The organism is Candidatus Brachybacter algidus, from assembly GCF_016707225.1.
Taxonomy (GTDB): Bacteria; Bacteroidota; Bacteroidia; order Chitinophagales; family Saprospiraceae; genus Parvibacillus; species Parvibacillus algidus.
Window position 1 is genome coordinate 1 of sequence record NZ_JADJID010000007.1, and the last position, 57,671, is coordinate 57,671.

Here is a 57,671-nt window from a genome sequence, read left to right on the forward strand (position 1 = left end):
CCTTGACATCACTCAACAGTTGCAGCCTTGTCAAGCATTACAAGTTCCAATCCTGCTGTTCCGACTATTACCATCACAAGCAATGGTGTGACGGTTCAGAACTTGACTTTAACCAATCCAAATGGTCAAATGGCAGTATCAACAAACAACAACAGCAATATTACGATCACGGGCAACCACATCACCAAAGTAGGTGGAAGCTGGTTTAGTTAGCCAGCCGGTAAATTCTATCAGCATCTCCGGTACTGGAAATGCAGTGATACTATTATGGTTACAAATAATACAATAGATAACTTAACCGGTGGTAATTTCGGAAGCGTAAGTGCCGTTACGGTAGGTTATGAACCTAATAACTTTGATGTAACTGCTCTGACGATCAGTGGCAATACAATAACGAACATTAGTGCGGTGAATACACCATGGGCTAGTGGTGGAAAGAGGGCATACGATCTTTTATTGAACCTGGGTGCCACGGGCTGGGAAAAATTGTATCACCTGCAATTAGTAGTAATACAATCACTGCCCTGGATGGCCTTTGGGCGCACGGTATCGGCCTTGAAGGCAATACGCCGGGAGCAACTGTTTCGCTAAACACAATTAATAATGTGACTGGCCACCTGACGGGTGTACCTACAGCAGTCCTGTTAAGGTAGAAAGTAACCTGGTTGCAGGTACAGTAGTCATCAACTACAACAACTCAGCCTTGTTGAATACAGGGTACTAGATGTAACGGGTATTAAAGTAGATGCAAAACCTACAGCTGGTGGTGGTGATGGTGATGATTCCGGTCCTGGCGTAGTCAAGCCTTTGGGAGTATTGGTATCAGTAGATATCGATTTCTGTCCATGGCAGATGGCCCTAGTGGAATTGATGTCATAGTTGCAGCAACTACGATGGCTGCAACCGAAACTGGTGGGTTGCCAATGATGATGGAACCATTTGTATTGGACAATCGTGACCTTAACAATTTCAGGTGCTAAGGCTGGTTCGACGTATCTGGTCAGGTCAGCCGGAGCTACTACTGCTTCTATAACAGAAAGCCCGCTTGCTACGACGACATATTCAGTAACAGTAAGTTATGGTGGATGTACTGCTACATATCCTCAGCAGATCATCGTCAATCCACTACCAGTGGCTACGATATCATATTCTGGATCACCATACTGTACTGAAGGCACAGCTACAGTGACCAAACAGGCCAAACAGGTGGTACATATACATCCACAGCGGGTTTGAGTATCAATTCAGTTTCAGGAGACATTAACTTACGAACCAGCACACCTGGTACTTATACAGTAACATATAGTTTCACTGATGTAAATGGATGTAGTTCGACTACTACTTCAGTGACAGTTACAGCACCTGTAGCTTACAACGTACAGAAAGACTTATATTACTGTACAATTCAATCAGCGATTGATGATGCGAGTACAATGATGACTCAAACGGTCGAAGTGTTGGACGGCATAAACACTGAGAGCTTAACGATTGATAGGGCATTGACCTTGACATCACGCAACAGTGCAGCCTTGTCAAGCATAGCAAGTGCCAATCCTGCTGTTCCGACTATAAGCATCACAAGCAGTGGTGTGACGGTTCAGAACTTGACCTTGACCAATCAAATGGTCAGAATGCAATATTTACAAACAACAACAGCAATATTACGATCACGGGCAACCATGTCACCAATGTTGGTGGAGCTTCATTAAATAAGCCAGCCGGTAAATGCTATCAGCATCTCCGGTACTGGAAATGCAGTGAGTACTATTGCGGTTACAAATAATACAATAGATAACTTAACAGGTGGTAATTTCGGAAGCGTAAGTGCCATCACAGTAGGTTATGATTCCGGTAATTTTGACGTAACTGCTCTGACAATCGGTGGCAACACCATTACTGATATTGACGCGATGATTACCATGGGCTAGTGGTGGACGCGGTGCATATGGTATTTTGTTAAACCTTGGAACGGTGGGAACTGGAAAAGTAGTATCCCCTGTAATAAGTAGTAACTCAATCACCGATTTAGAAGGCCTTTGGGCGCACGGTATCGGCCTTGAAGGACAATACGCCGGGAGCAGCTGTTTCGCTAAACACAATTAATAATAATGTGACTGGCCACCTGACAGTTGTACCTACAGCAGTCGCTGTTATGAAAGTAACCTGGGTGCAGGTACGGTAGTCATCAACTACAACAACTTCGGCCTTGTTGAATGCAGGGGTACTGAATGTAACGGGTATTAAAGTAGATGCAAAACCTAACTGGTGGGGTGGTGGTGATGATTCCGGTCCTGGCGTAGTCGGCACTGGCACAGGAGTATTGGTATCAGTAGATGTCGATTTCTGTCCATGGCTTGATGGCCTAATGGAATTGATGTCATAGTTGCAGCAGCTACATTAGCTGTAACCCGGGAAACTGGTGGAGTTGCCAATGATGATGGAACCATTTGTATTGGACAATCAGTGACCTTAACAATTTCAGGTGCTAAGGCTGGTTCGACGTATCTGTGGTCAACCGGAGCTACTACTGCTTCTATATCAGAAAGTCCGTTGACAACGACGACATATTCAGTAACAGTAAGCTATGGTGGATACAATGCTACATATCCTCAGCAGATCATTGTAGATCCACTGCCTACAGCTACAATAGCTTATGCTCAGGCTGAATTTTATTGCGATAGGCACTGCGACAGTGACTCAAACAAGTCAGGCAGGTGGTATGTATTCTATATTGCCAGCAGTGCTTCCCTTAATACTGTAACAGGAGCTATAGATTTAAGCACTACTGCACCAGGCACATATACAATTACTTATAGTTTTACTGGAGCTACAATGTGTTCTAATACTACTAATACTACAGTGACCGTTAATCCGCAACCTACGATTTCAATTTTGACGATAACAGGTGTTCTTTGCAGCGGACAAAGTAATGGAACTGCAAGTGTTCTTGCTGTGAACAGTACTGGAACATTTGATTATCTATGGAATGATTCTGCTCCGACTATGACGCCTGCTATAAGTGGATTAACAGCTGGAACATATATGGTCACTGCCACGGATGATAAAGGATGCTTTGTATCTACCTCTGTGACAATTACACAACCGGCAGTTCCTACGGTAGTGATTATATTATAACCAATGAAACATGCAAACTTGTGATAACGGAAGTATTACAGTTATTGCGACTGGTGGAACAATGCTTTATGAATATTACCAAAGATGGAGGGCCAACTGGCAGTCCTCTAACCTATTTATGCTTTACAGGCCGGATCCTATTCTATGGTTGTCAGAGATCACAATGGATGTGAAACAGTATCTGATATCGTAGATCACAGAACCAGGTGTATCCTGATTTGACACCGGCTTTAGTTTTCTCTTCTACAATATTGTTCGGGAACAATAGACGAGGTGGTTAGAATAAGAAATATCAGAACAGCGGCTACAACTGGTACAATCACATTTAGGGTTACAAATTATGCACCTGCAAATGGTTTAGTTATAACCAATTCATCCGGATGCTGATGTGACAATAGGTGGAGATACCTGTGTTTGATCACAATGACTTTACCTGGACTTTTAGTGGTGAGTTTATTGTATTCACATCTAGGGCTGGAGTATCAATTCCGGCGAATCAAACCAAAAAAATTGGTTTAAGAAAATTACGCGAACCGGCGGTGGAAAAGGAACAGTTAGACATCAGTAAATATAGTTAATGGTTTCTGGTGGCGAAAATAACCCGCCGAATAACACATTATCTAATACACTTATAAAATTTAATCACCTTAATTAAAAGTTAAAAACTATAAATGATGAAAATTATAAATTGATCATTTGCTTATTCTTGCTCTTAGGCTCAGCACTTGCTAAAGCTCAAGCTACTTACGATTTTCAAGTAGTAGCGGTATCTCCTGTTCCTTTCTCATTGACTGTCGGAGAAAGAGGAAGATATTCATTGATGTTGGGTATTTAGGTGATGCCTGTGCCTATTAGGGGTATTCGGGTACAGCTTTCGATCTCAGGTGAAATTGAAATTCCTCTTCCTGTTAACTTTTCTGATAATGGATGTTATTTGTCCAGTTCTATTGGGCTGTTACATACATTGCATACATTAATGGTAATACAAGTTGTACTCAAAAATATGGTGGGAGTGATGAACGATGGTGTTTCATGTTCTATAGACTATTCCTTTTATAGGTAAAAGTGTAAGTTGCGAGGATTGTGGAGCAATATCTTGCAATGCATCATTTACTGATGAAGCGATCGGAATCGGTGATACGAATGGGAATAATAATTCTGCCACGGCACTCTTCACTGTTAGCGCTCCCTTCCTATCAAACTAGGTGAGTTTAACGCCAAAGTAGATGATTGTTCATCAGTAAATGTCACATGGAATACGTATAGTGAGGAAAACTTTGACCGTGCAGAAGTTCAAAAGTCTGTTGATGGTAGAAACTTTGTAACAATAGGTTCGTAAAAACTAAAGGTAATGGCGCCTCTATGAATAACTCTTATGTTTTCACAGACAATACTCCTTTGGTTTCAGGTGCTGTTTATTACGAGACTTAAGGCTATAGATCTTGACAATTCGATTAGCTACTCAAGGTCGCTACTGCCATTGGAAAATGTGATAATGCCATGAGATATGAATATATCGAATCCGACACATGGAGAGGCTAACGTTACATTTCAGGATTTAAGACCAATAATATGCAGGAAATGCTGTTGTTGAATGTCAAAGGAGATGTGGTGAAAAAATTTCAAAATGGATCCTCTTTCAAACAACAATTTAAATATCAGCAGTGCCATCAGGCGTTTATTATTTAAAATTGGTGGATGAATCAATCGTGCTTCAGAAGAAATTTATAAAAGTTAATTAACAATCCCTTATTTAATATTGGTATTTTAAGAAAAATACCACACTTAAGAGGCACCCACTTTGGGTGCTTTTATTTTAGAAGAGTGATAATTGGCCTTGAAGTAAAACTCAAGGCAATTGAACGAGATTAATTTTTATTCCTATTTTGAATTAATCCTCATCACACTGAATAGGTTGCAGGACTAAAGCCCTTTCATAGCTATCCTTCGATCCGTTGACTGAAGTCAACGGCAAATTACTAACGAATTGAAACTAGATAATTTGCAATTTGCTGAGTTAAAACTCAAGGCAATTGACCGAGTAAATTAGATTTCAGATTAAATTTCCAATATTTCACAAGTAATTTGCCGTTGGTTTTAACCAACGGATCATAATCAACTTTGATCGGACTTCCGGTCCAGTAATTTATCTAATCAAATAGTGCAAAATACTATTTCAACTAGAATGTTTCCGCTGCCTTTTTTATCTCATTGATACTCACCTCTGACATGTCATTTGTGGTGCCAAAAAGTATGTAATAATTACTGTCAGTGGGCAAGATCAACTGATATAGATATTCTGGAACTCTTGTTTTTATGTTTTTACCTTTTGATATTATTTCATACCCGGATAAATCGCCAATGACGATATCTGCTGAACGTTTAATACTATCTACCTCAAAAGGTGTTTGCTTCAGTCTATTAATTGAAAAATCCTTCAAGTCCTCTGTATTGGCATTTTTGAAAACGATTTAGATATTGTCAAAGATGTCTTGTCATCTGACTTTGTTGGCAACCATCTACGGTGTATATCAGGGAGTTGGACATATTGACAGCAAATTTTAATTTTGTGCCAGTTACTTCAATGGTATATTCGACTGTTTCAAGAATATTGACCTGTTTTTCAGCTTCATAATATGTGGACAATAAACATTTTTTAATATCACCGGATAACTTAGTCAGGTGTTCGGGAAACACACCATTGATCATAATAGTCTCCTTTTCTGTTCCAAAAATTAAAATATATTTTGTATATATATTGCCATATGCACTTTGCTTCCCTTGCACTAATAAGGCTGGCAGACCATTCAATAGGATTTGGTCATCGCTTATCATTTGGACCCCTGTAGACAATAAATTTTCTTTTGTAATACCTTTAGATGTTTCAGAAAAAGGTCCCGGAATATTTAATACCATGATGCTGGATCCCGATGCCTCCTCTTGAAATCCCAGAAAATTCACAGCCTTTGTAAATCCATTAGGCGGAATTAAGCTAATCTTAGTGCCTTCTACATTTTGGTAATCAGATGTGAGTTTGTTTGACAATTTTTATCTGTGCTGTAACCAAAGCAATGGTCATGACAAAAAGTATTGTAAGGTATTTCCTGGTCATAGTTTTGATTAAAAGTTTGATGATTCAGTAAAGTGCAAAATTATGATTATTAAAAAGAATAAATGTTAAATTTTTTATTGACAGGAATAAATTGGCTGGGACTAAAGTCATATATGAACATCCACTGATCCGTTGACTTTAGTCAGCAGCAGGTGTGAAACTAGATATTTTAGAATTAGCCATGAGTTGAAACTCAAGGCTATTGAACGAATTAATTCAGATACTAATTTTGAGTTATCTCACCCTCTGAATAATCTGTCATTGGTTATAACAAAGAAGACAGCAATGATGCTTTTGATCAGCCAGATCTCGGTACTAAGCCATAAAGTGTGTAAGTTATAAAAATGAATAAATTTATAACGAAAAACAAAAAAGCAAATGGATTCAAAGATTTTATCAGTGATGAGATTTTAAAGCAATTTAAGACAGGAGATGAATTGATGAGTTTCTAACATCGATTCAAAAAGAGGGATAGAAAGATGCTAGAGGGCGAAATGGATAGCCACCTTGGATATGAAAAGCACGATAAAACCGGTGCACCAAACTCAAGAAATGGGTTTAGTAATAAGAAGATTAAAACTAGTTTTGGAGAGGATAACATTCAGGTACCAAGAGATAGAGATGGTAGTTTTTCACCGATGCTTGTTCCAAAGCGAAAAGGAATGGCTGAAGGTATAGAAAATATCATCATTTCATTGTATTCAAGGGGCATGAGTAATAGCGATATAGAAAACCAGATCAGGGATCTATACAATGTGAAGTATCAACTTCCAACGATTTCAAGAATAACAAATGCTATAACAGAGGATATTGTAGCATGGCAAAATAGGCCGCTGGAAGATGTCTATTTGATTGTCTGGTTAGATGGAATTGTATTTAAGGTAAAGAGAACAATCCAGGTAATAAACAAGACGATTTATATAGCGATCGGCCTGAGGCAAGATGGTATAAAGGAAGTGTTGGGTTGTGGCTAGGGTGGAAAAGGCTCCAGCTTTTGGATGAGTGTGATGACAGACATGAAAGCACGTGGTGTAAATGATATACTCATAACAGCTACAGACAATTTTAAATGGTTTTACGGAAACGATCAAAACGGTTTTCCCACAATCAAACACTCAAATATGCATTGTCCATCAGATCAAATGCATGCAAATTTGTGTCATATAAAGACCGAAAGCCATTTACAGCTGATATGAAGAAAATATATGGAGCGCCAACGAAACAATCAGCAAGCAGCATTGAGACTTTGCAATGACTTGGGAAGATAAGTATCCGTATTCAGTACAATCTGGAGGACTAACTGGGATGAATTAACGACTTTTTCAGCTTCCTTAGAAATCCGTAAGATTATGTATACAACTAATTTAATAGAGAACCTGAATGGAAAAATCAGAAAATATACAAAAACAAGCTTTCTTTTCCAACTGATGAATCTGTTATGAAATCAGTTTATCTGGCTCCATAAGAAGCTACGGGAAATGGTCCATGCCTATTCATAACTGGGGCGTGGTAACCAATCAATTTATTATTATCTTTGGAAGATTAACCAATTTTATGAAAGCTTAGGGAGCCCAAAACAACACACACTTTGTGGGATAGTGTCCAGATCTCCCCGTTCGCTGTTCGCTGTTCGCTTCTTCACTTCCTCACTTCTAAGCAATTATCGCTTGCAGCATCAATCGTGAGATTCAGCCGGCTCTTACCGTTCGCTGTCCTGCTCCCACACCTCCTCACCCTCTCACCTCCTCACCCTCTCACTTCCTAAGTAATAATCACCTGCATCCTCAACCATGGGAGATTCAGCCGGCTCTTACCGTTCGCTGTTCCCTTCCACACCTCCTCACCCTCTCACCTCCTCACCCTCTCACTTCTAAACAATAATCGCCTGCAGCCTCAACCGTGAGATTCAGCCGGCTCTTACCGTTCGCTGTTCGCTGTTCGCCGTTCACCTCCACACCTCCAAAAAAATTTGCCTCTACTTTCTAGCCTCTAAAATCTAGTGTCGACTTCTGACCTCTTACTTCTGACCTCTGATTTCTATTTTTATCTTACCTTTGCGCCTTAATTAATCCATAGGATATGAGAGACAAAGTAGAAGATATTGATGAATTGAAGAAAATCGCCACCCAAGTGCGTCGCGACATTCTTCAAATGGTTTTCAACGCCTCCAGCGGACATCCGGGTGGTTCACTCGGGTGTGCAGATTTCATGACTGCGCTATATTTTAGAGTCATGACTCAATCGGATGAATTTAAAATGGATGCAAGAATGAAGATGCCTTTATCATTTCCAATGGCCATATCTCTCCGGTGCTTTACAGTGTGCTGGCAAAGAAAAGGTTATTTTCCAGTAGAAGAACTGTCGACCTTCCGTAAATTAAATACCCGACTTCAAGGACACCCGACGACCCATGAAGGATTGCCGGGCATCAGGACAGCCCTCTCTGGTTCTTTGGGTCAGGGATTCTCTGTCCCGGTGTAGGTATGGCATTAGCGAAGAAGATGGATAAAGATCCGGGATTCGTATTTGTTTCCACTGGTGATGGCGAACTTCAGGAAGGTCAGATCTGGGAAGCAGCGATGTTTGCTCCTTTTCATAAACTAGACAATTTAATGGTGACTGTGGACTGGAATGGCCAGCAAATCGATGGTACCAATGATCAAGTATTAAGTCTTGGTGACCTTGAAAGTAGAAAATGGCGAACTTTCGGTTGGAGAGTAGTCGTCACAGATGGCAATGATATGGAGTCCATCGTCAAAGCCTTGGAAGAAGCTAAAACACATGTAGGTACGGATATTCCAACTGTCATCCTTATGAGAACGAATATGGGTTGTGGTGTAGACTTTATGATGGGCACACGCATGGCACGGAAAAGCGCAAACAAAGAGCAACTTGATAAAGGGTTGTCACAGCTGGTGAGTTCTTTGGATGACTTTGTTTACAATGAAAATTATTCGGCACCAAACCATAAACACTAAGATATGAATATCAACGATATAGTTTCGACAGGAGAAAAAGGCCACCAGGGACGGTTTTGGTGAAGGCTTGCACGAAGCAGGACGAAGAAATGACCAGGTGATGCACTTTGTGCAGATTTACTTGGTTCACTAAAAATGGAAGCTTTTATAGAAGATTTTCCTGACAGGTTTGTACAGATGGGTATTGCCGAAGCTAATATGATGTCCGTCGCTGCAGGCCTTTCTACTACTGGTAAGATCCCTTTTACCGGTACATTTGCCAATTTTTCTACAGGAAGAGTATACGACCAAATCCGCCAATCTATTGCTTACTCAGGCAAAAATGTAAAATTTGTGCTTCTCATGCTGGGCTTACCCTGGGTGAAGATGGAGCAACTCATCAGATGCTGGAAGATATCGGCATGATGCATGCTTCCAGGCATGACGGTGATCTGCCCGATTGACGCTAATCAAACTAAAAATGCGGTGCTTGCTATTTTGGATCATGTAGGTCCGGTATACTTGAGGTTCGGAAGACCTGACTGGCCGGTATTTACAGGAGTGGACGAACCATTTATCATAGGTAAAGGCGCAGACGCTGGGTAGTGGAACAGATGTAAGCATCATGGCGACTGGACTAATGGTATGGAATGCGGTAGAAGCGGCGAAACAATTAGAGGCTCAAGGCATCTCTTGTGATGTCGTCAGTATTCCGACGATCAAGCCGCTGGACGAAGCTGCTATCGTCGCCTCCTTAGCTCCGAACAGGTTGTGCAGGTCACTGTCGAAGAACACCAGATCAATGGTGGTCTTGGGGAGGCTGTAGCTCATGTTGCTGCTAAAAATACTGCCTGTCCAATGGAATTTATAGGTGTCAATGACAGCTTCGGGGAAAGCAAAACCATTGGATCTTTTGAAAAAATATGGCCTCGACGTGCCTGATCTCGTTAATGCAGCTCTAAAAAGTTATAAAAGAAAATAATGGCTAAAAAAGTGAAAGAAACGACTCCACGGACCCAAAACAATGAAGTTCAACAGTAAAGGTGATCCATGCCAGGAGTATCTCCCGGATCCTTCTACTGGAGCTATCATGACACCGATATTCCAGACTTCTACTTATGTTCAGGATGAACCTGGTGTGCACAAAGGACACGAATATGGTCTACCAGCAATCCTACAAGGTCTGCCCTTGAAGCCAATCTAGCAGCTTTGGAGAATGGAAAGTATGGACTTTGTTTCTCCAAGTGGACTGGAGCTATGGATACTTTGCTGAAAATGCTCAATCCTGGCGATGAGATCATTTCTACAAATGACCTCTATGGCGGTTCGTACAGGTTGATGACACGTGTTTACAGTAGATTCGGTATCAAAAGTCATTTTAATTGGTTAAATGACACTGTCCAACTGGAAAAATTGATCAATCCACGCACCAGACTTATCTGGATAGAAACTCCAACTAATCCAATGGTGGTTTATCGTCGACATTAGAAAAGTGACGAAGATCGCTGAGAAATACGGCATCATTACTTGTGTGGACAATACTTTGCTTCACCTTATCTTCGGCGTCCTCTGGATCTGGGAGCAGATATAATTCTGCATTCTTGTACTAAATATCTTGGTGGTCATAGTGATGCTGTCCTTGGAGCATTGGTTTGCAATAAAAAAGAAATTGACGATCAGCTGAGGTTTTTGCAGAATGCATGCGGAGCGACTCCCGGACCAATGGATTGTTTCCTTATCCTGAGAGGTATTAAAACATTACATATCAGAATGAAGCGTGCATGCCGAAATGCAGGAAGACTTGCTGAGTTTTTGAAGAATCACCCTGCCATAAATAAGGTCAATTACCCGGGATTTAAGACACATCCAAGCCATCAACTTGCTTCTACGCAGATGAGTGACTTTGGGGGCTATGGTTTCTTTTGACCTGAAAAAGATTCATTGGAATCTGCTGTCGGAGTACTCAAGAAATTCAAAATGTTTAGCCTGGCAGAATCTCTTGGCGGTGTAGGTGTCTTTGGTAGGGCATCCTTCTACAATGACACATGCTTCTATTCCAAGAGAGGAACGTCTGAAAGTTGGACTTACAGATTCATTGATCCGATTGAGTGTGGGCATCGAAGATATTGAAGATCTTATGGCGGACCTTGATCAGGCTTTGAGTTAATGGAGTAGCAAGGATTGATATGATTAATCATTAAGGACAAAAAAAGAGTTTAAGTTATTCAATATAGGTAAGAATTGGGGTAAGTAACCTGGTTTGGAGTCTGCTTTTGCCGCTTCTGGTTTATAGAGCCATATATCTCGGTGCGCTGCACCTTGGTACTGCCCTTATTTTATTTTCTATAAATACAAAGGTGCGCTGCACCAATGCAATGCAAAAAAGGTGCAGCGCACCAAAATATTTGTAGTAATAAGTGTGCAAGAGAAATAAGGTGCAGCGCACCGTGATATGAAATATTTGGTTACTTAATAAATGCGTTTTTAGACACCTGTTAGAGATTGAATAATGATAACTCAATTTGCAACAAGTGATGCATGAAAATATCCATAAAAGCCTGCGAACCTCACCGTTATGGTTTCAATTGCCAACAAAAATTTGAAATAGGTCATAAGTTGAACTATTGGTCAACTAAAGTATTATGGCACGCTTAAATTTTCAATTTAGTTAAAATTATCACCTATATATAATTCATAAAAAACCCTTGAAAAGGGTTGGAACAAAACTCAGTTACCTTGGGGAATCAGAGCCCCGGGGGTTCTAATATTCATAGGAGTTTATACTTTTCGATAAATGAAGAGATCATAATCAATTCATTAAACCATGAACTTCTGCTTTATAAATCTTGATAAAAGAATAATTTCTTCTTATTAAACGACTCACCTTCCATGCATCAATGAACGCTTCCATGCGAAAACATAAAAAACCCTGATAAGGGTTGAATAACAATAGCCCCGGTCCCAACCAACCCCTGAATTAGGTTGAATTATTTACCTCAATTAAATATGTCAGATTCATTTCTTTTTAAGTTAAATTGACATAAAAAATTACATCCCTCAAATCCCCAAAAAGTAAAAATTATGAATCAATTTACGATTTGGAAAATAATTCCAGTTCGAATAACCTGATAAGGGTTGACGCCGCGGGTGGGGGGGGGGGGGTAAATATGTCAGATTTATTTCTTTTAAGCTATTAAAAGTTCAATTGTCAGGACGGCGATGTATATTCTAATCACAGAACAGCCCCATAAAAGTAAAAATTATGAATCAATTAACGATACGCCATCTACCTTCTAAAATCAACCATCTACCTTAGGTTTTTAACCGCTGAACCATGACTTTATATTATATTGAGCTTTAAATCAATTATATTGGAAACAGTATTTAACTGGAATGACTATTCGATAAAGCGGGATGACCTGCATATCATCTGTTATCTGGACGGTGACTTGCTTTATTGTTGTGAATATACCGACAATCAACATGATTATCAGCTGGAGTTAAAGTGCCGGTTAAAGGATTTGCCATCGATGAAAAGGGTCAGTTATGAAATGCAAAAGTTTCATATTAAAACATTTTGGATTAAAAGCTCTTGAAGAAATAGAGATAAAACTTAAAGAAGAAAGAGGTTGATAGAAGATGAATTTTTGTTATTCAGGCAATTTATTCTTAAGGATGAGGCATTAGCTCTGGTTAAAAAATTAGATGAAGGTGGCATAGAGGCCATCTTTGGGGATAATAAAGCTCCATTTGATGTGACATTTGAAAGTGCAGACCTACTCATTGCAGGATCCTCTGATGAAGCTATCCATGACCTGCCAAATGATTATTATTTATATTCATTTACCATAGATGCATTATATCATATCCTTGCCAGATATGACGAATGGGGTGAGATAGATCTCGCCCTTGCAAAAAAAATACTGACCGAACGTGGAGAGAACATCGATGATGAATTGATAAGAATTTACAAAGAGAAACGACTTGCCCAGCTCGCTAAACCCGAGAAAGTAAATAAAAGTTGGTTGATTCTCTCTTATTTTCTGGCATTAACTGGTATCTATGGCATCGCATTTGGCCATATTATTTACTCGTCTAACAAGACACTTCCGGATGGAAAGGTGTTACCAACCTACACAGAAAATGATGCAAAGGAGGAAAATCATCTTTTATATTGGATTATTAGCCTGCATTATTTTCCTATTAATGAAGATTTTTAATAGTAAATTATAGAAAATATATAGTAAAGAATAAAAATTTTAGTCTATAAAACATAATAGTAATGGACTTTTGACCAATTTCTAACCAAAGTCATAAAAATTAAATAAATAAAAATAGGTATTTTATTTTTAATAAGTATACATTTACAATATGAACACAGCACAAGGATTCGGTTTTTATTTTTATTTTTACTTTAGAGAGAGTAGGCCGGATCGCTTTTGCTATAATTAAGATATAAATTAATAAACATAAGAATCCTGGCCGCAAGCCGGGATTTTTCATTTAAGTCAATGAACAATCCAGTTTACATAATCATACTCCAATAAAAAAGATAGCCATTCAGGGTTATGAGGGAAGTTTCCATCAGGAAGCAGCGTTGAATTTCTTTGGTGAACATATTTCTATCCTACCTTGTGATAATTTTCCTGAAGTTTTCAAAGTTGCAGCGGATGCCGCTCAGTCTGACGCCGCTGTCATTGCCATTGAGAACTCTATAGTAGGTAGCATCCTGCCCAATTATAATCTTCTACAAGAGAGTAAGCTCATCATTACCGGCGAGATCTATCTCAATATTAGCCAAAATCTTCTGGTATATCCGGGCGTCCGAATAGAGGATGTCCGTGAAGTTCGTTCGCATCATATGGCTATAAGACAATGTAGAAATTATCTACTCGACTTTGACTGGAAAGTAATAGAAACAGAAGACACCGCTCTTAGTGCCAAACATATCAGACAACATCACAGTAAACATGTGGCTGCTATCGCTTCCAAACTGGCTGCCGATATGTATGATCTTGAAATTCTTACACCGGACATCCATACGATGAAAACTAATTATACAAGACATGGAGTTTGATTCAATCGAACAATTTGATAAAGTAATAAACATGATCCGATCTCTTACTGTGGAATTGAAAATATATGGTGTGTACAAGAAGGGAAGTACCATTTAAAAAAAAGATAAATGATCAAAGAAAGTATTAAAACCTCGACAAGGCTGGATGGTATCCGGAGAATATTATTTCTCGACCAAACTCAAAGAAATCGAATCACTCAATAGAGCCGGCAAGAATATCATCAATCTGGGAATAGGTAGTCCTGATCTTCCTCCTCATCCTGATGTCATAGAAGAGCTAAATAAACAGAGCCAAAGGCCCGATGCACATGCCTATCAGAGTTATAAAGGTAGTCCCATCTTACGGCGGGCCATAAGTAATTGGTATGCGCAATGGTACAATGTCGAGCTCGATCCTGCATCAGAGATTCTGCCACTGATAGGATCTAAAGAAGGGATCATGCACATATGTATGACTTACCTTGATAAAGACGATATAGTGCTGATTCCAAATCCCGGGTATCCAACTTATAGCAGCGCTGTGAGGTTGGCGGGTGGCCAAGTTGCAGCATACACATTGGATGAGTCGAAGAATTGGGCACCTGATTTTGAAGAACTTGATTCTATGGTTTTATCGGCTCATCACCCTGTGAAATTGTTGTTTGTAAGCTACCCTCAGATGCCAACAGGTGCGGGTTCAGATCGGGATATTTTTGAAAAAATTGTCCGATTTGCTATCAAACATGATATACTTATCATTCATGACAACCCATATAGCTTCATCTTGAATGATAGTCCGATGAGCATGTTAGAAATTCATGGAGCAAAGGAAGCCGTTATAGAACTTAATTCCTTGTCTAAGTCTCACAATATGGCGGGATGGAGAGTTGGAATGATATGTGCGGCAGAACAAAGGATCAATGAGATCATCCGTTTCAAAAGTAACATGGATAGCGGAATGTTCTTGCCCGTCCAACTTGCTGCAGCAAAAGCATTAGAACTAGGGCAAGATTGGTTCGATAAGTTAAACAAAGTTTATAAAGAACGGAGGGAGAAGGTGTACGAATTACTAGCATTGTTGAAATGCACCTTTCATACCGATCAAAACGGAATGTTTGTTTGGGCCAAATGTCCTACTGATTGCAAAGATGGTTTTCATTTGAGTGACGATGTGCTGTACAATGCGAATGTATTCATAACTCCGGGTGGTATCTTCGGAAGTGCAGGTTGTAATTATGTAAGAGTAAGTCTTTGCAGTACTAATGAGAAACTCGATGAAGCAATTAAGCGAATAAAAACAGCTGATCTATGGTAGTCACGGTGATAGGTATGGGGCTGATCGGTGGGTCTTTGGCGCTTTCCTTGCGTGAACATGGGCTATCTAGCAAAATAATTGTAGTAGATCAGAATGATGTACATGTGGAGAGGGCCTTGGCCTTGGGTTTAGCGGATGAGACTATGGAGCTGTTGGATGCAATAAATGTTTCCGAGCTCATCATTGTAGCCGTTCCGGTTGATATTGCTGTGAAACTTTGTCCTCAAATACTTGATCTTGTTACCGATCAGATGGTCTTTGATGTTGGATCTACCAAGTCTAGCATTCTACAAGCCATCCACAATCATCCGAATCGAGGGCGTTTTGTCGCCAGTCATCCCATGTGGGGAACAGAATTGAGTGGCCCAGATGCTGCCATCTCAGGAGCTTTTGTCGGAAAGGCAGTTGTAATAACTGATCCTGAACACGGTGATAAGATTGTTCTGGAAAAAATAGAATCTATCTTTTCAATTCTTGGGCTCCATATTTTGAAAATGAGTAGTGCAGACCATGATCTTCATGCAGCTTATGTAAGTCACATTTCGCACATCACTTCATTTGCATTGGCCCACAGTGCTGGAAAAAGAAAGAAGAAGATACCATTTTCCAGTTGGCAAGTGGTGGATTCGAAAGCACAGTCCGCCTCGCAAAGAGTAATCCAGCGATGTGGGTGCCGATCTTCATGCAGAACAAGGAAAATGTCCTGGATGTATTGAATGAGCACATCTCACAATTAAGAAAATTTAAAAGTTGCCTCGAAAAAGAAAACTATGAATATCTATACGAACTCATTGAAAATGCGAATCGGATAGGGAAGATATTGCCGTGAAAGAAATGGTGAATGGTGAATTATAAATGATGAATTATAAATGATGTGTGATAACTATATACATCAATAGCAAACGTAACGCCATTCTAACTTCTAACTTCTAATTTTAAATATGATAGAAATAAAATTTAATAATGAGCAATTAATTAATAATTATAAATGATAAATGATGTGCGATAAGTGATGTGCGATATTTCACATAGTTTAATTGATAACCACATACATCGATAGCAAAACTAACGCCATTCTAATTTCTAATTTCTAACTTCTAATTTCTAATTTTCAAAATAACTCTTAACAATCATACACCATGATACAGACATTAAACACAACAAAACCGATCGAAGAGATCTTAAACAAAAAGCCTTTGATCATCTCCGGACCGTGCAGTGCAGAGACAGAGGAACAAGTCATTGCAACAGCCACCAGACTTGCAGCCACAGGTAAAGTTGATATCCTGCTTGCAGGAATCTGGAAGCCAAGGACCCGTCAAGGAAGTTTCGAAGGAATCGGCACCAAAGGTCTTCCTTGGCTGCAGCGAGCGAAAAGGAAACCGGATTACCGGTGACAGTTGAAGTTGCTACAGCGAAGCAAGTGGAAGATGCCTTGCATTTTGATGTAGATGTGCTGTGGATAGGTGCCAGAAGTACAGTCAATCCATTCAGTATACAAGAAATGGCCGATGCATTAAGAGGAGTTGACGTGCCCGTATTGATTAAAAATCAATCAATCCTGATCTTGAACTTTGGACTGGAGCCGTTGAAAGGATTGCAAAAGCAGGGATTAAAAAAATCGGTTTAATTCACCGAGGATTCTCATGCTATGGCAATGCTGAATACAGAAACGCTCCGATGTGGCACCTAGCCATTGAGATGAAGCGTAGAAATCCGGAATTGATCTTTATCAATGATCCGTCTCACATTTGTGGTCGAAGAGACATACTCATGGAAACAGCTCAAAAGGCTATAAATCTTGATTATGATGGCCTCATGATAGAAAGCCACATAGATCCTGACAATGCTTGGAGCGATGCTAAACAGCAAGTTACTCCGGAAAGATTGGCAGAAATGCTTGAGTCCATGATCTGGAGACATGAAGCTCCGGAGAGTGAAGATTCACTTTCAAGACTCGAGAAGATGCGTCAACAAATCAGCCATCTTGATGATGAATTGATGCAAATACTTGGTCAAAAGGATGAAGATCGCTGATGAAATTGGTTCTTTCAAAAGGAGAACAATATTACCATCCTTCAGACTACCAGATGGAATGAAATATTATCAACTGCATTTGCCAAAGGAGACATGCTTGGGTTGAGCCAAGAATTTATTACAAGGTATTTTGATGCAGTGCACATGGAGAGTATTAACCATCATAATAAGGTGATGGATGGGGAGGGTGATTGTTAATTATTAGGTGTTTATTGTTAATTGTTAGGTGTTAATTATTAATTATTATTCTGTACATCACTTCAGTTTTTAACCTCATTAATTTTTTATTCTTAATGTTTAATTATAGTTTCAGAGTTGCTCATTTCATTGATAATTTATGATTTAAATAAATAACTCAAGTTTCGGCAGTTAAGAAACAAAGGTAGATGGCTGATGTTTAGATGTTAGATGGAGCTTAGTCAATTGATTCATATTTTTCTTTAATAAGTTTAGTAGAAAAAGTATCCATGTGATTGATGGAAAGCCATCTAAAAATCACCTTCTAACATCTAACATTTTATTATAATTTAAATTTTTTTCTTCAAAAAGGAAAATTTGACTACCGAAACTTGAGTAAATAAGTTTTTGCTAATAAAATTATTTAAAACACTGTCCGTCTATGGTTAAATTTGTATCTTGAATTAAATTCATTTGCTGTACTCAATAATCGAAGTCTAATTCTAACTTCTAACTTCTAATTTCTTCTGACTTCTTAACTTCTATCATTGATTGAGTACTATCAATACTTCTGGAGTTTATTTTTAACGCAGAAACTTAGATTATTAGAGAAATGAATTTTTAATATTAATTGGATTGAAGAGTGTCGGAAACAAATTTTTACTAAACTTAGTAATAAATATTTGTACAGGCGGATATTTGTTTTCTCTATTTGTAATGTTAATTGGTTATTCCAAATTGCACAAAAGTTACATTTCAATAATTAAGTTGTCTCTTTTATTAAATCTACCTGATAAGGGCACATAAAGCATATGCTTTAAAAATAAACGTAAATATACGTTGATTCACGCAACGTTATAACTTATGTTTACGTTATGATAAAAATACATTATCATGACAAGCGAACAAATTTTAAAATCAGACATGTTGGACATCCTTTTTGATGGTCGTAACAAAGCTTATGGAGCATATGAATTAAGAAGAAAATATGACAATGATCTTGGCCATGCGCTTTTGGTAGGTGTCCTGATCACGGTTTCATTTTTTGGCTATTCCTACTACAATGACATTTTTGTAACAAAAGAAATTCCGCCTACGGAAATTATTTATGATGTATCTGGTGGGTTTAAGATCTTGCCAGAACAAATTATTCCCGAGGTGATTAAGGCAAAACCTGCTGCACAAAATGCTTCCAAGACAATTTCTTTCACTGCACCAATAATTTCAACAAAACCAATACATGAAACACCAATTGCCTCTGCTGCAGAATTGGAACATGACAATCCCGTTGGTATTTCACAAGAGGGTATAGAATCCGGTCCGGTGAGTATAGATCCTACCTTAGGCGTGGAATCGGGGTTAAATGGTGATGTTGTGCCAAATATACCGGATGAAAAAGAGGACAATGTGGTTAGAAATTATGTGGAACAAATGCCGGAATTTCCAGGCGGATTATCTGCACTAATGTTATGGTTATCGAAGCATCTGGAATATCCTAAAGAAGCAGTTAGAAATGGTCTTGAAGGAAAGGTAATCACCCAATTTACTGTTGAAAAAGATGGATCTGTGACCAATGTAAAAGTAATCAGAGATGGTGTAGGTGGCGGCGCTGGTGACGAAGCAGCTCGAGTGGTAGGTATAATGCCGGGATGGAAAGCAGGGATGCAGAACGATAGACCGGTAAGGGTATTGTACACATTGCCGATCGCGTTTTCATTGAAATAAGATCCTTTAATTTCCGAGGGGAATACTGTAGGGACAGGTCGCGACCTGTCCCTGCAGTATTCCCCTCGAAAATTAACGCGAAACAAAATATGACAAAGCCTCAGATTATTTAACAATACATTTCAGTTTTGTCAACTTAAAATGCGTGGTTTTTGCTACTTTTGCAAAAAAATAACACATGTTTACCATCAATATATATCTAAGAATAGCAGCCATTGTAGCTAGTATTATAATTGGAGTAGTCCTAACCATGCTTTATGGCTTCTGGTATGCATTTCCTTTATATCTTATAGCAGTAGTATTACTCTCAGGGTACCTGTTGGTTGGAACTGTTCAGTCTGCAAGTCAACTTATGCAGATTCAAGACATGGAAGGGCAAAGAAAGACTCAATATGACGATATTCCCTAAGTTACTTTTTGGTCCCGGAAGATCTGCATATTATATGTAAAGGCTCATTGGCCATGCAGGGCAAGGACTACAATGAAGCAAGAGTTGTTCAAAGAAAGCGAAAACTCTAAATATACTACAGACAATGAAAAAGCCATGATCTATCTACAGCAGGCCAATCTCGCTGCTGTAAAGCAAAATTATAAGGAAGCTGCAATGTTTGTCAAAAAGACAGATGATCTTAAGATCACTGAACCGATGATTAGAGATCAAGTAAAGCAGTTTAAACAAGCCATTGGTAAAACTGGTCAAATGAATATGCAGAACAGAATTGCAGCAGCTAACAGGGAGGATCAAAACAAGGCAGACCTAGGATGCGCTAAGACAGGATCTGATGCATAAAAAAATTGGCTGTTTCCTACTTTTTTCAACTTCATAGCTTTAAATCGACTTTTAGTATTAGTATTGATTATACTTAGCTCCACTGTTTGTCTTGCCCAGCAGATAGCAGTAGACACGATTAGTTTGTAGGGTTAAAAAGAACAAGACCCTATCTATTATCAAGGGAACTTACCTTCCAGCAGGTGATACCATTCTTCTTAAAGACATTCAGGATATATTCGCTGTCAATGAAAAAAGGCTTCAAAATACAGGTCTCTTTGTCGAAGTAAGAATGAATGTCTTAGCCTTGGAAATACAAGAAAAAAAAGCTCATATCCAGATCAATCTCAAAGAGGCTCTATTCATATATCCCGCACCATTGCTGGAATTCCTGGACAATGATTTTAATAAATGGTGGCGCAACTATGACCGTTCGCTGAAGACACTGAGTTATGGTCTTTATCTCAAACACATTAATCTTACCGGCAATGGAGATGAGATGACACTGTATGGGCAAGCGGGATTTACCAGAAGAATCTCACTGGATTATGACTTTCCATTTGCCAATAAATCCAATACGCTCGGCTTTGGATTCGCTACTTTCTATTCTGCAAATAAGGAAATTGCTTATAAAACCAAAGACAATTATCTTCAATTCGAAAGAGATCTTGAAAAGATCAGCTCACAAGGACGAAGGTGGGTGTCAGGGCCGTATATCGACCAAAATTGTTCATAAGGCATCACTTATTGCTTAATTATTATAGTTTCAAAGCTTCCGATTCTTTGACTCAATTCTACAATAAAGATTATTTTAATGGCCAAAGCAAACTAAAATTCTTCGAATTAGAATATGCAGCCGTATTTGACACAAGAGACATCGTGCCATATGCCATGAAAGGTGATCATATTATTGCTTATGTAAATAAGACCGGATTCAGTAAGAATAATGACATCAACGTGTTTTATGCCGGGTTGCTGGCATATCATTACATCGATATCTGATAGGTGGAGTCTGGAGAATATCGGTGGTGGAAGATTTAATTTTGATCGCAGGAAGGTGCCGTACTATTTCAATAAGGCGCTTGGATATGATGATCTGTATCTGAGGGCTACGAGTATTATGTGGTAGATGGTCAGGATTATGGATTTGTGAAAAATAGTATTAGATTTATGTTCTTTGACAAGAATTTTGAATGGGGTAAAGCAATGTTTTTACAGGCATACCGCACGATGCCGGTCAAGGCTTTTCTCACAGCAAATGTCGATGCAGGATATGTCAGTGACCGTTTTTATTCAATAGAAAATTCATTATCTAACAGCGCTTTAATTGGGTATGGTTTGGGACTCGATTTAGTATTTTATTATAATAAATTACTAAGATTTGAAGTGACAAGGAACCATATAGGACAAACAGGATTTTATGTACATTTTGATGCAGGATTATGATACACATTTTAGTTTTTGCTAAGTCTATAGATGCGGAACAAGCAGTATTCGTTAAGGAATTAATTGATAAATGTGCTGCTACATCTGTGAGATTGAGCTTTTTGAAAAGATGTACTCGGAGACATCAAAATGGCTATCAATTCCTGAGGATATAAAATGTCTGCCTGTGAGAGACTTTGGCAATGGTATTGGAATAGATTTTCTATTTTCATTAGGAGGAGATGGAACTTTGCTAGAGGCCTCGATGATCATCGGAGATAGTGGAATTCCTATCGTCGGCATCAATATGGGCAGATTAGGATTTTTGGCGAGTATAGAAAAAAAGTTAATTGCTCAGACGATTGACAAGTTGATCAATAGGGAATACACCTTGGAAAGCGCGCTGCTGCCACTTTACGTCCAACGAAAATCAATTTTCAGTATTTCCGTATGCATTGAATGATATGACTTTGATAAAAAGGGATCATTCATCCATGGTGGTAATTCATACAGTCGTAAATGGTGAATTTCTCAACTCTTATTGGGCAGATGGAGTCATTCTATCAACGCCAACAGGTTCCACTGGCTATAATTTAAGTTGCGGAGGTCCAATACTTATACCTACGGCAGAGAATTTTATTATTACTCCAATAGCCCCGCACAATTTAAGCGTGAGACCTTTGGTGGTGCCTGATTCTTCTATACTGGAATTTACCATAGAAGGGCGTGGAGAGAATTTTTTATGTACACTTGACTCAAGGCACGAGTTGATATCGCAAAGCACCAAAATTAAAGTGAGAAAGGCACCATTTGCAATAAATCTTGTGAAATTGCCCAAGATCACTTTCATGAAAACCATGCGTGATAAACTACAATGGGGTCGGGATACACGAAATTATAAAAAGTAAAAGAAAGAAAGATTGATTGCAATAAAAAAAGCCGCAAAAAACACTATTCTGCGGCTATACCTACACTTACTACCAATGTATGATTAACACTGCCTCAAATAAATTTTAAAAAGTGTGTGCCGAGGCAAGTATATAAAAATAAATTTTTTCTAATTCGAGGGCAAAGGTAAAATGATTATTGTCTTTTACTTGTAGATATATATTTACAAGAATTCCAACTTATAATACTGAAATTAAATTATTATTGTTCGTGTTAAATAAGATCTTCAAAATTCTCTGGCTCCCTTATATTTTTTGCTGCTTAATTATTACAAAGGCTTCGGGGCAATCACCTTCTTATAATATAATCAACTACAAAACTAAAGATGGATTACCACAGAATAGTGTAAAATGTATCCAATTTGATAAGGCTGGTTACTGTTGGATCGGCACGGAGAAGGGAATCGTTCGTTTTGATGGAAAAAATTTCAAAGTATATGATAAAAAAAATATCGAGGGGTCAATATCAGAAAGAATCGCGTACTCGGCTCAAGATGCTGAAGGAAATATTTATTTTCTAAACGGCAAAGCACAGAATTTCAAAATTAAATTACCTTCAAATGGGCAAGCACCTTATCCAAAACTACTACATTCTTCGAAATTTGGGGTCTATCTAAAGGACTAAATTCTTTAAACTCAACTCGTTTAAAAATTGGACTGATAGCATTTATCAAATTCCTAACTTTCTATGGGAGAATATGGATATCACGGTTAATAGTGAAGATAATTATTTAACACAAAAGACAAGTTACTTTTTTTCCAAAAAACTACATATGTTACAATTGATACAGTGGATATTGTTGGAGAAGAGATTAAGCGAATAGTAACTAACAAAATTTTTATACAATTTTACCTAAACAGGAATCTCAAGGCCTGGAAAAATGGAGTTCACGAAAAAACATTACTAAAATATACGGACCTCTTGAAAATAATCCATCATATAAATCAGGCGGTTATATATGTTTAATCCAAGGTGACATTACTTATATCTATGCAGGTAAAACCTTATACACAATATTATATCATGATGGAATTCTGGATAGTAAAGTAATCTTAGAGGATATTGACATTCCTGCTATAAGTTATGTTTTATATAATAAGGAAAGCAAAACTTACTATATAGGATCCTATGTATCAGGATTATACATGATAAGTCCATCTTACTTTAAATATGGTGAAGTAGCTCCTGAAAGTCTTCAAAGAAGCTTTTATGCTCAGGCATTGACTAAAAATGGCGAAATATATTGTCAGGGATATTTATATAATGATGGCGGCGGGTTCAAGAGGTTACCGGCTCGAGAATCAACCGGAGCAGCCTTATTCATCACTCCAGATCAAAAATTATATTATGGAGATGACCAAGGTTGTTCAAATTCGATTTGAATTCAAATAAGGAAACCCACATAGCAACGTTGGACAGCCGGTTAAGTGGTGTTTTTAAAGATAAAATAGATAGCTCGAAACTAATTTTTTTCACCTGGACTTCAATGTACCGAATGAGAAATGATTCAATACTTGAATCAAAAAAAGTGCCAACTCATGATGAAACTCAGCCGATAATGTCCGTAGTTCAATCCGGTAGAGATTCATTTCTATTAGGTACACAAGCCGGATTATCATTCTACGATGCCAAGAATAATAAAATTTACAAAACCATCCTTAACGATCATTATATAAGGAGTATTTATGTAGATGACAATAATATAATTTGGTGCTCTACCTATGGAGATGGATATTATGCATATAAAAATGGTGTTTTAACATGTCTTCCCAACGGGATTTTCCCTGCCCTAAATACAATCCATGCCTTTATAGATGATGGAAGAGGTTACTTTTGGCTACCAACAAATGATGGCCTATTTAAGGTAAAAAAAGAAGATCTAGTCAACTATATTGATGATAAGACCAAAGAAATTTATTTCTATGAGTTCAATAGTGGAGACCATCTCAAGACGAATGAATTCAATGGTGGATGCGACCCTGGTTATCTCTGGCTTAAAGATAGTGTTCTTTCATTGCCTACACTGGAAGGATTAGTAAGGTTTGCTCCTTTTAAAATACATACAGTTCTGCCGAATAAGAACATTTATATTTCAGAAATAAAATTGACGGGCTAGATGTTAAGTATCCTGAAAGGCACAATTAAATGTTGATCCGGGATTCAAAAAATAGTTATTTCAGTTAGTAGTCCGTTTTTTGGAAATAAAACAAATCTCAGACTATTATATAAAATCGAAGGTTTGTATGATGACTGGCAAGCTGTCCCCGGAAATGGTGAAATCGCATTAAATAGGATCCCTTCAGGCAATTATAAAATAATAGTAAAAAACTTACTGGATTTGGAAATAATGATATTGACACCATGGAGTTGGAGATCATCGTGGCTCCATGGTTTTATCTCACCTGGTGGTTTATTTTAATAGTTGTTACTTTTCTATCCGTTCTTATTTTTCAGATCATCAGATACAGGGTCAAAAGGTTAAGGAGAATAATGAAAATTACAACTTTTCATTGATGCTCAGACCAGAGATTTAAGTGACACAGTGGTAAGGTTGGCGCAGTCTGAAAGGGAATTAAGGGTTAGTAATCAGATGAAAGACCGAGTCACTACTATGGTACTGCATGATCTTCGCTCTCTATTCGATTCTTACATTTGATGACGAATCAACTCTCACTAGGTTTTCAAAAATATGGAGTGGATATTATGAGACAGAGATTAAATACCCTCAAAAGCACTACTGCTGCTTTAAATCAATTTACTGAACAATTTTTTGGATGGGCTGCCAGCCAGCATGCTAATTTCAAAATAACACCAACACATTTTGATCTCAATGAAATTTTAGAGGAAATAAATGAACTCTATAATGACATCATCCTCTTCAATAATAATAAGCTGATCATTAATAAAACTAATATTGAGCTCTTTTCAGATCGCAATATTTTGTCCATCATACTGCGCAATATTGTCGATAATGCAAACAATAGCACTACAAATGGTGAAATAAGTATTAACGCTGAACTGATAAAGCAGGAGGTCCTCATTTCAATTATTGATAATGGCAAAGGCTTTGACGAGAAGCATTGTTTGATTACAATAATAGAAATAGTGGAACTACGAAAGGAGGCCATGGCAGCACGATTGTCTACAGTTTGCTGGAAAAGATAAATGGAAAGCTAGAAATTGAATCTCGAAAAGACAGAGGCACTACTTTTGAAGTCCGGTTGAATCACTATCATACACACCGAAATGATTAGCTTTCTTGATGAGATCGATAAATGAGTTTACTCCAATTTTTTTGTAAATTCTTCCTTTGAAAGTACTTGCAGTGGACTGACTTATATCCATTAAGTTGGATACCTCGAGAATACCATTGCCTTTTAAAAGAAGCATAAGGACTTCCATTTCTCTTGATGAAAGATAATTAAATGGGTTGATTTCTACATCCCCATCCTTTTTGATTAGAGTATCAATCATTTGCTGTTGAAATTCAGAAATATATTTCTCCCCTCTAAATACGGAGATAATAGCTTTTTTCAATTCCTCATCCTTGGCATTTTTTGATACAAATCCGTAAGCACCCAACTGTATGCATTTTGAAGCGTAGAACTCTTCGGGATTTACACTTATTACTAATATCTTAAGTGTGTCGTAGATGGCTCTGATCTGCGAAAGCATCAGCAGCCCTTCCAGGCCCGGCATATTTAGATCTGTAAGTAAAATATCAAAATTTCTCTCCTTTAGTTGTTCCAAAACTTCCAGACCATTTCCCGCAAAATGTATTGAAAGTTCCTCTTCAATCGTATCTTGAACAAGCATTTCAAGGCCTAATCGGACAGCAAAATGATCATCAGCAATTAAAACATTCACCATAGTATTAATAATAACACAAATAAAGTTCTAAAATTAAGTCATTCTGATGAATAGATATTCAATTGGCTAGATAAAGTGTGAATAACTAATTGCACAACATATTATATATTTTAATAACTAATTTATAAACATATGGATACAAATAAATTATACGAAACTCAAATATAAGTAAGGCCAAAACTTTACTGTATAATACCGAGCTGAAAATAGTTTAGGTCCATGAAGCTTCAGGGCCTATCACGAAATTCCATTCGGTATTAGGTGCTTTTTTGACAGTTTCCTCCCTTCAGTTGGAATGACAAAGCTTTGGTTTAAAGGGGATAAAATGGGATGGCTGAGCCGCCCATTTAACTCCAAATCCCACCGATTTGGCGGCTTTACGAGCGAAATGAGGAATCTTAATTCACTGAGTCTTTTGTTTTTCCCTTTGAACAATTTGTTAAGCACACCTAAATAAATATTGTCAAAAAGATTGTCAACTATATATTACCTGCAAACAAGGTACTTTATGTCAATAGGTGTCTATTTCAGGATTTCATATTCCAATGCTATACGGACAAGCCCAGCTGTATTCTTTGCTCCCAACTTGATCATAATATTCCGTCGATGAGTCTCTACTGTACCGAAACTAATAAATAATTGAGTAGAGATCTCATGGGTTGTTTTTTCATCAATAATCATCTCAAGTATTTGTTGTTCACGACGGAAAGTTTTGGAAATGGGCTTTCAGATATTTTGACATCTTTATGATTGGGGTGGAAATATTAGAGTGGTGACTTCGTTGCTGATAAAGGTGCGGCCATTCATGACTGAATTGATGGCTTCGATGATCTCATCTCTGCCAGAGTTTTTATGTAGGTAACCATCTGCCCCGTTTTTCAGCATAAGTTTGATCAGACTACCTTCGTTGATCATGGACAGACCAATGATCTTAATATCAGGATGAGATTTTTTGATAATTTTGCATGCTTCAATACCATTCATATGGGGCATATTAATATCCATTAGAATTACATCAACAGAATTATTATTTAAATACTCAATACAATCTTGAGCTGATTTAAATAGATTAACGACGTTTATATTAGTTTGACTATTCAATAATAAATTGAGTCCTTCCAATACCATTTGATGGTCATCCACTATGATCAGATCAGGCATGATTATTTAATTAATTGGTATTTCAATATTTACTGTTGTGCCATGATTTGGTGAGGAGTCATAGTTTATTTTTCCCGAGAGGTAATTAATTCTTGAATCAATGTTTTTAAGTCCCATCCCCTTTTTCGAGAGTATATTATTTATGTCAAAGCCCTGCCCATCGTCTTCAACTGTAATATGAAGATTATTTTCATGTTCCAATAATTGTATGAATAACTTATTTGCCTTCGCATGTTTTACGGCATTATTGGTAGTCTCTTGAATAATCCTGTATATCATGCTGGCTTTTTCGGCAGATAGATGATCAAGTTTTTGACCATGAATATCAATTTCGCATTCTAAACCTCGTGTGGAAATACTGTTTTTTAGATCTTCAAGAGCACCTCTCAATCCACTTATCTTGATAGAATGTGGCACCATGTCATGTGCAATACGCCGGACTTCTATACAAGCCTCATCAATTAATTTGTTAGTTTTTTCATACAAATTGATGTTTTTAATATTGTCTATTTCCTTTTCAATAGTATTAAAATGTGCCTTGACAGTAGTTAATAAGCCGCCTAATCCATCATGAAGATCCTGGGCTATTCTTAGCCGCTCAACTTCTTGTCCTTCTAACATAGAATTAAGAGATAATAATTTATTATTTTGCTCTAATTCTTTAATTTTTTGTAATTGCAATTCTTTTTCTTTTAGATGCATATTGCGGGTAAATTTATTTCTAATTCTAATTGCTATTATTGCTAAAAAGGCCAGTGATAGTAATGCTGTAATGATTATTATTGAAGTCTTTAATTTATCAGTTTTATCCTTAATTTCTGCCTGCTGAATTAAGATATTTTTTTCCTTTTCCTGAGTATTGTACTTTACTTCAAATTCTGCTATGTTCTTTTTTTCAATTGCTGCATAAGAAGAATCCTGAAGTGTTATATATTTTTGTATATTCTCATATGCTTTAGCTGGCTCGTTAATCTTTTTGTAAAGTTGGAACAATCCCATTCGTGCTGCCTTAAAAGACTCAATATTACCACCAGACCTGGCACCTGAGGAATTAAGTATTTTATTATACTGAGTAATAGCGTCATCATACCTGCCTAGAGAATCATATTTATCGGCCAGAATGTTTCTGGTTAAGTCCGGAGGATCAAATGGATTATCAGATTTTTCTAAAAGCCTGATTTTCTCTTCCAAAATCTTCAATCCCTCTTCTTTGTTCTCAAACATTTCAACCAACCCCATGTGTTGAGGATCAAGTGGCCCCTTTCCTTGTTTTTTGAAGATTAAAAATTCATTTAACCATTTATCAAATTCCTTTGAGGTACCCCTGTCCTTTTTAGCAATTAAAATACTATGAAGGACGAAACCTTTATTCATCCTATTTTCTGAATTTTTTAAATCTTCGTAACTTTTGATTAGATATATATCCGCGTTTTTATAATCTTTTAATGAGAGGTAAGCAAGGTATTTATTATAATAAGCTGACCATACTTTTTCCTTATCATTTTTCCATACTTTTTCCGCCTTATCTGCATATATGATGGCACTATCCTGGTCGTTCAAATCGCGATAAACATTGCTCAGTTGATTGTTGAACTGCGCAATAGCGTCACCATTTAATTTAAGTTTAACGGCGATTTCTTTACCATGTAATACCTGATTTTTCGCCTTTACGAGCTCATGGGCTCTATATGAAAAAACTGAAAGTGTGAGATATGCTTTCGCTTTAATCTCAGTTGCCGGTGGGGAGGCTAAATATTCATATACTAACTTCAAACAACCGTCATCTTGTTTACAATAAGCAATTATTTTTTTTAATATTTCATTTGAAGTTTGAATATCCTGAGCCGCACGAAATGAAACGTTCAAACTATCTATCTGAGCTGACGAAATAGTACAGTTTAATAGAAAAACAAATAGGATCAAATATTTGAATCTATTCACAGAATGAATTTTATGTAAAAATAGAGATAAAATACGCCGTTTAATAATGCTTTCAGAAAAATGTATGAAATCATAGATAGTGATTTTATTCAGCTGTTGATTAGATGATTTCATTGATTTTTTAAGATTAAATGATTTATGTACTGTCATCTATTTCATTATCATCAATTTTGAAAAAATTATCATTATGCGGGTATTATACATGATATTATTTTTGCTCATTTGCCGTATCACTTCCGGTCAGATCATCATCTCTCAGCAGGTTTTTGCTTCGGGGGGCACGAGTGGAATTTCACCTAGTATGTCGATCAATGGCACATTGGGAGAGTCTTTCATATTTGGTAATATGAATTCTATTGTATCATTCCATCAAGGGTTTAACTCAGGTATACTTGACCAGTCTTTAAGTACCATTGGAATTGAACATCAAAAATATACAGTAAGGTACTTTCCAAACCCTGCCTATAATTTCCTAAATGTAAAATGGGATCCAGCTCTGTTGATCCATTATGTGCTGATATCAGATATGCAGGACATAATAGTAAGAAAAGAGATAGTACTTAAAAATTCCGAAATACAACTCCAACTTCCAAAGATGTCTCCGGGAACTTACTCAATCAAATTTATAACAGAACGAGGACATAGAATCCTTGCAGGATATTTTATTCATCAAAATTAATTTCAAATAAGATGCGTAGTTATTTACTTATTTCATGTTTTCTCTCTTTTGCATTGATAGCTATTGGACAGACACCGGATTTCATAAATTACCAAGCTGTAATTCGAGATAAGAATGGAACTTCTATTAAGGATGCGGATGTTAAGGTCGACATATCAATTACTACAAAAGGAGGAGATTTTAACAAGTCTTATTCAGTAAAAACCAATGATTTTGGAGTCATAAATTTACAAATTGGCGGTCCGGAGCTTAAAGAAATAGATTGGTCGAAAGGTGGAGCAAATGTCAATGTGATAGCAACCAGCCCTCAGGGAATTGTGGATCTTGGTAGTGCCTCTATCGCTACTGTGCCTTATGCCTTATTTGCTGAGAATTCAGGGAGTTCAATACCAGGTCCGGCTCCGGCGCATATATGGGAAGGAACAAAATTGAAATTTGAGAATCCTGATGGTACTTTTGGACCCGCAGTTGAACTGAAAGGTACTGATGGCACAAGTGTTACGATCAAAGGATCTGTAGATACACCTGGTGATCTTCCTATACCATATAATGGGCTCCCTGGTGATCTTTTCATTGTGATTTCGGATGGTGGAGCATACGTATGGAATGGTACGACGTGGAATAATTTGGGTAAAATACAAGGTCCTGCAGGTCCTCAGGGTGATAAGGGCGATAAAGGCAATGATGGGTTGAATGGTGTCCAAGGCGAAAAGGGTGATAAGGGTGATAAGGGTATACAGGGCCCTACCGGAGATCAGGGCTCTCAAGGTGAGCCCGGCGAACAAGGCGTTCCTGGTGCAACAGGCTCTCAGGGTCCACAAGGAAATCCTGGAACAGATGGGGCGCAAGGACCCGCTGGCACAGGTGTATCAATCATAGGGACTCTTGATAATCCGGGTGATTTACCGTCTATGTATAATGGGAATATTGGTGATATGTATATCGTGTTAAGTAATGGTCATGGATATGTGTGGAACGGCACAACATGGTCAGATTCGGGACAGATTCAAGGGCCTCCGGGTCCACAAGGCTCTCAAGGCGCGCAAGGAGCACAAGGAGCACAAGGGATACAGGGAGTAGCAGGCTTAATGGGTCCCCAAGGAACTCAAGGAGCTATAGGTCCCCAAGGTAATCCTGGAGCCACCGGATCTCAGGGTCCAATGGGCAATCAAGGTGCTGTTGGTCCCGTTGGTCCAGCCGGTCCGCAGGGAGCTATTGGCAATACCGGTCCTACAGGGAATACCGGGGCCACGGGTGCAGCTGGACCTATTGGCCCTGCAGGTCCTCAGGGTGTTGTAGGTAATACTGGCCCAACAGGTAATCCTGGTCCTACAGGGGCTACCGGGCCGGCTGGTCCTGCTGGAGTTGCGGGAGCAACAGGCGCGCAAGGGCCCCAAGGTATTCCAGGTGCTATCGGTCCAATAGGGCCACAAGGAATACAAGGTGTTCCTGGACCGGCAGGAACATATGCTGCGGGTTCTGGAATCTTAATTAGCAACGGGACGATCAGCAACACAGGTGATACGAATGGAGCAGATGATGTCAATGACAGTGATAATTTTGGCGGAGACGTATCAGGAACTTATAATAATCTATCTATAGTGAAATTGAAAGGCAAAAATATTGATGGACTTCCAACAAATGGACAGGTAATGGTCTATAATGGGACAGAATGGAAACATGTGACTCCGACAATATACACGGCGGGCACAGGAATAAGCATCGTATCCGGTACAGTAACAAATACCGGTGATACAAATGCTGCAGACGACGTCAACAATTCAGACACATTTGGGGGTGATGTAGGCGGTACGTATGATAATATTTCTGTCAATAAAATAAAAGGAGTAACTGTTGGTGCTATTACACCGACCGAGGGTCAAACTTTGACGTACACCGGAGGGCAATGGAAACCTGTTACCCCTGCTAGTAGTAATATTATCTATGGGGCGGTCAATGCGAGTGGGGCAGTAATATTTGGGAGTGGATTTACAGTGGAGCAATCCGGTGAATCAATGCTGATCACTGTGACAGGAACGACATTAACAACTTCAAACAATGTCATAACTGTGACTGCAAGAACGACGCCAAAGACTTATTCTGTGACGTACAATGCCGGTAAGGCATCGATAAACCCTGCCTCCGGAAATGCCTGGCCATGTGCATTTATGATTGCACTCTAAGAGGAAAGGTAGGTTGTTTGATTGAAAGCTACGTGGGAGTAAGCTTCATCGCAAGATTGCAATATTACATTGGAGAAATAATTCAACTGAAATACCAGGATTTATTAACAACAATGATTAATTAGGTCATCTGAGAGACAATCAGTTGAAAGCTACGTGGGACTAGGCTTCATCGTAATATTGCAATATTACATTAGAGGTTGAATCAATATGCATTACATTTACACTTGACTAAGAAAGATACCATAGCTCAACTGTTGGGTAATTGGCTGGAAGTAACGTGGGAGTAAGCTTCATCGCAATATTGCAATATTACATTGGAGAAATAATTCAACTGAAATACCAGGATTTATTAACAACAATGATTAATTAGGTCATCTGAGAGACAATCAGTTGAAAGCTACGTGGGAGTAAGGTTCATCGTAATATTGCAATATTACATGAGAGGTTGAATTTATATGAAATACATTTACACTTGACTAAGAAAGATACCATAGCTCAACTGTTGGGTAATTGGCTGGAAGTAACGTGGGACTATGCTTCATCGTAATATTGCAATATTACATTGGAGGTGCAATGAAAATGAATTACCAAGGTATCAGATTCTTAATTTGGCAGTTAAGATCTATAGGTAGATCTGTTAAAAGTCACGGGACACTATGCTTCATCGTAATATTGCAATATTACATTGGAGAAAGAATTCAACTGAAATACAAGGATTTATTAACAACAATGATTAATTAGGTCATCTGAGAGACAATCAGTTGAAAGCTACGTGGGACTAAGCTTCATCGTAATATTGCAATATTACATGAGAGGTGCAATGAAAATGAATTACCAAGGTATCAGATTCTTAATTTGCCAGTTAAGATCTATAAAATCACGGGACACTAAGCTTCATCGTAATATTGCAATATTACATTAGAGACCAAAATGCAAGTTTATTCTATAGCATTTATGCTTTTTATACTTTATTCGAAAGCGGTATTTACTCTGAAAAGCTTGTGGGACTAAGCTTAATCGTAATATTGCAATATTACAATCATAAACTTGCCCCATAACCTAAACCTAAAAACTTGGTCTCTTTAACCTCATTTACTAGTCTAATTCAAGCCAATCATCCCCAGAAACTTTCTCAATCTTTCGATTCTAGTGCTATCGACACGATAATAGATCTCATTTCCTTCTATTTCACCGAATATCAACCCGGCACTCCTCAATTCAGATAAATGTTGAGAAACCGTCGGCTGAGTAAGTGGCAATAAATCTACTATCTCTTTGCAATTGCAATCCACTGTGTCTAATAAATATTCTATGATGGTGATTCTAGCCGGATGGCCTAAGGCTTTTGCAATGACTGCCATTTCGTTATGCCTGTCAGGGTAATGTGAAGTTTTGCTTGCTCCCATTGGTATGATTTTAAAGTTAAAAATTTGGTTGAAGTAATATTGCAATATTACGATAAAGTATCAACTTTTTTTAAATTTTTTTCCTTCAAAAATAGATTTGACATTCCTATTATCATCACATTTGAACTAACAACAAACTTCAAACAACAAAATCAATTAACAATTAATCTATAAAAGAAGTAGCCATTTTTCCAATTATTATGACATCCATGATTTCATACATTTTTAACGAGTCTTGGTTTTGTGTGAAGTAAGAATTTAAAGGAATTTCCATATTTATATTTAGCATAAATTCGACAATACCATTGAAGTATCTTTTTACAATTAACCTGATCATTTTTTGCCTCCTGGATACTTACTCTCAGGATAAAAAAGATTTTAAAATTTCCGGAGGATTCAGTGCCGGAGGGGAATTGTATGATGTATCAGGCATTCCGGAAAGGAGAAGTCCCTATTCTTACAACGTGAATGGTTATGTAGTTTTTTCTTACAAAGATTTTAGCCTCCCTGTTTCAGCCAGTTATAGAGATGCACAGTTCAGCTATGATTATACCTTCAATAGATTTGGAATTACACCTACTTATAAATGGATAAAATTGCACCTCGGTTGGAGTAATCTAAATTTTTCACCTTATACTTATTCCGGTCGGCCCTTCTATGGAATCGGAATTGAATTGACTCCTGGTATATTTTATTTTGGAGCTATGGCCGGCAAGATCAGAAATCCTTTAGCCATAAGAGATACATTGGTCTATGGTTCATCATTGGTCCCTTCTTACGACCGTAAATTAAAAGGAATTAAAGTTGGGTTAAGAAAAGCAAAAAATAAGCTGGAATTAATGGCTGTTAAGATCGAAGATGATCCCGAAAGTTTCGAGTATCCGGATAATTATACCCAGACATATGGCTATCAAGTTTTAACGCCGAAAGAAAATATCTGTATAGGCCTCAATGGTGCTATTACATTATTTAAAAGGTTAGATATTTATGCAAATACAGGTGTTAGCGCTTTTACTGCAGATCGGAATGACTCCCTACTTATTACATATGGATCTGAAGTTCCTTCCTTTATCAAAGGAATTTTTCAAGCTAATACTTCCAGCCGAATCACTTTAGCCGGAGACGGAGGAGCCAATTTTAGATTTAAGGGACATAAAATTGGTTTTAAATACAGAAGAGTTGACCCTTTTTATGCTACTCTTGCCACAAATTATTTTCAGAATGATCTGGAGCAATATACCTTCATTCTCGGCACTCAATTCTGGAAAAGAAAGGTAAGATTGGACGGCCAATTGGGCATCGAACATAACAATCTTACTAAATTAAGAACCAATACCACTGATAGAATTATTGGTAATTTAAATGCAAACATTAATTTTTCTGAAAAACTCCAGACAAGCCTTCAATACTCCAATTTCCAGACCGAATCAGTAAATGAAATTCTACAACTAAATGACACCTTACGTTTCGTTTCTTCCTCCAATAATTATGGCCTTTACACTAATTATTTAATTAAAAAGGACAGTCGCCAACTCACATTTAATTTATTCATTAATTATAATACAGTAAGGGATCAAAGCGAATTCGAACAAATAGGTGATGTAAACATCTTCAGTGCAGGCCTTGCACATGGTTATACTTTTGAAGAAAATGACTTGTCTCTTTTTCCATCAATTAATTATAATCAATATAATTATCGGGGCATCTCCCAGGTTCGCTATGGTGGTGGTATTAAAATCAACAAAAAATTCTTTGACAAAAGACTTTCTTTAAGTTTGGGAACCAATTTATTCACCAATAAATACGATGGCCTTAATGATGGCTGGTCTTCCAATTTTGCACTCAATACCGTCTTCAAAGTAGGACGCAAAAGTTCACTTGCCTTCAATAACACCTATCGAATCCAAAACAGCACAGTCAATAGATCTTTCAGAGAGGTCAGATCCGTATTGCGTTATAATCACAGATTTTAAATATAATAAGAATGAAAAAGAATAAATTTAGCATACTTATTATTATATCTACATTCTTTTGTAGCGCTCTTTTAAGTCAGCGACCTCTCGAGGTAATTATCAATTTTTTTCCGCCCTATCCACGTGAATTTTCAGCATATTTTAATGATCCTCAGAATTACAGTATCACAGTAATTAACCATACAGATGTAGAACAAACTGTCTTCTTTCTTGGGGAATTAAAGGGAACTTACAATGGCGTTTTAATTAAAACATTGGATCAATTTAAATCCGATATCCCTGTCATTATCGCACCTAATGCAGTAGTAAATCTCTCTGGTGATCAAATTGGTAATTTGTACAAGGATGCATCCTTTGGAGACTTTATTATTGAGGGTATTCCGCCTCAGGATCTCAATCTTAATGGTATGCTGCCCGAGGGAGAATATGTATGGTGTATCAATGCATATGATTATAATTCTGAATTTACGCCCTTATCCATTGGATGTTCTGCCCCATTTTCTATTTATTATGGTGATCAAATCACATTCATTGCTCCTTATGAAGAAGAGGTTGTTGAAAATCAGGTATTTCCAATTCAATATAACGCAAATATTTCTGACCCAACCAAAAGAGCCCAATTGGAATATGAGATCAAAATGATCGACCTTACTGAATACCCTGATGCAGACCTGGATTTGTTATTTCTAGACGGAAGTGCACAACCAGTGCTTGAAGTTGAAAATGAGGAAGAACTTTATATCTATAATGATGATGGAGCTGCAATAGAATTAGAAGAGGGGCACCATTATGGCATCCGTATTAAGGCAATTGATCCATTTGGGGAAGTACAATTTGCAAATAATGGCTATTCAGAAATACGCACCTTTTGGTTTGGATTTAATCCCAATGATGTGGAGGAAGAGGAAGAAAATGGCAGCGACTGTTACCAAAATTGTAATTATACGGCTCGGATTCCAAAGACTAACGCCGGAGATGCTACATCCTTTGCTGAGTGGAAGATCGGGTATTTTACAATGGAAGACATCCAGGCGAATTCAACAGTATCTAATGAGTATGAAGGTACAGCAACTATTAAAATACCATGGTTAGATGATCTTAAAGTGGCAGTTCAATTTAACAATATTAAGGTAAATAGCCAGGGTAGAGTTTGGTCCGGAAATGCCAAAGGTATAGATGAAAGCAATAACGCCTATGATCTTGGAGATATCTATAACACTCTTTTCGTAGGAAATTCTGAGTGCCCTTCTGCCACCATCGCTGCTATTTCTGATGATATATCCACGGCCAGAAATGTCGCCAATTTAATAGCTGGGCAGCCATCAGGACTTCCATTAGGTATAAATCAAACTATCCAGGGAAGGCAATTCACCTTAGGCATCATAGATATGAATTTTGAACCGGATAGGGCAAATATGGCCATGCTCTCTGTGGTGGACATGCAATCTCTTGCGGAAGACTTGTGGATCAGTGTAGCCGGTAATGATATGTGTCTTACTCCTGATGGCATCGGTGGTGAGTACATCCTGCATCAGGCCTTCGAAACTCAGAGCATAGGTTTTGGCAATCTTGTGGTTAAGACTTACGGAGGTATGGGTGACGAGGAATTGATCAAACAAAACTATTGCTTCCTGGAAGTTAATTGTGATGGCATCAGAACAGTTGCCCTTCGCGGAGAAGTCAATTTCCCTCGTTCGACGATCGTTCCCGATAAGAATGGAAATATCGGTGCCGGTAAGGCCAAAGCTTATTTCGAAATGACGCTTGATTTCAGAGATGATCCTACCACTAGTCCATATGCTTACAACGGAGAAGGTGACCAACAAGGCACCCATCTCATGTTGGGGCTGTCGATGGACCCTTTTCAGATCAAAGGACTGGAGGGTTGGACCTTCGCACCAGAAAATGGAATTATGGACATGTCAGACCTTGAAAATCCGGATAATATTGTTTTTCCTCCGGAATATGATCTTTCTTCGATCGGAGGTGGTGATGTCCAATTAATAAATACGTGGCGTGGATTTCATTTTTCAAACATTCAATTATTTGCTCCAAAACAATTTTCAAAAGGTCCACGACAAGGAGCCTTTTTTAGCAATGTCATTCTCGATCCTGATATCACCATGGATGCCGGTATCATTGGTTTATTGTCAGTTGGTGATGGAAATTTTGAAGGATGGGGTTTTTCTATTGATACCTTCAAATTGCACATCGTTCAGAACACTTTTATTAATGGACAAATGCTCGGCAAAGTCAATCCCCCTATCACCGGCGACATAGATTATATTAAATACAAAGCCATTTTGGATAAAAATGAGGATGATGACTTTAGATTCTACGCCGTTGCTATGCCGGATACATTAATTAGTGTTCCTATCAGCGTTGCAAAAGCTGCTCTTTGTCCAAATTCTTATGTAACATTCACGCTCGATCCTGACCATTCCTCCATTTCTACCTTTCTCAAAGGGCAAATGGTCATGGATGTGATTGAAAATCTACCTGCTGAAATTGAGCTGCCGGATATTATACCCGGGTTTCAGATTCGATTGGCTGATTTTCAGCTGAATTATAATTCTACTCAGGGTTTTGTTACGCCGGATATGGTGGCAGATGGCACGGGTACTGCTTTTGGATTTGGAATAGAAATTCAGGATGCTACATGTGGTGACCTTTATTCAGGCCCAATATTTGAATTTGAAGGCTTCGAAGGTTATGAATATGATGTGTCTGATATGCACGACCTGTTGACCATTGGCCTACCGAGTGAAGACTATGCCATGCAAGAAAATATTGACGGATTTCCCATCAGCATTAATGACATAGAAATTGGATTTAGTGGAAAAGACATTAGTCTGGACTTTGATCTAGATCTTAACCTATCAGCTGAACCACTCTCTATCATGATGGGGACAAGGCTCAACCTTATCAGTCGTATTTCTACAAATGCACAGGGTATAGATAGATTTAATATAAAACGGCTCAAATTGGAATGTGGTAGATTGGGCGGTAGTGATCCGGGATCCAGCATTGGTATCGATCCTTTTATGGCCAGTGGCGAGATATGTTTTATTCAGAATCAGGATGGCAGTAAAGGCTTTACCGGAGATGTCAATTTTGGTTTGGGATTTTTTGCCATGAGTTTGAAAGCCGGCTTTGGTAGTTATGGCAAACCTGAAGATGGCCGATATGGCACTAATAAGTATTATGGTTGGTGGTATTTTGACGGCATGGCAAGAGTCAGTCCGGGTCTTCCTATCCCTGCTTTTCCGCCTATTGCTCATTTTAATGGTTTTGGCGGAGGAATTTATTGGAATACGACAGCACCTTCCATCAATGTAAGCATGGATCAAATCAGCCAAATGACAGGACCAACTCAGCCTGCATCTACTGATGTCAAACCGTCCCCTTCTTTTGGAAGCCGCACTCTTGCTTTTAGAACAAGTTGGAATCTGATAATGGACCAGATATTTATGGTAGATCCTTTTGTAGCAGGTACCTGGAATCCTGTCCATGGGTTACAATCACTTTCATTTGGAGGAGATTTCTGGTCATTGGCCACAACATATGCAGCTAGAAGTAATGCAAGAATCTATGGTCATAGCCAGAATACCCTCACCTTCATGGATGATGGCGATAATCCAAAGAAGGTTGCTTTGCTCGGTACAAATAATATTAAGGCAAATATTATAGACAATGTGTTGTACGGTGCAGGACTCAACAATTCATTGATCAATACTGCATTTGCCATTGGGCATGAGGATTTCTTCCCAACGGAACCAAGCAATGACGACGACGATAACATTTTTTGGTTTTTTAATGCAGGCAATCCTTACAAAAATGATATGGGTGGTGTAGTCTTTGACATTCCTGGATTTAATCTGAGTAAAAACAAAACTAATGGCAATAATCTGGGCATAGATGCATCTTTCAAAGCAATGATTTATGCCATGGTTGGTCAAAATATTCCAAATTATTTGCCTAACCCTCCCGGTGAAGTGGCGACACTTTTTGGTACAAAAAATTCAGATGAAGGAAGTTTCTCCGGAGGTTCTAAAGAGGATGAAAGAAATGCTACTACTGCCAATTCAGGAGAAGGGATAGTTTTTGGCAGTCATGTGACAGCTTCCTGTGAGATCAGCGCCATATTTTATGCAAGTCTTAAAATATTCGCAGGATTGGATCTAATGTTGGTCAATATGGAAGGAAATAGTTGCTTTACCTCGAATGGAGAAGTCAATGATCCGGGTGTAAATGGATGGTATGGCAAAGGCAGAGCATATGCCGGAATAGAAGGAGCAGTAGGTGTCAAAGGAAAGATCTTTGGCAAAGAAATAGATATAAAAATCATTGAATTGGTGGCTGCAATCATGGTGGAAGCCGGAGGTCCCGATCCGATGTGGCTGGATGGCAGGGCTGTTCTGGCCTATAACCTCCTGGGAGGTACCATCAAAGGGAGCACAAGGATGATGATAAGTGTCGGAGAAAAGTGTGAACCTCCAATTACCAGTCCATTTGACTTCCCAATAATTGCAGAATATTATCCGAATGAGGAAAATAATAGAAAAATAAGCCCTTTTGTAAATCCTACTGTCTCTTTTACCGTGCCGATCAATGAAACATTATACATCCCTGATGTCGATGGTAAAACCCAGCAAATTAGACCAATCCTTGTAGAAAATGATTTTAAAATCATTAAAGATTGCTCTAATTGTACCACATCTGAACGGGATACACGATATGACCTGATCGCTGAAGATGGAAGGTCTGCCTCATATGATCCAGTCAATCCACTCACGGGAATGAACAGCGATACCACTAAAAAGCAATACAAAATGCAACTCAAAGTTAGTGCTGAAGAATATAAAAATGGTACCTGGAAAAAAGTAAAGATCAATGGGGAGAATTGGGAAGAGTCTATCGACCTGACTTTCAAAACTGATAAATTGCCCTATCCAATTCCTCAGGAAAGAATCGGCAAAACCAAACCCATCACCAATCAAAAGTTCTATCTGAGTGGGGAACATGTAGCTAAACATTACGTACACACCAGAGATGATATCGCAGGTACTTATTATTATCCGGCAGACAATAATGGAAATAGTTATGAATATTTTGCAGTTTTCAAAGACGCTCAGGGCGGAGAAATTCATAGACAAAACATAACCTATGATGAAACTGAAAAGAAACTAAAATGGAATAAACCTGCGCTAGAAAATAATACAAAATATATTGTCCAGGTAGTTAGAAAATCTGTTTCGAATAATCCGATTAGCAACCAAGCTCTAATAAGAAAGACCCTTATCGATCAAAACCTCTTGTTGGCAAATTCGTCAGATAGTCTTGATTTTCAATATAAAGTTGAACCTGAATTGCCGGAATTGTCTCCACTTACTACCGTAGGAAGCGGAGAAGTGTTATTGTATTCTTTTACTTTCGAAACCAGCAGATACAACACGTTGAATGAAAAAATGGCTAACGCTACAGTCACGGTGGAGGAAAAGAATGGATACCAGCGAATTAATATTAATGATACGGAAGGTTTTGATACTTACGATATTAATGGATGGGAAGACGACGCTGAGTATTCCAGTCCACCTAGGGTAATGATAGCAGATCCTTTTGATTCACCATTCCATAATAACTTATCAAAGCCCAAACTTGGAAGTTTCGCCAATACATATATGAATTCTTATAAGGGTGAGTGGACAGGCGTGCAGTCTGAACCATTTGACCTCGATCCAAATGGTAACTTAGATCTGGGAGGCGGAATAATAATCGGTCAGACGCAGGGTGCAGGTGGCAATCAATCAAACGGTCAAGGCAATAATGAAAACAATAATAGTAATCAAAACAACCAGACTTTAGATCTTGACTTTCCAAATTATTTGCCGAATACGAATTTTCATTGGCAGGATGCAGAAGATCTTCATCAAGACCTGAATGAATTTGTAATAAATGCAACCATATTGAAAGATGGTGACGAAGATGATCCTTTTGAGCCTGTAAATGGCATTGGATATCATGAAGAAGATTCGCACATGGATATCGCGACATTGCAACATCATGGTCCTTTTAGTTACTTGTCGATACCATCAAATCCGTCGAGCAATGATCCATTTACAAATGAAGAATATGCCGCTGGCGGCTCAATTGATTATACTATGGGCAATCATCCTTTATCATTGAAATACTATGTGACGGAAGATATTCTTGCCGATGCACAGGCTTACGCCGACTTTGGAGAAGAGTGGGTTGATATTACTTTGACAGGCGACTTTTCGACAGGAGGAGGACTGAATTATAGCCAGACACTCTCAGCTCAAGCAGCTCAAGCATTAATCGATGAACTGGAAGAAGTGACCAACGCGATTATTAATAGTGCTTTGATCAATGGTCCCGGAGCAAATGGATTTTCAAACAAAGTAAGATTCAGAGCCAATAAGTCCTATGAAGCAGGAGAAACAGATAATGGTAGTTCTAAAACCCTTCAATTCTCAAACTAATGAAAAGAAGCATTTTAATATCCATGTTGGTTTTGACTATTATTAATAATATTTTAGGACAGTCAAAAACTATTGACCCGAACCTCTCTTTGAATGGCAATGTCAAGATTAATTGCAAATACTATGGTGATTCAATCGCAGTAAGATGGGGTTATGACAATCCTCAACTTTGGTATTACCACATCACGCATAGTGTAGAGTTGTACAGAAGAGATGTCACCAACAATGGTAAATATGAAAAAATTGGCGAATTTATACCTTGGGATTCTACAAAAATGGAGCAGACAGCATCCATAATGGCCGATCCTTCTATGATGGTCGTAGCGTTGGAAAATATCCATCGCCATTGGAACAATACTTTATTTGATGGTTATAATTCAGTGCTCGAGCGCAGTGACAATTTTTATAACAGATGGACTTTAGTTCATCTTGCTGCCGACCGCGACATCAAAGCCGCAGATGCTTGCGGTATGCGGTATATCGATAAGAAAATAAAACCTAAAACGACATATGCATACAAAATAGTAGCCAGAGGTAATACTTTAAAGTCAGATTATCGGGTGGTAGCGCCGGTCATCCGACCTTTTAAGCCGGTGATATATAATATAAAAGAGGAGGAATCTTCTGTTACGGTTATCTGGGAAAAAAAACTACATGATTATCATTATTCGTCTTATTGGATCGAAAGATCTGTGGATGGTAAGAACTATTCCAAAGTAAATGATGCCCCATTCGTTCAACTTTTTGCTGAAGATCTGGGCACTAAACCTGTTTGGTATACTTACAAAATACCCTGTGAAAATTATAAAAAGACATGGTTTAGAATCCGGGGACTAGATGCTTTTGGAGATGTTAGTGATGCTTCGGAGTCCGTTATTGGAATTGGTCGCGATCGAACGCCTCCCCCTCCTCCTATACTGACTGCCGATAGCAGTATGACCCATTTGAGCCAGGTGCTTAGATGGAAAGTTGAAAATCCAGCCGAATTAAAAACATTTCACTTGGAAAGGAGCTTTGGTGACGCTTCATTTGTGAGAAAAAATTGGGCACAAGGCAATGAAAACTTTAAGAAAGACACGTTCCTGATCGAAGGAATGTATAAGTATAGATTGATTGCTGTCGATACAGCAGGAAACGAATCCTTTTCTTCTCCTATTTATGTCAAAGCATTTGACCTCCAACCGCCAATGAAGCCACATCTACCCTTGTCGAATGTAGATACCATGGGACATGTGTTATTGAGGTGGGATGCAACAGATGAAAAGGATATCCTCGGCTACCATGTTTTTGCTGCGGATAGCAAAGGCAGGAATTTTGTGAAACTGACCAGTCATTTTATTCGTGAAAGAATATACGTTGATTCACTCAATCTTCATTTACTAAATCAATCTCGTTTTTACCGAATCGTCGCTGTGGACAATGATTATATGGAGAGCGAAGCATCAGATATTCTTGAGGTAAAATTGCCTGATATTAATCCACCCGCACCTGCTATCATAGGAGATTATCGGGTTTCGGAAGAAGGTATCAGATTGACCATTCTACCATCTAGTTCCAGAGACGTAGTGCGACATGAATTAAGAAGAAAAGATGGTTTGGATGAATGGAAAGCTATTGCCTCTTTCAATAAGATACCTCCTTTTTATTTAGACAGTAACATTATAGCCGGGGTGAATTATAAATATAAAGTGATAGCCATCGATCGGACAGGATTGGAAAGTGCTTCAATCAAAGAGATCGAATTGACTGGTAAAAAGTCCATAGTAAATGCTTCCATATTAAATTTTGGAATTGATTCAAATCGTGTAGTATTAAATTGGAAAAGTTCAAATGAAGAGTATGCTGAAATGAGGGTTTTCAAATTAAATAGTAGCAATAATTATATAAAAATTGCCACAATTAAAAAGGGCAATTTTACCTATGTCGACCAAAATTTGGCGAAAGGAAATACCTATAAATATCGCATTCAATCGATTAAAAATAATGGACAACTGAGTGCTTTTTCCAATGAAGTGGTGGTAAATTATTAATTATTATTTGTTATTTATTATTGAGTTTATTTAAATATGTACCATGAAATATTCCGGCTTAGTTTATTATATAATTTTGTCTTTTGTTTTCACATTTTCCTCTTGTTCCAAAGACATTCTGGACCCAAATGGATTTCGTGGAAAAGATGAAATTAAGGATAATTATTTGGTATTGCGTGACCAAACTATTTTTCTTTCTCCTTCAGAAAAAACCGAAATTAAATCTGTAAAAAAAGATGAAATTATTGTCAATTCGAATGGGGTATTAAGTCAGAAGATTAAACCTGGAACAGTACTGGTTAATAGTGGTATAAGTGCCGGAGATTCTATTGGATTTTATAGGAGAGTTTTGACGATCTCCAGCGTTGGAAGTGACCTGATACTCACTACAAAAAATGTCGGACTACAGGATGCATATAGTAAATGGTCAATAGATTCGAGGTCTGATAAATTCACGATTCAAGACCGATTTGGAGAGTGGACAGATAATTTTTCCATCGATGCAGGAATAGCTGAAGTTACCTTTGGGGGCAGCATCAATCCTGATTTCGACGTACAGATGAAGTACAAAAATTATTATTTTACTTCCTTCTTTGATTCTCTTTTACTAGCTCAGGCGCTTGAAAGTGGTGGCTTCGTGGATCCAACCTTTCACCTCCATTTTGAAGGGCTTCAGCTCACAGTTAAGGGTTCGGTGGCGGTGACCCAATCATTTGAATTGGCAAGCAATTTCAATTTACCAACTGTTCTAATTTCTCCCATAGCTGAAACTGGTCTTGGCTTGTATTTTTCACCTTTGGTAAGCCTTTCCGGAAAAGTAACCGGAACATTTCAGAGTGCAGTTTATGAGAAGACTGTTGGTCCATATGATATAGATCTTTCTTATACTTATGGTGATATTTCACCGGTTTATACCAGCACTTTAAATGCTTCACTTAATCCGGAACCATATCAGGACTGGGCATTGAGTGCTAGTGGAGAGTGTGAATTGCAGCTTGGAGCGCAATTCTTCGTAAGTGTTCTTGGAGGGCAGGATTTAGTAAAAAGTGGTATTGGCCTCTTTAACTATTTTACACCTAAAATAACTCATCTCGGCAACTTTACCAACTTACAGCCGGGTTATGATCTTACCATGGACATCGGTGCAGGAACTAATTTCTTCTTCGATTTTGATCTTATTAAAGATTTTTTGTCCTCATCGTGGTCCACTGACGACTATAAATACGACTTGTTTCATCTTTCTGCAATTGTCGAACCGTTCAATCCTTATACTTCGGTCGATTTAAATTATAATCAGGCATTGCAGACATTTACTTTGACCGTCAATAATGATGATCCCAGCCGAACGTTTTACAACATCCTTATAAATGATGCTCAGATCACCGATTTGGGCAATCCTACTTTTAATTATAATCAGGAATACACACTCAATTTGCCATTGACGGGCGACGTCATCAATAAAATTACAGTAAAAGATGTATTTTCTGTCGGGTGCTACCTAGACGACGTGTATGTCGATGAAGGTGCAATAAGTGATTGTCAGCAATCTGTTACAGATGAGGAAGGCAATGTGTATTGTACAGTAAGAATCGGCAATTTAAATTGGATGGCAGAAAACCTGAGATTATCCACAGCAGGAAGTAGTTATGATGGGGAGCTAAATTATGAATCAAGATTATATGGGAGGCTCTACACTTTTGATGAGATAATGAATGGATATTCATATAGCGAGTCGACCTCCAGTAATGTGATCAGAGGCCTATGTCCGCAAGGTTGGCACCTGCCAAGACTGGCAGAATGGAACGATTTGGCAAATGCACTTGGTGGATTCACTGTTGCAGGAAAAAACATGAAACTTGGCTCTGCTGCGCTATGGCCCAACTCCTCGCTGCCTGATCAAAACACCTTTAATGTCACTCCTGCAGGCGAGCACTATATATGGAAATCCGGAAGTTCGGCCTTCGGCAATAGAAAAAAACTGAGTAAATTCTGGACAACAAGGATTGGACTTTTGGGAGAAGTGACCATTATTGAGATCAACTCTACCAATGGTATAGGACAAAACTACAATGTAAATACAGACCCAACTTATTATTCAAGTGTTAAGTCTATTGGTTATAGCTGCAGATGTGTGGAGGATTGAGCATGGAAATATTTTATAAAAAGACTCAAGTCTCGTAAATATTGCTAAATCATTTTTCATTATAAAACGATAAAACCTTTCCACCTTAAGTCTATCATGCACTATAATACTTTTCATTAATTTCTATTCCTCTTCTCTAATTCTAGTGAATTTTATCTCTATATAAATATGCCAAATTTAATGCTCGGATAAATAAATGACCCCTTTGGGACATTATTTATAACCTTTCTTCCTGATAATATCACCTAAGTATTGTAAATAACATAAATTCACATAGCGACCTCAATCGGTATTGCTTTCTTTGGAGGATTTATATATGGATTTATTTTTTTGACTATTAAATGCAAGATTATATTCCAAGAAATTTGATCAATAAAAAATTTATAAGTATGCAATTATTTCAATTTTGAAAAACGCAGATCACACCGGTTTCTAACGAGTTAATAAGCAAACGTTTTTATATGCAAAATTTTATCAAAACATTTTTTATCCTGCTTTTAACATGCAGTATTTCAAATGGACTACGGGCTCAATCCTCTTTTTTCAATGATGCGAATGAACAATCCATCAATATGCAAAAGGGTTCTTCAAAGAGGGATATAATTCCATTGAAATACAGAACCGTCAAGTTGGATAATGAAGCATTCGTCAGTTTTTTAAAATCGCTTCCTGCAGAAAAAAATATGTTAAATCGCAAAAGTACCCCGGTTTTATATCTACCCATGCCTGATGGCAGTATTGCGCAGTTCCATGTCTGGGAAAGCAGTATTATGGAGCCTGACTTACAAGAGAAATATCCCGAAATCAGAACCTTTGCAGGACAAGGTATCACCGATCCGTTTGCCACCATTCGTTTTGATTATAATCCTTATTCCGGATTTCATGCTCAGGTTTTATCTGCAGCTACGGGTCGCATTTTTATTGATCCTTACGTCAAGGGCGATATTGAACATTATAATTCCTTTTTTGCTAAAGACTTTTTAAAAAAGGACAATTTTGTTTGTTTAACAGAATCTTCAGCGGAGCGAGCAGTTCAACAAATTACCACCCCTGGTTTCTGCCGGGGAACAGAATTATCTACCTATCGCTTAGCTTTGGCTTGCACAGGTGAGTATGCTGCATTCTTTGGGGGTACCGTATCAGGAGCCTTGGCTGCTATGGTTACGGCAATGAACCGTGTAAATGGTGTATATGAAACTGAAGTAGCCGTTAGGATGATTTTGATTGCCAATAATAACCTTATTATATATACGAATGCTGCTACAGATCCTTATTTGAATAATGATGGTTTTGCAATGTTAGGTCAGAATCAAACCAATCTGGACGCAGTAATAGGTAGCGCCAATTACGATATTGGACATGTATTTAGTACAGGTGGCGGGGGAATTGCAACTTTAAATTCTCCTTGCACCAACAATAAAGCTAGGGGTGTAACTGGTTTACCTAATCCCATTGGAGATCCTTTTTATATAGATTACGTCGCCCACGAAATGGGCCACCAGTGGGGTGGTAACCATACATTTAATAGCCAGATGGGCAGCTGTGGAGGAAACAGGAACACAAGTACAGCCTATGAAATAGGTAGTGGCACTAGCATACAGGCATATGCCGGTATATGTGGAGACGATGATACGCAACTGAACAGCGATCCATTTTTTCATACGATAAGTATTGATGAAATCAGCAATTTTATAAATTTTGGAGCAGGAGGTTGTGGAGTAAATACAGCAACCGGAAATACTTTACCAGTCATTACTGCCATGAATAACAATGGAGTAAACATCCCAATAAGTACACCTTTTACACTGACAGGCACAGCAACAGATGCAGATAACGATGCCCTTACTTATAGCTGGGAGCAATGGGATCTGGGACCGTCAACTGCATGGAATGGTGGAAATGCCAATACGACCAGTCCATTATTTAAAAGCAGGGTGCCAAAAACCACGGGCAGCCGCACCTTCCCGGATATTAATGTAATATTGGCGGGTTACCCGGCTAACCCTCCACCAGATTTGGGTGGTTTAAAAGGGGAAACTTTACCGACCGTAGCAAGGGCATTAAAATTCAGGTTGACCGTTAGAGATAACCGTGCCGGAGGTGGTGGAGTAGTTACCGGAGGTGAAGGTTGCCAGATAGGCATGACCAATACCTTTCAGATCAATACCATCGCTACGTCCGGACCATTTGCAGTTACTTTGCCCAATGGAGGAGAAAGTTGGGATGGAGGTTCCACGAAGCAAATTACATGGAATGTAGTTGGCACCGACCTTACACCGATAAATTGCGCCAATGTGAAAATCTCGCTTTCTACCGATGGAGGTTTTACCTATCCAACTGTGTTGATAGCCAGTACACCTAATGACGGCACTGAGAACTTACTGATTCCTAATATTGCAACTACAACTGCCCGTATAAAAGTAGAGGCGGTCGGTAATATTTTCTTTGATATTGGCAATGCAAATTTTACAATAAATCAGGTAAATCTCCTTACCATAAATGATGTTACTCAAAACGAAGGCAATGCCGGAACTTCCACTTTTACATTTACGGTTAGCCTCAGTGAGCCGGCTGGCGCAGGTGGAGTAACTTTCGACATAGCCACGCAGGATAATACAGCCACTACATCCGACAACGATTATGTGGCCAAATCATTGACCGCTCAAACAATACCGGCAGGTAGTTCCACATATACATTTGATGTCCTTGTCAATGGTGACATTGTATCCGAGTCTAACGAAACCTTTTTTGTAAATGTTACCAATGTTATTGGTGCTACTCTATCCGATGCAGGGTCTGGGTAACATTACGAATGATGATATTCAATGTGCTTCTTATGTCGATAATAGGATTTACGTAAATTATCTTGCCAATGGTGCCAACAATGGTACAAGTTGGGCAGATGCTTTTACCAATTTACAAGCCGCATTGACCGCGGCAAATACTTGTCCGGTCGCTGAGATCTGGGTAGCGAAAGGTATTTACTATCCGGACGAAGGAGGCAGCTTTGCTAATAATGACCGCAATGCTGCTTTTACAATGAGAAAAGCAGTAGCCATATATGGGGGATTTGTAGGTGACGAAGCAGCTAACTATGATCTGGCATTACGGAATTTTGTGACCAATGAAACTATACTCAGCGGTGATCTGGATCAAAATGACGGTATAAATTTTGCTAATAATGGAGGCAATGCTTATCACGTGATCTACAACAATACCAATGGACTTCGGAATGATGCCCGATTGGACGGGTTTACTGTGTCGGGGGGCAATGCCAATGGGAGCGGAACTTCCGATAAACTCGGTGGTGGTATGTATGGCAATCTGGTTTCTCCCACAGTGATCAACTGTGTCTTTACTGGCAACGCCGCATATAATGGGGGCGGCATGTACATCTATGCATTTTACGACCGTAATAATAATGAGACCCCTTCGGGTGTCATCTACATGAAAGTGTCTGACTGCATCTTCTCTGGTAATAAGGCATCAGAAGCAGGAGGGGGCATATTTATATATGTTGTCGCCTCAATGGTGTTTGACAATGTGGTATTTTCTAAAAACACGGCGACGGGTAACAGTGCAATTGGAGGTGGATTATTCATCTCTGACTCAAGACCCAATTTATCGAATGTAGTGTTTTTGCAAAATATTGCAGACCGGTGGGGAGGAGCAATTTCAACTTTTGGATCGTCGGCACGAATTTCTAATGGAACTTTCTTAAGCAATTCGGTTACAGGCACAGGATCCCAAGACGCAGGGGGAATATCGTTCAGCAATGATATTGTTACCAACTTATATCTTTTGAACTGTGTGTTTTGGAACAATAGGATCGGTAACAATAACGTAAAAAGTTTAGGTTGGGATGTAAATGCAATATATGCTGGTAATAGCAATTTTCAAGATCTTAGTACCCTAGCGGCTTTGCATAAGACCAATTGCCTTGATTTAGATCCGCTCTTTGTTGATCCTAGCGATCCTGATGGACCGGATAATCAATGGAGGAATGCTGATGATGGTCTGCAGTTGCAATGCCTTTCACCTGTCAAAAATATGGGTGTTAGTTCGATTGTATTAAACAGTCAAACAATTACTGCGCCTATCATGGACATTAATGGCAATAACCGAGTTAATGAGGTCGATATGGGCGCTTACGAAAATCAAGCAGTAATTATCACTCCAACAATCATGGCAAACGGCCCAACAACATTCTGCTCCGGTGGTTCGGTAACATTAACATCGAGTGAAGCCACAGGCAATCAATGGTATCTTGCCGGCAATCCAATTGGCGGAGAAACAAATCAAACATATATTGCGACAGCATCAGGTTCCTACACAGTGGTTGTAACCGCTAACGGCTGCTCATCGGCTCCCTCAATAGCAACGGTGGTAACGGTTAATCCAACTCCCGATGTTATAGTTACTCCATCTTCACAAATCATTTGTTCAGGTGCTTCAATTGATCCTATCGTTTTATCTAGTACATTTCCTGGCACTGTTTTCAATTGGACCAGAGATAATAATGTTGCTGTTACTGGTATTGCCGCCAGCGGCACAGGTTCACCGATCAGCGGTTCGCTGACCAATACAACGAATGCTCCTGTAACTGTAAATTTCACTATTACTCCGCAATCAGGGGGAGTTACAGGTTCATTAATCAATGAATCATTTAACACGGCCTCCGGCGCTACAATGCCGGCAGGATGGGCAAGTCAAAACCTTAGTAATCCAATAGGATCCAATACAGCGGGCTGGAATACATTCACCTCCTCACCATGGGCAGCGAATACAGCTCCTAATCATGTCGGTGCTAATTTTAATTGTACAACAGGTAATAATACCATCAGCGCTTGGTTGTTTGCACCAAATGTAAATTTAAATAATGGAGATGTACTTACTTTTTATACCAGAACAAACGATGTAGTAGCATTCGCGGATAGGCTAGAAGTAAGAATGAGCACCAATGGCGCCAGTATAAATGCTGGCGCAACTAATACTAGCGTTGGAGATTTCACAACCTTGTTATTAACTGTAAACCCTACACTTAATACATCAGACTATCCTGTTGTGTTTACTCAATTCTCAGCTACCCTTTCAGGATTGCCCGGAGCAGGGGTGTCGGGAAGAATTGCATTCCGTTATTTTGTAACCAATGGTGGCCCATCAGGTATTAATTCGGATATAATATCTATAGATGATGTCGTATTAACTACCGCAGCTGTCACTGGACCATTATGTACCGGTTCTGCAATTAATGCAACTGTAACAGTTAACCCAACCCCAGTCGGTTCCGCTTCACCACAAACAATCTGTGGAGGAACGGCCAGCAATGTTGCCTTAAGTTCTAATGTTACAGGTACTACCTATACTTGGACAGCAGCCATACAAACTGCTCCTTCGGGTGGCACTATCACCGGATTCAGTAATTGTGCAGCAGCCTGTGGCACTTCGATCATTCAGACGCTGACCAATACAGGAACAACATCCGGAGTGGTAAGATATACTGTCATTCCAACAGCTAATGGATGCCCTGGAGCACCATTCACCGTAGATGTCACAGTGGATGTTTGTTGCCCAACGATACCGACGCTTACAACTAATCCAAGTCCGGCAGTTTGTGCAGGAAGTAACGTAATCCTAACAGCTTCCGGTTTAACTACAATGAATCCTAATAGCTATGGCATTACGTTTAAATATTTCAGTGCTGCAACTGCAACACCATACACGGGAGGAACAGTATTAGCCACTATTCCTAATGGAAGCCTTACAGGCGGAGGAACAGGAGCGACGACCACTACAAGTATTTTACCAGTCGGTAATAACTTTATATATGCTATTCTTTCACCGACTCCTACAGATGTTAATTGTCGGCCATCGGCTACGGCAAGTATAGTAGTCAATCCGACTCCAACATACACCTTCACTTCCAATGGGCTACCATATTCAGAAGGAGATACGATCAAAGCGTGTATTCAGGATGTGCTTGCGTTGGCGATTAATTCTCCTGTGACTGCGACATATACATTTACAAGGTTGTCTAATGGCAATGTGATTAGCACAGGCACTACACCGGCATCATTCAATTATACAGCGACCAATGCAAGAGAAGGTTTCTATGAAATAGGTATCACTAGTAGTTTTGGATGTATTTTAAAAGATACTATTTATCTACAAGTGAATGCGCTACCAAACCCAACAGCTACTGCCACTCCAAATCCTTTATGTCAGGGAGCAAATTTACAACTTGGTGTTAATGGCAACAACAGCTTTGGTTTTGCTTGGTCAGGACCAAACGGGTTTACAGCTAATGTTAAGAACCCAACGATCACGGGTATCACTACTGCCGGAACTGGTGTGTATATGGTGACTATAACCAACTTAAATGGTTGCAGTGATACATCATCTATAAGCGTTTTGGTTAATCCAACTCCAAATGCAGTTGCTACACCGGCATCACAAACCATCTGCTCTGCAGCTTCGATCAGTACCATTGTATTGACAGGCGCTGTAAGCGGAACTACTTACGCTTGGACCAGGGACAATGCAGTTGCAGTAACAGGCATCGCAGCTTCGGGTAGCGGAAATATCTCAGGCTCTTTAACAAATACAACCAATGCGCCAGTGACCGTGACCTTTACGATCACGCCGACAGCGAATAGTTGTCCTGGAGCAGCTATCACTGCAACGGTTCTGGTTAATCCAACACCAAACGCTGTTGCTACGCCGGCAGCTCAAACCATTTGTTCTGCATCTACTATAAGTACGATTGTACTTTCAGGAGCAGTAAGTGGAACAACATATGCTTGGACTAGAAACAATGCAGTTGCAGTAACAGGCATCGCAGCCTCAGGTACCGGTAACATATCAGGCTCTTTGACCAATACGACCAATGCACCAATCACTGTGACCTTTACGATCACACCGACAGCGAGCAGTTGTCCGGGAGCGTCTATCACTGCAACGGTTTTGGTCAATCCAACACCAAATGCAGTGGCAACCCCTGCTTCACAGACGATCTGTTCAGGCGCGATTACTACAATTGCTTTATCTGGGGCAGTGACTGGCACGACATATGCATGGACAAGAGACAATACAGCAAGTGCAATAGGCATTGCAGCAAGTGGATCAGGCAATATTTCAGGCTCTTTGACCAATACGACCAATGCACCAATCACTGTAACCTTTACGATCACTCCGACAGCAAACAGTTGTCCGGGAGCGGCAATTACTGCCACAGTGGTAATCAATCCGACACCATCGTATACTTTCACCTCGAACGGACTTCCTTATTCAGAAGGAGACACGATCACAGCATGTAATCAGGATGTACTTGCATTGGCGATTACTTCTCCTGTGACTGTAACGTATACATTTACAAGATTGTCCAATGGTAATGTGATCAATACAGGTAGTACACCAGGATCGTTTAATTACACTGCGACCAATGCAAGAGAAGGATTCTATGAAATAGGTATCACCAATAGTTTTGGTTGCATCTTAAAAGATACGATCTACCTCTTGGTCAATCCCCTTCCAAATCCTGTGGCTGAAGCGACACCAAATCCGATCTGTCAGGGAGGCAATTTACAACTTAGTGTAAATGGAAACAACAACTTCACATTTGCCTGGTCAGGACCAAACGGATTTACATCAGCGCTTAAAAACCCTGTCATAAATGGCATTACGCCTGTAGGATCAGGAATATATACGGTGACAGTGACCAACTTAAACGGATGTAGCAATACTTCCACCATAAGTGTACTTGTCAATCCAACTCCTACCGCCATCGCTACACCTGCGGCACAGACCATTTGTTCTGCCTCATCGATCAGTACCATTGTCTTGACAGGTGCTGTAACGGGAACGACGTATGCATGGACACGCAACAATACAGCGACAGTCACGGGCATCGCGGCTAGCGGAAGCGGCAACATCTCAGGAACCTTGACGAATACGACAAGTGCTCCTGTCACCGTGACCTTTACGATCACACCGACAGCCAACGGTTGCGTAGGTTTGCCTATCACGGCGACAGTTCTTGTCAATCCAACTCCGAATGCAGTGGCAACACCGGCGGCACAGACGATCTGTTCTGCGACCTCAATTGCAACAATCGTTCTTACAGGAAACGTGACCGGAACGACGTATGCATGGACACGCAACAATACAGCGACAGTGACGGGCATCGCGGCTAGCGGAAGCGGCAACATCTCAGGCTCTTTGACCAATACTACAAGTGCACCGATCACAGTGACATTTACGATCACACCGACTGCCAATGGTTGTCCGGGAGCGGCTATCACTGCAACGGTATTGGTTAATCCAACGCCAACAGCGGTAGCGACTCCTGCCACACAGACCATCTGTTCAGAAGCTCTTATCACTACCATAACACTGTCGGGTCCGGTAATCGGAACAACTTTCACATGGACACGCAACAATACTGTAACGGTCACCGGTATCGCAGCATTTGGTTCGGGTAATAATATCTTCGGAGCACTTACCAATACCACTTCCGCACCGATCACTGTAACCTTTACCATCACGCCTTCTGCAAATGGTTGTATTGGAACTACCACCACAGCCACCGTCATCGTTAATCCTAAACCTATTGGAACAATATCAATAGCTCCTAATCCGGCTTGTGTCGGGTCTACCGTTCAGCTTTCTGCTTCAGGAGGTAATACTTACAGTTGGTCAGGTCCGCTGGGATGGACATCCTCTGTACAGAATCCAACTATTTTGTTGACTACTCATCTGCAGGCTGGTAAGTACTTTGTCACTGTATCCAATACTTATGGTTGTTCTGTAGTATTGTCTTCACAACTGAGCGTTAACTATCCACCGATCGCAACCGCTTCTTATGAGCAAAACACTGCATGTACCGGTAGCACTTTATTGCTACATGGCACAGGAGCAGGATCATATGCATGGTCCGGACCTAATGGATTTACAAGCAATCAGCAAAATCCTCAGATACCAAATGTAACTGTAGCCAATAGCGGATTATATATACTGGTGGTAACAAGTCCAAATGGATGTACAGCAACAACAACACTGAACATCACAATTAATAATCCTCCTGCGCTTTCAGCAAATCCAACACTCACACAAACATGTGAAGGATCTAAGATCCAGTTGTTTGCCTCAGGAACAGGAAGTTTTGTTTGGAATGGCCCGGCGACATATACTTCAACAGATCAGAATCCTGTCATCCAGAATATTCCGATCCATATGTCAGGTATTTACACCGTGAATCTTACAGCAAGTACGGGTTGTGTTTCCACAGCTTCTGTGACGGTGAAGGTTTATGACCAGATCCATGCGATCGCAACAGCATCAGAGGATACGATCTGTCAGGGACAGAGCTTACAATTGCACGCTGAAGGTGGTAGTACTTATCTATGGAATGGACCTAATGGATTTAACTCCACAGAGTCAGATCCAAGGATAGACAATATCACCCCTGCAGCTTCAGGTAAATACTTTGTATATATTAGCAATGAAGGCGGATGCTTTGGTTATGCAGAACTTACCATCATGGTAAAACCATCTGCAAAATCCTTTGCCTATGCCACACCGAGTCCTGTCAACGAGAATAGCCCTGTGCAGTTTATCGCAAGCAGCAATGGAGTAGCTTATTCATGGTCAGGACCGTTAGGTTTTACAAGCAACCAACAGAATCCTTTCATCAAGAAAGTAACGCGCTACATGGCAGGTGTCTACACCGTGACCATCACGAATGAAAATGGCTGTCCGAGCATTGTCAAAGTAATATTGAGAGTCCTCTACACCAACAAAGGTGGAAATACAATCGATGGCGATGATGATGGATTAACAACCAGATCAGAAGCGACCGGCACTGTCTATCCAAATCCTACCAATGACTTATTGTACTTCGATACTCAAAGCTCTGAAGCGATTGAATATGTCATCTATGATGTCAATGGTAAGATGCAGGTAGTTCAGAAGACGACCTCAGACAGATACATCTCTACGTCACAACTATCAAGCGGCATCTATCAGATCAGATGGAAATCAAAAGACAGCGATAAGTGGATCGTGAGTAAGTTTGTGAAGATTAGGTAAATTTAAATTTTTGAAGTAATAGAAGGCCGCGCCATTGTTTTGGTTGCGGCCTTTTTTGTATTTTTAATTATACAGAATACGCTTTTCCAAAGCCCCAGACCAATTTGACTAAAGGGAAAGCAATAGAGGTAAATTATAACGCCAAATCCAAATATCATACTTATGGGTGAGTATAGGTTAATGATTACACTTTAATTTTGGTGACATCAAAAATATCTATATTATGAAAAAAATACTACTTGTAATATTAACACTAGCTGGGTTCAATCTATCTGCTCAGGATTTCCAAACGCTTTACCCTGATAATAATTACAGCTCAGTTTACAATATTGCACTCCATGCTTCGGGCATGGGTTATGCAGTACAAAGGTGTTCCAATTTATTAAAAACAGATAATGGTGGAAATACCTGGACAGAAACCGATATAGATATTGATGCTACTGACATATATGGTATCAATCAACTGTATTCAGTGAATTCTTCTAATGATAATCAATGGATTTACTTCAACAAGGGTGGCATTTATTACACAGATAACAATTTCAATACTGTGAAAAATGTTACACCAATCTTAAATGGAAATATTAGAGATTTTAAGTTGCAAGAGGATGAGAGTTGGGTTCTTTTAGCAGACAACAATTTGTACATTAGTGAAGATCTGGGCGAAACCTGGAAAGTACAGAATCAAGAACCTGTTTACGGAAGTTACCTCTTCTTGTTTAGTAAAGACATATATACATGCGACAGAAATATTTATCGCTCTGAAGATGACGGAAGAACATTTGATACCGTGCATGTTGGATCCATATTGTTTAGAAGTATGGCTATAAATAGTTTTGGTGTTTTTGCGGCAACTATTGATGAAGTATTTGCATCCAATAATGGTGGTTCTACTTGGAATAAGCTCTCTGCCACAGATTATTATGGATCGGGGGAGAATTTTCAAACCATGGGAGATACATTAATAACCTCTACAAGTAATCGAATTAATTTCAGTGCTGACGGCGGGAATACCTGGTATTCGCAAGTAATGGGAC

Annotated in this window: 47 protein-coding genes and 5 pseudogenes (1 of these 52 running past the window's edge); 45 read left to right on the forward strand and 7 right to left on the reverse strand. The window is 39.0% G+C overall.

Features of this window, described 5'->3' with window-relative positions:
- Nucleotides 1-27: 27 nt before the first annotated feature.
- The 10 genes from IPI15_RS17380 (at nt 28) to IPI15_RS17425 (ending at nt 3,970) form a co-directional block, all read left to right on the forward strand.
- Nucleotides 28-213, forward strand: a complete 186-nt coding sequence (locus IPI15_RS17380) for a hypothetical protein (protein ID WP_287421580.1) — start codon at nt 28-30, stop codon at nt 211-213.
- Nucleotides 214-267: 54 nt separating this feature from the next.
- A complete protein-coding gene (locus tag IPI15_RS17385) occupies nt 268-591 on the forward strand; it encodes a hypothetical protein (protein ID WP_287421583.1) in 324 nt (107 codons plus the stop codon).
- A gap of 254 nt (nt 592-845) precedes the next feature.
- Nucleotides 846-980 (forward strand): hypothetical protein, encoded by a 135-nt coding sequence (locus IPI15_RS17390; RefSeq protein ID WP_287421585.1) that lies wholly within the window; start codon nt 846-848, stop codon nt 978-980.
- Nucleotides 955-1,236, forward strand: a complete 282-nt coding sequence (locus IPI15_RS17395; protein ID WP_287421588.1) for a hypothetical protein — start codon at nt 955-957, stop codon at nt 1,234-1,236. Before IPI15_RS17390 ends, IPI15_RS17395 begins: the two co-directional genes overlap by 26 nt.
- Entirely contained in the window at nt 1,233-1,709 is a 477-nt protein-coding gene (locus tag IPI15_RS17400) for a hypothetical protein (RefSeq protein ID WP_287421591.1), read from the forward strand. Before IPI15_RS17395 ends, IPI15_RS17400 begins: the two co-directional genes overlap by 4 nt.
- Before the next feature lie 48 nt (nt 1,710-1,757).
- Complete coding sequence (locus IPI15_RS17405) at nt 1,758-1,928, forward strand: hypothetical protein (RefSeq protein WP_287421593.1); 171 nt, start codon at nt 1,758-1,760, stop codon at nt 1,926-1,928.
- Nucleotides 1,929-2,206: 278 nt separating this feature from the next.
- The gene (locus tag IPI15_RS17410; RefSeq protein ID WP_287421595.1) at nt 2,207-2,383 is read left to right on the forward strand and encodes a hypothetical protein; all 177 of its coding nucleotides are present in this window, start codon (nt 2,207-2,209) and stop codon (nt 2,381-2,383) included.
- Between the two features lie 80 nt (nt 2,384-2,463).
- Nucleotides 2,464-3,135, forward strand: a complete 672-nt coding sequence (locus IPI15_RS17415; protein WP_287421597.1) for a hypothetical protein — start codon at nt 2,464-2,466, stop codon at nt 3,133-3,135.
- Between the two features lie 10 nt (nt 3,136-3,145).
- Nucleotides 3,146-3,328: a hypothetical protein gene (locus tag IPI15_RS17420; protein ID WP_287421599.1), complete on the forward strand. Its 183-nt coding sequence runs from the start codon at nt 3,146-3,148 to the stop codon at nt 3,326-3,328.
- Nucleotides 3,329-3,841: 513 nt separating this feature from the next.
- Nucleotides 3,842-3,970, forward strand: a complete 129-nt coding sequence (locus IPI15_RS17425) for a hypothetical protein (protein ID WP_287421602.1) — start codon at nt 3,842-3,844, stop codon at nt 3,968-3,970.
- 1,345 nt (nt 3,971-5,315) lie between these two features.
- Here the strand turns inward: IPI15_RS17425 and IPI15_RS17430 are convergent.
- Both IPI15_RS17430 and IPI15_RS17435 read right to left on the reverse strand, forming a co-directional pair.
- Nucleotides 5,316-5,576, reverse strand: coding sequence for a hypothetical protein (locus IPI15_RS17430; protein ID WP_287421603.1), 261 nt, complete (start codon nt 5,574-5,576; stop codon nt 5,316-5,318).
- Nucleotides 5,577-5,616: 40 nt separating this feature from the next.
- A complete protein-coding gene (locus IPI15_RS17435) occupies nt 5,617-6,180 on the reverse strand; it encodes a hypothetical protein (RefSeq protein WP_287421604.1) in 564 nt (187 codons plus the stop codon).
- 411 nt (nt 6,181-6,591) lie between these two features.
- Here IPI15_RS17435 and IPI15_RS20000 point away from each other — a divergent pair.
- From IPI15_RS20000 to IPI15_RS20025, 26 genes and pseudogenes are all read left to right on the forward strand, one after another.
- Nucleotides 6,592-7,813 (forward strand): annotated as a pseudogene (locus tag IPI15_RS20000) (IS256 family transposase).
- A 513-nt stretch (nt 7,814-8,326) separates the two neighbouring features.
- Nucleotides 8,327-8,728 (forward strand): thiamine pyrophosphate-binding protein, encoded by a 402-nt coding sequence (locus IPI15_RS17445; RefSeq protein ID WP_287421606.1) that lies wholly within the window; start codon nt 8,327-8,329, stop codon nt 8,726-8,728.
- 2 nt (nt 8,729-8,730) lie between these two features.
- Complete coding sequence (locus IPI15_RS17450; protein WP_287421607.1) at nt 8,731-9,225, forward strand: thiamine pyrophosphate-binding protein; 495 nt, start codon at nt 8,731-8,733, stop codon at nt 9,223-9,225.
- A 67-nt stretch (nt 9,226-9,292) separates the two neighbouring features.
- Nucleotides 9,293-10,186, forward strand: a pseudogene (locus IPI15_RS20005) (transketolase family protein).
- A gap of 42 nt (nt 10,187-10,228) precedes the next feature.
- Complete coding sequence (locus tag IPI15_RS17465) at nt 10,229-10,408, forward strand: hypothetical protein (RefSeq protein ID WP_287421609.1); 180 nt, start codon at nt 10,229-10,231, stop codon at nt 10,406-10,408.
- A gap of 5 nt (nt 10,409-10,413) precedes the next feature.
- A pseudogene (locus IPI15_RS17470) lies at nt 10,414-11,130 on the forward strand (trans-sulfuration enzyme family protein).
- Nucleotides 11,131-11,215: 85 nt separating this feature from the next.
- Nucleotides 11,216-11,371 (forward strand): PLP-dependent transferase, encoded by a 156-nt coding sequence (locus IPI15_RS17475; RefSeq protein WP_287421610.1) that lies wholly within the window; start codon nt 11,216-11,218, stop codon nt 11,369-11,371.
- Between the two features lie 1,462 nt (nt 11,372-12,833).
- Nucleotides 12,834-13,424 (forward strand): hypothetical protein, encoded by a 591-nt coding sequence (locus IPI15_RS17480; RefSeq protein WP_287421611.1) that lies wholly within the window; start codon nt 12,834-12,836, stop codon nt 13,422-13,424.
- Nucleotides 13,425-13,801: 377 nt separating this feature from the next.
- Complete coding sequence (locus tag IPI15_RS17485) at nt 13,802-14,281, forward strand: prephenate dehydratase domain-containing protein (protein ID WP_353845326.1); 480 nt, start codon at nt 13,802-13,804, stop codon at nt 14,279-14,281.
- Nucleotides 14,282-14,426: 145 nt separating this feature from the next.
- Nucleotides 14,427-15,575 carry a pyridoxal phosphate-dependent aminotransferase gene (locus tag IPI15_RS17490; protein WP_287421612.1) on the forward strand — a complete coding sequence of 383 codons (1,149 nt, stop codon included), beginning with the start codon at nt 14,427-14,429 and terminating at the stop codon, nt 15,573-15,575.
- Nucleotides 15,569-16,404, forward strand: a pseudogene (locus IPI15_RS20010) (prephenate dehydrogenase). The gene IPI15_RS17490 and the pseudogene IPI15_RS20010 overlap by 7 nt, the downstream one beginning before the upstream one ends.
- A gap of 310 nt (nt 16,405-16,714) precedes the next feature.
- Nucleotides 16,715-17,810 (forward strand): annotated as a pseudogene (locus IPI15_RS20015) (chorismate mutase).
- Nucleotides 17,811-18,683: 873 nt separating this feature from the next.
- The gene (locus IPI15_RS17520) at nt 18,684-19,514 is read left to right on the forward strand and encodes an energy transducer TonB (RefSeq protein WP_287421615.1); all 831 of its coding nucleotides are present in this window, start codon (nt 18,684-18,686) and stop codon (nt 19,512-19,514) included.
- 178 nt (nt 19,515-19,692) lie between these two features.
- Complete coding sequence (locus IPI15_RS17525) at nt 19,693-19,923, forward strand: hypothetical protein (protein WP_287421616.1); 231 nt, start codon at nt 19,693-19,695, stop codon at nt 19,921-19,923.
- Nucleotides 19,924-19,995: 72 nt separating this feature from the next.
- The gene (locus tag IPI15_RS17530) at nt 19,996-20,304 is read left to right on the forward strand and encodes a hypothetical protein (protein WP_287421617.1); all 309 of its coding nucleotides are present in this window, start codon (nt 19,996-19,998) and stop codon (nt 20,302-20,304) included.
- A gap of 286 nt (nt 20,305-20,590) precedes the next feature.
- Entirely contained in the window at nt 20,591-21,019 is a 429-nt protein-coding gene (locus tag IPI15_RS17535) for a hypothetical protein (RefSeq protein WP_287421618.1), read from the forward strand.
- Nucleotides 21,010-21,285 (forward strand): hypothetical protein, encoded by a 276-nt coding sequence (locus IPI15_RS17540; RefSeq protein ID WP_287421619.1) that lies wholly within the window; start codon nt 21,010-21,012, stop codon nt 21,283-21,285. Before IPI15_RS17535 ends, IPI15_RS17540 begins: the two co-directional genes overlap by 10 nt.
- 168 nt (nt 21,286-21,453) lie before the next feature.
- Entirely contained in the window at nt 21,454-21,729 is a 276-nt protein-coding gene (locus IPI15_RS17545) for a hypothetical protein (RefSeq protein ID WP_287421620.1), read from the forward strand.
- Nucleotides 21,730-21,838: 109 nt separating this feature from the next.
- Nucleotides 21,839-22,171 (forward strand): NAD(+)/NADH kinase, encoded by a 333-nt coding sequence (locus IPI15_RS17550; RefSeq protein WP_287421621.1) that lies wholly within the window; start codon nt 21,839-21,841, stop codon nt 22,169-22,171.
- A gap of 7 nt (nt 22,172-22,178) precedes the next feature.
- Nucleotides 22,179-22,616, forward strand: coding sequence for a diacylglycerol kinase catalytic domain-containing protein (locus IPI15_RS17555; protein WP_287421622.1), 438 nt, complete (start codon nt 22,179-22,181; stop codon nt 22,614-22,616).
- A gap of 250 nt (nt 22,617-22,866) precedes the next feature.
- Nucleotides 22,867-23,280: a two-component regulator propeller domain-containing protein gene (locus IPI15_RS17560; RefSeq protein ID WP_287421623.1), complete on the forward strand. Its 414-nt coding sequence runs from the start codon at nt 22,867-22,869 to the stop codon at nt 23,278-23,280.
- A gap of 521 nt (nt 23,281-23,801) precedes the next feature.
- Nucleotides 23,802-24,038: a hypothetical protein gene (locus IPI15_RS17565; RefSeq protein WP_287421624.1), complete on the forward strand. Its 237-nt coding sequence runs from the start codon at nt 23,802-23,804 to the stop codon at nt 24,036-24,038.
- Nucleotides 24,035-24,772, forward strand: a complete 738-nt coding sequence (locus IPI15_RS17570; protein WP_287421625.1) for a hypothetical protein — start codon at nt 24,035-24,037, stop codon at nt 24,770-24,772. The genes IPI15_RS17565 and IPI15_RS17570 overlap by 4 nt, the downstream gene beginning before the upstream one ends.
- A gap of 57 nt (nt 24,773-24,829) precedes the next feature.
- Nucleotides 24,830-25,075: a triple tyrosine motif-containing protein gene (locus IPI15_RS20020; protein WP_353845328.1), complete on the forward strand. Its 246-nt coding sequence runs from the start codon at nt 24,830-24,832 to the stop codon at nt 25,073-25,075.
- A 284-nt stretch (nt 25,076-25,359) separates the two neighbouring features.
- On the forward strand, nt 25,360-25,821 hold the full coding sequence (locus IPI15_RS17575; protein ID WP_287421626.1) for a sensor histidine kinase: 462 nt from the start codon (nt 25,360-25,362) through the stop codon (nt 25,819-25,821).
- Nucleotides 25,806-25,910, forward strand: coding sequence for a hypothetical protein (locus IPI15_RS20025; RefSeq protein WP_353845327.1), 105 nt, complete (start codon nt 25,806-25,808; stop codon nt 25,908-25,910). The genes IPI15_RS17575 and IPI15_RS20025 overlap by 16 nt, the downstream gene beginning before the upstream one ends.
- Here the strand turns inward: IPI15_RS20025 and IPI15_RS17580 are convergent.
- The 4 genes from IPI15_RS17580 to IPI15_RS17595 form a co-directional block, all read right to left on the reverse strand.
- A complete protein-coding gene (locus tag IPI15_RS17580; protein ID WP_287421627.1) occupies nt 25,861-26,526 on the reverse strand; it encodes a response regulator in 666 nt (221 codons plus the stop codon). The genes IPI15_RS20025 and IPI15_RS17580 overlap by 50 nt on opposite strands.
- 522 nt (nt 26,527-27,048) lie before the next feature.
- Nucleotides 27,049-27,207, reverse strand: coding sequence for a response regulator transcription factor (locus IPI15_RS17585; RefSeq protein WP_502711657.1), 159 nt, complete (start codon nt 27,205-27,207; stop codon nt 27,049-27,051).
- A gap of 63 nt (nt 27,208-27,270) precedes the next feature.
- A complete protein-coding gene (locus IPI15_RS17590) occupies nt 27,271-27,687 on the reverse strand; it encodes a response regulator (protein ID WP_287421628.1) in 417 nt (138 codons plus the stop codon).
- Nucleotides 27,688-27,693: 6 nt separating this feature from the next.
- Nucleotides 27,694-29,628, reverse strand: coding sequence for a tetratricopeptide repeat-containing sensor histidine kinase (locus tag IPI15_RS17595; protein ID WP_287421629.1), 1,935 nt, complete (start codon nt 29,626-29,628; stop codon nt 27,694-27,696).
- A gap of 187 nt (nt 29,629-29,815) precedes the next feature.
- Between IPI15_RS17595 and IPI15_RS17600 the strand changes: the two genes are divergently transcribed.
- Nucleotides 29,816-30,307, forward strand: a complete 492-nt coding sequence (locus IPI15_RS17600) for a T9SS type A sorting domain-containing protein (RefSeq protein ID WP_287405069.1) — start codon at nt 29,816-29,818, stop codon at nt 30,305-30,307.
- Nucleotides 30,308-30,318: 11 nt separating this feature from the next.
- On the forward strand, nt 30,319-32,490 hold the full coding sequence (locus tag IPI15_RS17605) for a hypothetical protein (protein ID WP_287405071.1): 2,172 nt from the start codon (nt 30,319-30,321) through the stop codon (nt 32,488-32,490).
- A 1,103-nt stretch (nt 32,491-33,593) separates the two neighbouring features.
- On the opposite strand, the gene IPI15_RS17610 is transcribed toward IPI15_RS17605, so the two are convergent.
- Complete coding sequence (locus IPI15_RS17610; RefSeq protein WP_287405073.1) at nt 33,594-33,899, reverse strand: ArsR/SmtB family transcription factor; 306 nt, start codon at nt 33,897-33,899, stop codon at nt 33,594-33,596.
- Nucleotides 33,900-34,204: 305 nt separating this feature from the next.
- Here IPI15_RS17610 and IPI15_RS17615 point away from each other — a divergent pair, with 305 nt between their 5' ends.
- The 7 genes from IPI15_RS17615 to IPI15_RS17645 all read left to right on the forward strand — a co-directional run.
- On the forward strand, nt 34,205-35,872 hold the full coding sequence (locus IPI15_RS17615; RefSeq protein ID WP_287421630.1) for a porin family protein: 1,668 nt from the start codon (nt 34,205-34,207) through the stop codon (nt 35,870-35,872).
- A gap of 11 nt (nt 35,873-35,883) precedes the next feature.
- The gene (locus IPI15_RS17620) at nt 35,884-42,375 is read left to right on the forward strand and encodes a hypothetical protein (RefSeq protein WP_287421631.1); all 6,492 of its coding nucleotides are present in this window, start codon (nt 35,884-35,886) and stop codon (nt 42,373-42,375) included.
- Nucleotides 42,375-44,405 carry a fibronectin type III domain-containing protein gene (locus IPI15_RS17625; protein WP_287421632.1) on the forward strand — a complete coding sequence of 677 codons (2,031 nt, stop codon included), beginning with the start codon at nt 42,375-42,377 and terminating at the stop codon, nt 44,403-44,405. Before IPI15_RS17620 ends, IPI15_RS17625 begins: the two co-directional genes overlap by 1 nt.
- A gap of 43 nt (nt 44,406-44,448) precedes the next feature.
- Entirely contained in the window at nt 44,449-46,548 is a 2,100-nt protein-coding gene (locus tag IPI15_RS17630) for an FISUMP domain-containing protein (protein ID WP_287421633.1), read from the forward strand.
- 461 nt (nt 46,549-47,009) lie between these two features.
- Nucleotides 47,010-49,352, forward strand: a complete 2,343-nt coding sequence (locus IPI15_RS17635) for a reprolysin-like metallopeptidase (RefSeq protein ID WP_287421634.1) — start codon at nt 47,010-47,012, stop codon at nt 49,350-49,352.
- Nucleotides 49,312-56,634 carry a PKD-like domain-containing protein gene (locus tag IPI15_RS17640; protein WP_287421635.1) on the forward strand — a complete coding sequence of 2,441 codons (7,323 nt, stop codon included), beginning with the start codon at nt 49,312-49,314 and terminating at the stop codon, nt 56,632-56,634. Before IPI15_RS17635 ends, IPI15_RS17640 begins: the two co-directional genes overlap by 41 nt.
- 223 nt (nt 56,635-56,857) lie before the next feature.
- Nucleotides 56,858-57,671, forward strand: the 5' portion of a protein-coding gene (locus IPI15_RS17645; protein ID WP_287405087.1) for a T9SS type A sorting domain-containing protein. Its footprint extends 1,187 nt past the window's final position; only the first 814 of its 2,001 coding nucleotides appear in the window; it begins with the start codon at nt 56,858-56,860; its stop codon lies off the right edge, out of view.

Bases quoted from the DNA above. Each gene is read 5' to 3' on its own strand.
- IPI15_RS17640 (WP_287421635.1), top strand. From the start codon at position 49,312: ATGTTATTGGTGCTACTCTATCCGATGCAGGGTCTGGGTAACATTACG.
- IPI15_RS17525 (WP_287421616.1), top strand. From the start codon at position 19,693: ATGTTTACCATCAATATATATCTAAGAATAGCAGCCATTGTAGCTAGT.
- IPI15_RS17550 (WP_287421621.1), top strand. From the start codon at position 21,839: ATGTACTCGGAGACATCAAAATGGCTATCAATTCCTGAGGATATAAAA.
- IPI15_RS17530 (WP_287421617.1), top strand. From the start codon at position 19,996: ATGAAGCAAGAGTTGTTCAAAGAAAGCGAAAACTCTAAATATACTACA.
- IPI15_RS17625 (WP_287421632.1), top strand. From the start codon at position 42,375: ATGAAAAGAAGCATTTTAATATCCATGTTGGTTTTGACTATTATTAAT.
- IPI15_RS17585 (WP_502711657.1), bottom strand. From the start codon at position 27,207: ATGATTATTGATGAAAAAACAACCCATGAGATCTCTACTCAATTATTT.
- IPI15_RS17465 (WP_287421609.1), top strand. From the start codon at position 10,229: ATGAAGTTCAACAGTAAAGGTGATCCATGCCAGGAGTATCTCCCGGAT.
- IPI15_RS17445 (WP_287421606.1), top strand. From the start codon at position 8,327: ATGAGAGACAAAGTAGAAGATATTGATGAATTGAAGAAAATCGCCACC.
- IPI15_RS17620 (WP_287421631.1), top strand. From the start codon at position 35,884: ATGAAAAAGAATAAATTTAGCATACTTATTATTATATCTACATTCTTT.
- IPI15_RS17545 (WP_287421620.1), top strand. From the start codon at position 21,454: ATGTTCTTTGACAAGAATTTTGAATGGGGTAAAGCAATGTTTTTACAG.
- IPI15_RS17630 (WP_287421633.1), top strand. From the start codon at position 44,449: ATGAAATATTCCGGCTTAGTTTATTATATAATTTTGTCTTTTGTTTTC.
- IPI15_RS17490 (WP_287421612.1), top strand. From the start codon at position 14,427: ATGGTATCCGGAGAATATTATTTCTCGACCAAACTCAAAGAAATCGAA.
- IPI15_RS17420 (WP_287421599.1), top strand. From the start codon at position 3,146: ATGCAAACTTGTGATAACGGAAGTATTACAGTTATTGCGACTGGTGGA.
- IPI15_RS17575 (WP_287421626.1), top strand. From the start codon at position 25,360: ATGAGACAGAGATTAAATACCCTCAAAAGCACTACTGCTGCTTTAAAT.
- IPI15_RS17450 (WP_287421607.1), top strand. From the start codon at position 8,731: ATGGCATTAGCGAAGAAGATGGATAAAGATCCGGGATTCGTATTTGTT.
- IPI15_RS17635 (WP_287421634.1), top strand. From the start codon at position 47,010: ATGCAAAATTTTATCAAAACATTTTTTATCCTGCTTTTAACATGCAGT.
- IPI15_RS17600 (WP_287405069.1), top strand. From the start codon at position 29,816: ATGCGGGTATTATACATGATATTATTTTTGCTCATTTGCCGTATCACT.
- IPI15_RS17605 (WP_287405071.1), top strand. From the start codon at position 30,319: ATGCGTAGTTATTTACTTATTTCATGTTTTCTCTCTTTTGCATTGATA.
- IPI15_RS17580 (WP_287421627.1), bottom strand. From the start codon at position 26,526: ATGGTGAATGTTTTAATTGCTGATGATCATTTTGCTGTCCGATTAGGC.
- IPI15_RS17590 (WP_287421628.1), bottom strand. From the start codon at position 27,687: ATGCCTGATCTGATCATAGTGGATGACCATCAAATGGTATTGGAAGGA.
- IPI15_RS17390 (WP_287421585.1), top strand. From the start codon at position 846: ATGGCAGATGGCCCTAGTGGAATTGATGTCATAGTTGCAGCAACTACG.
- IPI15_RS17565 (WP_287421624.1), top strand. From the start codon at position 23,802: ATGATAAGTCCATCTTACTTTAAATATGGTGAAGTAGCTCCTGAAAGT.
- IPI15_RS17520 (WP_287421615.1), top strand. From the start codon at position 18,684: ATGACAAGCGAACAAATTTTAAAATCAGACATGTTGGACATCCTTTTT.
- IPI15_RS17610 (WP_287405073.1), bottom strand. From the start codon at position 33,899: ATGGGAGCAAGCAAAACTTCACATTACCCTGACAGGCATAACGAAATG.
- IPI15_RS17385 (WP_287421583.1), top strand. From the start codon at position 268: ATGGTTACAAATAATACAATAGATAACTTAACCGGTGGTAATTTCGGA.